This is a genomic window from Flavobacterium melibiosi (genome assembly GCF_048158545.1).
Classification (GTDB): Bacteria; Bacteroidota; Bacteroidia; order Flavobacteriales; family Flavobacteriaceae; genus Flavobacterium; species Flavobacterium melibiosi.
Genome location: NZ_JBLNKU010000014.1, coordinates 57,672 through 115,342, shown reverse-complemented (window position 1 = coordinate 115,342; position 57,671 = coordinate 57,672). Strand labels below are relative to the sequence as shown.

General features: G+C 32.7%; 57 protein-coding genes and 1 pseudogene (2 of these 58 cut by a window edge). 20 read left to right on the top strand and 38 right to left on the bottom strand.

The window, feature by feature from the left end:
• From ACM55F_RS15795 to ACM55F_RS15685, 23 genes are all read right to left on the bottom strand, one after another.
• A protein-coding gene (locus ACM55F_RS15795; RefSeq protein WP_416854810.1) for a DUF3667 domain-containing protein crosses the window boundary here: on the bottom strand, window positions 1-85 show its start. 731 nt of this gene lie to the left of the window's left edge; the window shows 85 of its 816 coding nt (coding positions 1-85); it begins with the start codon at window positions 83-85; its stop codon lies off the left edge, out of view.
• Window positions 86-230: 145 nt separating this feature from the next.
• On the bottom strand, window positions 231-1,793 hold the full coding sequence (locus tag ACM55F_RS15790; RefSeq protein WP_416854796.1) for an ABC transporter permease: 1,563 nt from the start codon (window positions 1,791-1,793) through the stop codon (window positions 231-233).
• Window positions 1,794-1,798: 5 nt separating this feature from the next.
• Window positions 1,799-2,659, bottom strand: coding sequence for an ABC transporter ATP-binding protein (locus ACM55F_RS15785; RefSeq protein ID WP_416854795.1), 861 nt, complete (start codon window positions 2,657-2,659; stop codon window positions 1,799-1,801).
• A 120-nt stretch (window positions 2,660-2,779) separates the two neighbouring features.
• Window positions 2,780-3,217 (bottom strand): SRPBCC family protein, encoded by a 438-nt coding sequence (locus ACM55F_RS15780; RefSeq protein ID WP_416854794.1) that lies wholly within the window; start codon window positions 3,215-3,217, stop codon window positions 2,780-2,782.
• A 20-nt stretch (window positions 3,218-3,237) separates the two neighbouring features.
• Complete coding sequence (locus ACM55F_RS15775) at window positions 3,238-4,125, bottom strand: CPBP family intramembrane glutamic endopeptidase (protein WP_416854793.1); 888 nt, start codon at window positions 4,123-4,125, stop codon at window positions 3,238-3,240.
• Window positions 4,126-4,594: 469 nt separating this feature from the next.
• Window positions 4,595-5,410, bottom strand: coding sequence for a carboxypeptidase-like regulatory domain-containing protein (locus ACM55F_RS15770; protein ID WP_416854792.1), 816 nt, complete (start codon window positions 5,408-5,410; stop codon window positions 4,595-4,597).
• Between the two features lie 180 nt (window positions 5,411-5,590).
• On the bottom strand, window positions 5,591-6,712 hold the full coding sequence (locus ACM55F_RS15765; protein ID WP_416854791.1) for a GDSL-type esterase/lipase family protein: 1,122 nt from the start codon (window positions 6,710-6,712) through the stop codon (window positions 5,591-5,593).
• A gap of 16 nt (window positions 6,713-6,728) precedes the next feature.
• Entirely contained in the window at window positions 6,729-7,553 is an 825-nt protein-coding gene (locus ACM55F_RS15760; RefSeq protein ID WP_416854790.1) for a DUF4249 domain-containing protein, read from the bottom strand.
• A 21-nt stretch (window positions 7,554-7,574) separates the two neighbouring features.
• A complete protein-coding gene (locus tag ACM55F_RS15755; protein WP_416854789.1) occupies window positions 7,575-9,956 on the bottom strand; it encodes a TonB-dependent receptor in 2,382 nt (793 codons plus the stop codon).
• Between the two features lie 74 nt (window positions 9,957-10,030).
• Window positions 10,031-11,458, bottom strand: coding sequence for a C1 family peptidase (locus ACM55F_RS15750; protein WP_416854788.1), 1,428 nt, complete (start codon window positions 11,456-11,458; stop codon window positions 10,031-10,033).
• A 342-nt stretch (window positions 11,459-11,800) separates the two neighbouring features.
• Complete coding sequence (locus ACM55F_RS15745) at window positions 11,801-12,193, bottom strand: DoxX family protein (protein WP_416854787.1); 393 nt, start codon at window positions 12,191-12,193, stop codon at window positions 11,801-11,803.
• 446 nt (window positions 12,194-12,639) lie between these two features.
• Window positions 12,640-13,818, bottom strand: a complete 1,179-nt coding sequence (locus tag ACM55F_RS15740; protein WP_416854786.1) for a DJ-1/PfpI family protein — start codon at window positions 13,816-13,818, stop codon at window positions 12,640-12,642.
• Between the two features lie 733 nt (window positions 13,819-14,551).
• Window positions 14,552-15,046 (bottom strand): GNAT family N-acetyltransferase, encoded by a 495-nt coding sequence (locus ACM55F_RS15735; RefSeq protein ID WP_416854785.1) that lies wholly within the window; start codon window positions 15,044-15,046, stop codon window positions 14,552-14,554.
• Between the two features lie 106 nt (window positions 15,047-15,152).
• On the bottom strand, window positions 15,153-15,722 hold the full coding sequence (locus tag ACM55F_RS15730; RefSeq protein WP_416854784.1) for a cysteine hydrolase family protein: 570 nt from the start codon (window positions 15,720-15,722) through the stop codon (window positions 15,153-15,155).
• Window positions 15,723-15,818: 96 nt separating this feature from the next.
• On the bottom strand, window positions 15,819-16,616 hold the full coding sequence (locus ACM55F_RS15725; protein WP_416854782.1) for an MBL fold metallo-hydrolase: 798 nt from the start codon (window positions 16,614-16,616) through the stop codon (window positions 15,819-15,821).
• 70 nt (window positions 16,617-16,686) lie between these two features.
• Window positions 16,687-17,250, bottom strand: coding sequence for a Crp/Fnr family transcriptional regulator (locus ACM55F_RS15720; RefSeq protein ID WP_416854781.1), 564 nt, complete (start codon window positions 17,248-17,250; stop codon window positions 16,687-16,689).
• Window positions 17,251-17,686: 436 nt separating this feature from the next.
• Window positions 17,687-18,814, bottom strand: coding sequence for an acyltransferase family protein (locus ACM55F_RS15715; protein WP_416854780.1), 1,128 nt, complete (start codon window positions 18,812-18,814; stop codon window positions 17,687-17,689).
• Between the two features lie 98 nt (window positions 18,815-18,912).
• A complete protein-coding gene (locus ACM55F_RS15710; RefSeq protein ID WP_416854779.1) occupies window positions 18,913-19,842 on the bottom strand; it encodes a GlxA family transcriptional regulator in 930 nt (309 codons plus the stop codon).
• Between the two features lie 399 nt (window positions 19,843-20,241).
• The gene (locus ACM55F_RS15705) at window positions 20,242-20,643 is read right to left on the bottom strand and encodes a DUF6010 family protein (protein ID WP_416854778.1); all 402 of its coding nucleotides are present in this window, start codon (window positions 20,641-20,643) and stop codon (window positions 20,242-20,244) included.
• A 51-nt stretch (window positions 20,644-20,694) separates the two neighbouring features.
• Entirely contained in the window at window positions 20,695-21,132 is a 438-nt protein-coding gene (locus tag ACM55F_RS15700; RefSeq protein ID WP_416854777.1) for a DUF2147 domain-containing protein, read from the bottom strand.
• A 407-nt stretch (window positions 21,133-21,539) separates the two neighbouring features.
• The gene (locus ACM55F_RS15695) at window positions 21,540-22,235 is read right to left on the bottom strand and encodes a LytR/AlgR family response regulator transcription factor (RefSeq protein WP_416854775.1); all 696 of its coding nucleotides are present in this window, start codon (window positions 22,233-22,235) and stop codon (window positions 21,540-21,542) included.
• Window positions 22,228-23,295 (bottom strand): sensor histidine kinase, encoded by a 1,068-nt coding sequence (locus ACM55F_RS15690; protein WP_416854774.1) that lies wholly within the window; start codon window positions 23,293-23,295, stop codon window positions 22,228-22,230. The genes ACM55F_RS15695 and ACM55F_RS15690 overlap by 8 nt, the downstream gene beginning before the upstream one ends.
• Before the next feature lie 260 nt (window positions 23,296-23,555).
• A complete protein-coding gene (locus tag ACM55F_RS15685; RefSeq protein ID WP_416854773.1) occupies window positions 23,556-24,983 on the bottom strand; it encodes a C1 family peptidase in 1,428 nt (475 codons plus the stop codon).
• A gap of 226 nt (window positions 24,984-25,209) precedes the next feature.
• On the opposite strand from ACM55F_RS15685, the gene ACM55F_RS15680 reads away from it, so the two are divergent.
• Together ACM55F_RS15680 and ACM55F_RS15675 are read left to right on the top strand one after the other, a co-directional pair.
• Entirely contained in the window at window positions 25,210-26,259 is a 1,050-nt protein-coding gene (locus ACM55F_RS15680; RefSeq protein WP_416854772.1) for a sensor histidine kinase, read from the top strand.
• Window positions 26,256-26,963, top strand: coding sequence for a LytR/AlgR family response regulator transcription factor (locus ACM55F_RS15675; RefSeq protein WP_416854771.1), 708 nt, complete (start codon window positions 26,256-26,258; stop codon window positions 26,961-26,963). Before ACM55F_RS15680 ends, ACM55F_RS15675 begins: the two co-directional genes overlap by 4 nt.
• A 245-nt stretch (window positions 26,964-27,208) precedes the next feature.
• Here the strand turns inward: ACM55F_RS15675 and ACM55F_RS15670 are convergent, their stop codons facing one another.
• Entirely contained in the window at window positions 27,209-28,582 is a 1,374-nt protein-coding gene (locus ACM55F_RS15670; protein ID WP_416854770.1) for an alginate export family protein, read from the bottom strand.
• 162 nt (window positions 28,583-28,744) lie between these two features.
• Window positions 28,745-29,338, bottom strand: a complete 594-nt coding sequence (locus ACM55F_RS15665; protein ID WP_416854769.1) for a short chain dehydrogenase — start codon at window positions 29,336-29,338, stop codon at window positions 28,745-28,747.
• A gap of 307 nt (window positions 29,339-29,645) precedes the next feature.
• Between ACM55F_RS15665 and ACM55F_RS15660 the strand changes: the two genes are divergently transcribed.
• A complete protein-coding gene (locus ACM55F_RS15660) occupies window positions 29,646-30,608 on the top strand; it encodes an NAD(P)-dependent alcohol dehydrogenase (protein WP_416854768.1) in 963 nt (320 codons plus the stop codon).
• An 18-nt stretch (window positions 30,609-30,626) separates the two neighbouring features.
• A complete protein-coding gene (locus ACM55F_RS15655) occupies window positions 30,627-31,022 on the top strand; it encodes a hypothetical protein (protein WP_416854767.1) in 396 nt (131 codons plus the stop codon).
• 114 nt (window positions 31,023-31,136) lie between these two features.
• Here the strand turns inward: ACM55F_RS15655 and ACM55F_RS15650 are convergent, their stop codons facing one another.
• The 5 genes from ACM55F_RS15650 to ACM55F_RS15630 form a co-directional block, all read right to left on the bottom strand.
• Complete coding sequence (locus ACM55F_RS15650) at window positions 31,137-31,730, bottom strand: Crp/Fnr family transcriptional regulator (RefSeq protein WP_416854766.1); 594 nt, start codon at window positions 31,728-31,730, stop codon at window positions 31,137-31,139.
• A gap of 197 nt (window positions 31,731-31,927) precedes the next feature.
• Window positions 31,928-32,563, bottom strand: coding sequence for a class I SAM-dependent methyltransferase (locus ACM55F_RS15645; protein ID WP_416854765.1), 636 nt, complete (start codon window positions 32,561-32,563; stop codon window positions 31,928-31,930).
• A gap of 11 nt (window positions 32,564-32,574) precedes the next feature.
• Window positions 32,575-33,483: an NAD(P)/FAD-dependent oxidoreductase gene (locus tag ACM55F_RS15640; RefSeq protein WP_416854764.1), complete on the bottom strand. Its 909-nt coding sequence runs from the start codon at window positions 33,481-33,483 to the stop codon at window positions 32,575-32,577.
• A 443-nt stretch (window positions 33,484-33,926) separates the two neighbouring features.
• Window positions 33,927-34,790: an AraC family transcriptional regulator gene (locus tag ACM55F_RS15635; protein WP_416854763.1), complete on the bottom strand. Its 864-nt coding sequence runs from the start codon at window positions 34,788-34,790 to the stop codon at window positions 33,927-33,929.
• A 604-nt stretch (window positions 34,791-35,394) separates the two neighbouring features.
• Window positions 35,395-35,718 carry a helix-turn-helix domain-containing protein gene (locus ACM55F_RS15630; RefSeq protein ID WP_416854762.1) on the bottom strand — a complete coding sequence of 108 codons (324 nt, stop codon included), beginning with the start codon at window positions 35,716-35,718 and terminating at the stop codon, window positions 35,395-35,397.
• A gap of 282 nt (window positions 35,719-36,000) precedes the next feature.
• Here ACM55F_RS15630 and ACM55F_RS15625 point away from each other — a divergent pair, with 282 nt between their 5' ends.
• The 11 genes from ACM55F_RS15625 (at window position 36,001) to ACM55F_RS15575 (ending at window position 43,180) form a co-directional block, all read left to right on the top strand.
• Window positions 36,001-36,333, top strand: coding sequence for an ArsR/SmtB family transcription factor (locus ACM55F_RS15625; protein ID WP_416854761.1), 333 nt, complete (start codon window positions 36,001-36,003; stop codon window positions 36,331-36,333).
• A gap of 19 nt (window positions 36,334-36,352) precedes the next feature.
• On the top strand, window positions 36,353-36,823 hold the full coding sequence (locus ACM55F_RS15620; RefSeq protein WP_416854760.1) for a DUF6428 family protein: 471 nt from the start codon (window positions 36,353-36,355) through the stop codon (window positions 36,821-36,823).
• A 27-nt stretch (window positions 36,824-36,850) separates the two neighbouring features.
• Window positions 36,851-37,480, top strand: coding sequence for an arsenate-mycothiol transferase ArsC (locus ACM55F_RS15615; RefSeq protein ID WP_416854759.1), 630 nt, complete (start codon window positions 36,851-36,853; stop codon window positions 37,478-37,480).
• 5 nt (window positions 37,481-37,485) lie between these two features.
• Window positions 37,486-38,556: an ACR3 family arsenite efflux transporter gene (gene arsB, locus ACM55F_RS15610; protein ID WP_416854757.1), complete on the top strand. Its 1,071-nt coding sequence runs from the start codon at window positions 37,486-37,488 to the stop codon at window positions 38,554-38,556.
• Window positions 38,557-38,596: 40 nt separating this feature from the next.
• On the top strand, window positions 38,597-39,370 hold the full coding sequence (locus ACM55F_RS15605) for a metallophosphoesterase family protein (RefSeq protein WP_416854756.1): 774 nt from the start codon (window positions 38,597-38,599) through the stop codon (window positions 39,368-39,370).
• A 3-nt stretch (window positions 39,371-39,373) separates the two neighbouring features.
• Window positions 39,374-40,108, top strand: a complete 735-nt coding sequence (locus ACM55F_RS15600; RefSeq protein ID WP_416854755.1) for a metallophosphoesterase family protein — start codon at window positions 39,374-39,376, stop codon at window positions 40,106-40,108.
• A 22-nt stretch (window positions 40,109-40,130) separates the two neighbouring features.
• The gene (locus ACM55F_RS15595; protein WP_416854754.1) at window positions 40,131-40,700 is read left to right on the top strand and encodes a Crp/Fnr family transcriptional regulator; all 570 of its coding nucleotides are present in this window, start codon (window positions 40,131-40,133) and stop codon (window positions 40,698-40,700) included.
• A gap of 899 nt (window positions 40,701-41,599) precedes the next feature.
• On the top strand, window positions 41,600-42,355 hold the full coding sequence (locus ACM55F_RS15590) for a hypothetical protein (protein ID WP_416854753.1): 756 nt from the start codon (window positions 41,600-41,602) through the stop codon (window positions 42,353-42,355).
• A 1-nt stretch (window position 42,356) separates the two neighbouring features.
• Window positions 42,357-42,758 carry a DUF5675 family protein gene (locus tag ACM55F_RS15585; protein WP_416854752.1) on the top strand — a complete coding sequence of 134 codons (402 nt, stop codon included), beginning with the start codon at window positions 42,357-42,359 and terminating at the stop codon, window positions 42,756-42,758.
• Between the two features lie 4 nt (window positions 42,759-42,762).
• Window positions 42,763-43,014, top strand: coding sequence for a hypothetical protein (locus ACM55F_RS15580; RefSeq protein WP_416854751.1), 252 nt, complete (start codon window positions 42,763-42,765; stop codon window positions 43,012-43,014).
• The gene (locus ACM55F_RS15575) at window positions 43,004-43,180 is read left to right on the top strand and encodes a hypothetical protein (RefSeq protein WP_416854750.1); all 177 of its coding nucleotides are present in this window, start codon (window positions 43,004-43,006) and stop codon (window positions 43,178-43,180) included. Before ACM55F_RS15580 ends, ACM55F_RS15575 begins: the two co-directional genes overlap by 11 nt.
• A 210-nt stretch (window positions 43,181-43,390) precedes the next feature.
• Here ACM55F_RS15575 and ACM55F_RS15570 read toward each other — a convergent pair whose 3' ends face one another.
• From ACM55F_RS15570 to ACM55F_RS15550, 5 genes and pseudogenes are all read right to left on the bottom strand, one after another.
• Complete coding sequence (locus ACM55F_RS15570; protein WP_416854749.1) at window positions 43,391-44,863, bottom strand: formylglycine-generating enzyme family protein; 1,473 nt, start codon at window positions 44,861-44,863, stop codon at window positions 43,391-43,393.
• Between the two features lie 2 nt (window positions 44,864-44,865).
• Entirely contained in the window at window positions 44,866-48,759 is a 3,894-nt protein-coding gene (locus ACM55F_RS15565) for a pyruvate formate lyase family protein (protein WP_416854747.1), read from the bottom strand.
• 35 nt (window positions 48,760-48,794) lie between these two features.
• A pseudogene (locus ACM55F_RS15560) lies at window positions 48,795-48,870 on the bottom strand.
• 6 nt (window positions 48,871-48,876) lie between these two features.
• Complete coding sequence (locus ACM55F_RS15555) at window positions 48,877-49,992, bottom strand: hypothetical protein (protein ID WP_416854746.1); 1,116 nt, start codon at window positions 49,990-49,992, stop codon at window positions 48,877-48,879.
• A 686-nt stretch (window positions 49,993-50,678) separates the two neighbouring features.
• The gene (locus ACM55F_RS15550) at window positions 50,679-51,035 is read right to left on the bottom strand and encodes a DUF6943 family protein (protein ID WP_416854744.1); all 357 of its coding nucleotides are present in this window, start codon (window positions 51,033-51,035) and stop codon (window positions 50,679-50,681) included.
• Between the two features lie 982 nt (window positions 51,036-52,017).
• On the opposite strand from ACM55F_RS15550, the gene ACM55F_RS15545 reads away from it, so the two are divergent.
• The 5 genes from ACM55F_RS15545 to ACM55F_RS15525 all read left to right on the top strand — a co-directional run bounded on the left by ACM55F_RS15545 (window position 52,018) and on the right by ACM55F_RS15525 (window position 54,940).
• Entirely contained in the window at window positions 52,018-52,227 is a 210-nt protein-coding gene (locus ACM55F_RS15545) for a hypothetical protein (protein ID WP_416854743.1), read from the top strand.
• The gene (locus tag ACM55F_RS15540) at window positions 52,206-52,514 is read left to right on the top strand and encodes a T9SS type A sorting domain-containing protein (RefSeq protein WP_416854809.1); all 309 of its coding nucleotides are present in this window, start codon (window positions 52,206-52,208) and stop codon (window positions 52,512-52,514) included. Before ACM55F_RS15545 ends, ACM55F_RS15540 begins: the two co-directional genes overlap by 22 nt.
• Before the next feature lie 120 nt (window positions 52,515-52,634).
• Window positions 52,635-53,936 carry an acetyl-CoA C-acetyltransferase gene (locus tag ACM55F_RS15535; RefSeq protein WP_416854742.1) on the top strand — a complete coding sequence of 434 codons (1,302 nt, stop codon included), beginning with the start codon at window positions 52,635-52,637 and terminating at the stop codon, window positions 53,934-53,936.
• Window positions 53,937-54,040: 104 nt separating this feature from the next.
• The gene (locus tag ACM55F_RS15530; protein WP_416854741.1) at window positions 54,041-54,172 is read left to right on the top strand and encodes a hypothetical protein; all 132 of its coding nucleotides are present in this window, start codon (window positions 54,041-54,043) and stop codon (window positions 54,170-54,172) included.
• A 189-nt stretch (window positions 54,173-54,361) separates the two neighbouring features.
• A complete protein-coding gene (locus ACM55F_RS15525) occupies window positions 54,362-54,940 on the top strand; it encodes a Crp/Fnr family transcriptional regulator (protein ID WP_416854740.1) in 579 nt (192 codons plus the stop codon).
• A gap of 124 nt (window positions 54,941-55,064) precedes the next feature.
• Here ACM55F_RS15525 and ACM55F_RS15520 read toward each other — a convergent pair whose 3' ends face one another.
• The 3 genes in view from ACM55F_RS15520 to ACM55F_RS15510 are tightly spaced (at most 27 nt apart) and all read right to left on the bottom strand, a layout consistent with a single transcriptional unit that may run on beyond the window.
• Window positions 55,065-56,429 carry an alginate export family protein gene (locus ACM55F_RS15520; RefSeq protein ID WP_416854738.1) on the bottom strand — a complete coding sequence of 455 codons (1,365 nt, stop codon included), beginning with the start codon at window positions 56,427-56,429 and terminating at the stop codon, window positions 55,065-55,067.
• Window positions 56,430-56,456: 27 nt separating this feature from the next.
• Window positions 56,457-56,888, bottom strand: coding sequence for a DoxX family protein (locus tag ACM55F_RS15515; protein ID WP_416854737.1), 432 nt, complete (start codon window positions 56,886-56,888; stop codon window positions 56,457-56,459).
• Between the two features lie 5 nt (window positions 56,889-56,893).
• Window positions 56,894-57,671, bottom strand: the 3' portion of a protein-coding gene (locus tag ACM55F_RS15510; RefSeq protein WP_416854736.1) for an amidohydrolase. It continues 1,010 nt past the right edge of the window; only the last 778 of its 1,788 coding nucleotides appear in the window; its start codon lies off the right edge, out of view; its stop codon occupies window positions 56,894-56,896.

Here is a 57,671-nt window from a genome sequence, read left to right as displayed (position 1 = left end):
TTACTATTCCAGGTTTCAAAACCAAATCTCTTAGGGTATTCAAAAATTTGGTATCAAAATGGGTTAGTGATTCCAATGTTTCCATCACAAAATGCTTTATAGGCAATTTATGTGTATGGTTTTCTTGTCCGCAATATGGGCAAAAATTATGGTTTATATCGGCAAATACCTCATTACAATTTGGGCAACAAGTAGATTTAACTCTTTTTTTATTTCTTGACATAAAAAAATTATTGATTTTTTATTTCGTGATTTCGAAATAAAAATGATGTTGTTAAAAGTAAAAATAAAACGATGAGCATACTAATTAAATATTGAAAATCTTGATGGAATCCACCAAAATAATCTACATAAGTAACTCCATTAATGATAGCATAAGTTAAAGCAAAAAATAAAATTTCAAACAATCGCCTTCCACCAGAAATCATTCCGCTAAAAACGGCAAATGATACTAAAAATAGACTTCCAAGTAGTATTGCAATTGTTGCAATGAAATTTGCATCAATTAGTTGTCTAATCAGTATTGGCAGAGCTAAGAACGTTGCAAGTAAAAACCCTGCAACAATTTGAGATGTTAATAATCGTTGCAAAGGTTTGAACGACGAGTAAATATAATTACTGGTTCCGAAAAATTTTTCTTTAGTTGACAAATCTGCCCAACGATTGATTTGTAAAAACCATAAAAAAGGTAAAGTAGTTTGATAGGCTTCATTCATTGGTAGTAAAAACAAAGCAATCATTCCTCCAAAATTAACGAGCCAAAACCATTTTGGCCCCTTACGAATAAGCATTAGAAATTCAGTTTTTATGATTGGAAAAATTCCAAATTGTGGATTTATTTTCGGTAATTTTGATAATCTAATCTCTCTTGGTTCTGTTTTAATTTCATCAAAGATTAAATCAGAACTTTTCTTTCTAGATAAAACAATAGTTTTAGAATCGAATCTATTGAAGATTTTTGATGTTATAAAAAGTAATCCTAAACCAATTCCAATCCAGATTATTCGACTTAAAATATAGAAAAAGGACCAAGTTGAACCTAGGAAATCGAAATATTGCTTTTTATAATTATCGCTAAATAAATATCCAGCTGAAACTTCATAAGAATTGCTTGGATTAATTGAATTCACTACCGCAACCATTTGATTGGTTAAATATTTGATTCCTAAAGGATCGATATATATCAAAACAGGATTATTTCCTGAATTTGTATTTGCAACTACGAATCCGAACAATATGAAAAACACAACATTAAGTAAATTGGTTTTATTTTCAAAAATCACTTCAAATACAATTGCTATAACCGAAACCAAAAATATACTCGGAATAGTGGCTAATAAATAGGGAATGAAAAACTGAATGAAATCGAAACTTCCGCTTTCACCTCTGAAAAAAAATAATCCTAAAGCCATTAAAATAATGATTAATATAATGGTCAATAAAACACAAAAATTACTCATTGCTTTGGCTAATAAATACTGAAAATTACTAATTGAAGTTGTAGCAATTATTTGACCAACGCCCGTTTCTTTATCCCGTCTAATGCTGTCATTGACCAAATAAAAGCCGATAAGCCACAAGAAAGTACTTGCCATAATTGCGGTAACGTGACCAATCCATGCTGAATTATTTTTACCAATAAAATTATTAACCCGCACGGTTGTATAGTTAGCATCGTAACTTGGAATAAAAGTGTAAGCTACATAAACGCTGACCAATAAAGTGACTAGAAAAACGTAGCTTCGGGAGCGTTGTTGATAATCGGCTTTGGTTATATTTTTATAGAAACTCATTTTATTTATTTTTTAGTTTGATACAAATAAGCATCTTCTAAAGTTGCATTGCAAAGCATTGTATCTGGCAGTTTTTCGTTTGCAATAAATCGAATTAAAATTTTGTCTTTTTTTCGAATTGTATTTAAAATCAAATGGTTTACTTTGAATGTATTCAAATCATTGTTATCAATTTCGATTTCAAAAACTTTATTTTTTAATGTATCTATAATTTCTTGTTGATAGCCAAGTGAAATAAGTTTTCCATGTTGCATTATTGCCACTTTATCGGCAATAGTTTCAATATCAGAAACAATATGAGATGACAGAATAATGATAGCGTCATTTGCCAGATCAGAAATTAGATTTCTAAAACGTACCCTTTCTTCGGGATCGAGACCAACTGTTGGCTCATCAAAGATTAGAATTTTGGGATCATTGAGTAAAACTTGTGCAATACCAACTCGCTGTTTCATTCCTCCAGAATAAGTTCCTATTGGTTTTTTTGCAGCCTCCATTAAGTTGACACCTTCAAGTAATTGTGAGATTCTGGTTTTTAAATTGGGGCCCCCAATTCCTTTCATCGCTCCAATATATTCCAGAAATTCGAAAGCATTTAAGTTCGGATAGACGCCAAAATCTTGCGGTAAATAACCTAGGATTTCCCTAATTCGGTTTGGGTTTTTGGTAATGTCTACACCGTTGAGCAAAATTTGCCCACTTGTTGGATTAGAAATGGTTGCAATAATCTTCATTAAAGTAGATTTTCCTGCACCATTTGGTCCGAGTAAACCCAAAATTCCATTTTCAATATTGATAGAAAAATTTTGTAATCCAAATTTACTTTTACTGTATTGTTTGGAAATGTTTTTTATTTCAAGTTTCATTTTATTTTCTATTTTGATATTAAAATATGGATTGTTTTCATTTTCCAGGAGGTCGTTGGCATCACTCAAAATACAAAATAACCTTTAACCCACATTGTAAACTGCCACAATCAGTAGTGTTTATTTCCTTTCAGCCAATTCTTTTAATTTGTAGTTCATTTCTTCAAACCCTTTTTTTGTATTATTGTCTAATTGTTTTTTGAAAAGAGGTACAAGTATTCCTTTAAATTTTTCACTTTGTATAAATTTTGTTGTTCCGTTTCCGTTGTCAATAAGTTCAAATTTATGTTCTCCGTCGAAAAGACCTGAAAACAAAAAATGGCCTAACCAACTCATTTCTTTGTTGGTCTCAAATGTTAGGATTCTTGGTTTAAAAGTCATTCCTTTTGATTTTGGCGGTTCAATTCTTACAGTAATATTATTTCCGATTTTTACTTCTCCTTTTATTGATTTTATAAAGGGGTTCCAATTTGGATAATTGTCAAAGTTTATAAGAACTGCCCAAACTTTATCTAATGTTGTATTAATTGAGATTTCTGTTTTGATTTCTTTTTCCATGTTGTGTTTAAAAAAATGATTTAAATATTTTTTGTGTAGTTTATTACAGCTCTTTCTTTCCAATAGGGATATATCAATTTATTTCTACTTAGAATCATTAAGAGGATAGATGCCAGCAAACAAAAAACAATTGCTTGTATTGTTCCTTCTGGACCAAATTCTCCGCCTGTAATTAATTGACTACCTGTGATTCTTGTAGTTAATAAACTAGATGTTTTTTCATTACCAGAGGTAATTGCGCCAAAAATCCCTGATTGCATAAAATTCCATGCAAAATGTATGGCAATTGGAAACCAAAGATTTCTAGCATAAATATAAGCAGCACCCATTAAAAAGCCGGCCTCAATACCAACACATACTCCAGACATTAGGGTGCTATTTGGATTAGCTAAGTGCAATCCTCCAAAAATAATTGCAGTAATTAATAAAGAAATGTAGCTTCCTAATTTTTCTTCCACAATTCGAAAAATAATACCTCGGATTAAAATTTCTTCAAAAATGGCAACCGAAAAAGCCACCGTAAATGGAATAATGATATTGGAAATAGGATTAATAGCAACTATTTCAAAACCGCCATTAATCATAATCACCAATATCGTAAGACTTTGCAATAGTACTCCTATTCCTATTCCAATTACAACATATTTAGCGATTCCTTTACCTGAAAATTCCGTTATTGCTCTCTTTTCATATTTTCTAAAAAAGTAGATGTAAGCTCCAATTACTGCCGCTGAGGAAAGGATGCCTTTAATCAGGTTTCTGAGATTTTTATCAGCAACAGTTAAATCAAGTAATTTTCCTGTTAGTTGTTGAGCTAGAATAAAAGCAATAAAACAGACTATCAGACCGAGTAGAATTCTAGTTAAAGGAGCGTTTAAAATTCTTTGTTTGGTGGTAATTGTTTCCATAAGTTTTAAATTAAGATGGTTATTATAAATTATATGAATTTTAGAGTTAATTTTATCATTGTCATTTAATTATGATTTCTACTTAAGTTATTGAATGGTATAATTCGTAACATCTGCTTCGCTTACTCTGAAATAGCCAAGAGGAAAATTGTCAATATTCGTTTCGTTTTTTATATTTATTCAGCAAAGATATTTCAAGATGTAAATGCAGGATAGGACAAAAATGAAGTTGAGTAGCACTTCTTTGAAGTTCTTTAATTTATAATTTGAAAGTTCTGGGACGGTTCCTTCTTTGTATTTTCCAAAAAAAATAGATAAAGGTAAAAAAAGTGACTGCTGTTGATGAAATTATTCTCTTAATCAGGCTTCTATGATTTTTATCTAATGAAATTAATTTAAGCACAAAACCGACTTTTAGAAAGTACTAAAACCCACATTTTGGAAAATCGTTCTTGATAGATGCCTTTTTTTAGTATCTCACATCTACATTAAATCCAAGGCTTACGGTTGCTGTTTTTTTCCATTCGCTAAAGCTGGTTTGTCTATGATAAATTTTATTTCCAAATAAACCTCCTGAAAAGTTCAAGCCTCCTTTACCAAGTTCTTTAACATATTCAATTGTAATTATTACATCTTGATTAACAACTATATTATATTTAGTTAAATCAATTGAGACTTTGCCTTTTTTTATATCTGTTGAAAAATAAATATTTTCAGAAAGTAAATTTTCGTAAGGCATATCATTCTTTATAGAATATATATTTAATCTAAAAAAAAGAGAATCATATTTACACGATGTAATAAAAAAGTTAAATGAGTCAATATATGTTGGCTTATCTTTTATTTTTATTTTGATGCCTACTTCACTACCTAAAGAATTGTTCTTAAAACCAGCTGCTATTAGCGAAGAAGTGGTTTTATTACCTACATTATCTTTTTTTAGTTTTTTAGAAGTTACAACTACTTCTTCAAGTTGTTGATAATTTTCTTCTAATATTATTTGTTTTTTTGTGTTTATTAAACTAATAAAATCCTTAATAGTGTATTCTTTAACTTTGTAGCTAATATTTGATATAATAATTTTTGAGTCTTGATTTAAAGTTGGTAAAATCAAACTGAAATTGCCGTTTTCGTCTGATACTGTCCCAATATCTTGACCTTTAACGCCAATATTTGTATATTGAATAGGAACATTTAAACTATCCACGATTTTCCCATTAATACTTTGAGAATATACAGAAGAAATAAAAAATATGAAAATTGGAATAAAAAATAATTTACTCATAGCTATTTTTTTTGGATTATAGAGGTTTTAATTGTTGTTAGTCAGATAGTTTCGATTTGGTGGTTTTCCAAAGTGAGAAAGTTTAATTTTGAAATTTATTTTATAATATTCAATTTTTTTGTGGAATTCACAACATTTATTTTTAGTTTTTACACTCAGGTCAAAATTTTTAATAAATAGTTACAAGTTTATCTGCAAATAGTGTTTTGATTTAAGTATTTTAATCCAAGTTTGATACCCTAAACCGTTGAGATGCAGTCCGTCCGAATCTGCATACACAAGATTTAGATTGTTCTTTTTGTCTTTGAATATTGTACTTAGATCGATATATGTAAATTTGATTCTTTTGGCTTCTCGTTGCAATTGTAGATTTACTAAACTTACAACATTGTTTTTATTGAAAGCATCAGGATAATTATTTTTTACATTATCATTTGTTGGTAAAATACTATAAACATAAACTTTTGTTTTGGGGGATTTTTCTTTTAATATTTTAACAATTGAAGTTATATTGCTGACAATAATTTCAACAGGAATGTTTTGTGATATGTCATTTATTCCGATTTCAATGAATATTTTTTTTGGTTGGAGATTAATTATGTCTTCTAAACGATTTATAACTCCAAAAGTATTGTCTCCTGCGATGCCCCGATTAATTATTGAAGTATCATTTAGAAGTTTTTGCCAATCACCAAATTCAGTTAGGCTGTTTCCTAAAAAAATAATTTTTCCTTTAACTATGGGCTCAATTTTAAATAGTGTCAATCTTTTTTGGTGGTGTTCTCTTGCATATTGAATAGTGTCATAAACGGTATTTTGTCCGACTACAATAGTCGTTGTCAAAGTAAAAAATAGAATAAATACAAGTCTTTTCATTTTTATATTTTTAAAACACTTAATAATCATTCCTTTTTTTTCTTCTTCTTTAGTATCTGAAATCATTAACGATACTAAAACACAAATAAGCAAAAAACTAAACTCCATTCCGTTTCTACCGCGACCTACTACAAACCATCCTTCTTTAAAATGTTCAAATACAATCCCTATTGTAAGTATGAATATAAATAGTACTGAAAATGGTTTAATACATTTATTAAATAAAAATGCAATAGAACCTACAACTTGAGATAAAACAATTATCCAAGCAAGAGCAACCCCAAAGGGTGCAAAACCAATTTTGTTTAAAAGGAAATTACCAAAGTCGTTAACATCATTTTTGGTAAAAATACCGTGCAGACTATGCGATAGAAAAATTGTAGCTAAAGCGATACGAAGAATAAGTGTCTTGTTTAAATTTTTCATAGTTTTATTTTTAAAATTAGTTTATTGTATAATCTGATTTTGATACTTCGCTTATTCTGAAATAGCCAAGAGGATAGTTGTCAAAATTCGTTTCGTTTTTTATATTTCCTTTCACGGTTGCCGGTGGAGATTGAAACGGGCCACCACCAGAACTACCAGCCACGCTTAATAAAATATTCATATAATTAAAATAGGATTTTGAAATACCATAGTGGGTAATTTCAACCTGATCGCCGGGTTTGGTATCCTCTTCTAGCACTAAACTAAAGAAGGTGTTTCCCTGAAAAAAGAGATCGTCATCTATGGAGTATTCCGGTTTTAGGTTATTTGAGAATTTGTATTTATAGAGATAATAATTATCAACATCTGCTGGATCATTGAAAAAAGTTTTTATTTTTAGGAAGTCGTTTCCTAAACCCGATTGATTTTCTTGCGTTACCGAAGTTATTGAAGCTACAGATTTCAGGGTTTCAGTAGCTGTATAGGTTTGTCCGTGATTGATTACCGTTAAAGTGTAGCTTTGGTCAATTACCGGAACAAAATTTCCGCATACATAAACTCCAGTATTGGGAGTTTCAATAAAATTGAAAACACTATTCGAGCTATTTTTAATAAAAACTGTGGCACCTGAAACCACAGGGATTACATTGGTATAAAAATCAGTGGTTGTGGTCAGTTTTACGACTTGGTTATTTCCTGTTGTTCCTTTTTGCCAATTTATCGAGGCATCAATTATTAATCTGGGGTTGTCGGTGTTTAAAGGAATGTCAACCACATCAGTACAACTGTTAAAAAATGCAGCTGTAAATAATACGAGTATTAGATTTATTTTATTTTTCATTTGTTCTTTATTTAATAGTGATTAAAATTTAAAGTTATAACTGACCGCGGGAACTATACCAAATATGGAGGTTCGCAAAGCTTCATTGTTTCCAGTATCTGCATTTTGCTTAAAATTTATTGAAGCAGCATTTTGTCGGTTGTACACGTTGTAGATACTGAATACCCATTCTGATTTCCAACTCCGTTTATCATTATTATGAGGTGTTAAGGTTGCAGAAATATCTAAATGGTGGTAAACTGGTAACCTGTTTTCGTTTCTCAATCCATAACTTGGAACTACAATGTCCTGATAGGTATATTGACCGTTTGGATAGGTTACGGGTTGACCAGATTGGAGAATGAAATTTGCACCAAAACTCCATTTTTTATTTAAACTATAAGAACTGGTAACAGCGAGGTTGTGTAATTTGTCGTAAGCAGAACTGTACCATTTTCCATTGTTGATTCCAATCTCGGAACTGTTTCTTCCCGGAGTTTGTTGCTCAGATTTTGATAAAGTATAGGAAATCCAGCCGGTAAATTTACCTTCGTTTTTGCGCAACATCAGTTCTAAACCATAGGAACGCATACGACCGTTTAGGATTACTTGTTCAATAGCATCGTTTGCAATCAAATCGGCGCCATCTATGTAGTCAATCCTGTTTTGGATTTTTTTATAGAAGGTTTCCACTTCAAGAGAATAGTTATCATCGCTGAAATTCCTGAAATACCCTAAAGCAACTTGATCAGCAATTTGTGGTTTGATAAAATTGTCACTTGGCATCCAAACATCCAATGGAGTTGGCGATGACGTATTTGAAATTAATTGTAAATACTGAACCATTCTATTGTAACTAGCTTTTAGAGATTGATTTTTATCCAATTCATAAGCTGCAGCAAAACGAGGCTCTAAATAATTATAGCTTTGAATTACTTTGTTAGTGTCGTAAAATTTGCTTCCTGTTGGAGTTGCTTTTTCGTAAATCTGTGCTTCTTGATTAAAAGTTACTGGTTCATTATTGGCATAACTGTTTATATTCGATTTTCCTAGTCTGTAAAACAGGCTGTATCGTAAACCGTAGGATAGCGAGATTTTCTCCGAAATTTCTTGAATTGCATCGACATATAGGGCAGGTTCAAAAGCATATTTTTTATCCAATTGGGTATAATTGATTCCTGAATTTGGATTTGTTGGAATCACCGTACCAGGATTGAAATCATAATATATGCTGTTTACTCCAAAATTTAATTTGAATTTGTCTGAAATATAATTCTTGAAATCATATTTTATATTGTAATTTTTAATTCCGGAATCCCATTTGAAATCCGCTAAATCCAAGCCCAGTCCAAAGTAATAATCGCTATATATTAGGGATAGATTAGAAAATAATTTATCACTGTACAAATGATTCCAACGCAAGTTAATAATGGCATTACCATAAGTATTAGTGAAACTTTTGTCCAGACTGACAACATCTCGTCCAAAATATCCGGATAAGTATACATTATTGTTTGGGTTCAGTTTATAAGACAATTTCGTATTCAAATCATAAAAATAGGCTGCATTGTCTTTCTGTTTATCAGACAATTTTAAAAATAAATGGGCATAAGAAGCACGACCGCCAATAAGGAAAGAACCTTTATCTTTCACGATGGGACCTTCGGCCAATAATCTACTTGAAATTAAGCCAATACCACCATTCATATGAAAACCTGTGCTGCTCCCGTCTTTCTGGTAAATATCCAAAACCGAAGAAACTCTTCCGCCATATCTCGCTGGAATACCGCCTTTGTACAACTTTAAATCCTTGATAGCATCAGGATTAAAAACAGAGAAAAAGCCAAAAACATGCGAGGAGCTAAAAATAGTGGCTTCGTCAAGTAAAATTAAATTCTGGTCTGCACCACCGCCTCGGACATTAAAACCTGACGCACCTTCTCCTGCATTTGTAACGCCTGGAAGCAGTAATATAGATTTCAAAACATCAACTTCTCCCAAAACTACTGGCATTTTTTTGATTGTTGCTATAGAAAGTTTGTTGACGCTCATTTCAGGTCTTCTGATATTGGTTTTTCGGCTTTCCGTAATCACGACTTCCTGTAACTGTTCATCAATGGAGGTAAGTTGGAAGCTTTTTTTGATGTTTTTAGACAGAATAATGGTTTCGGTAGCCGTTTGGAAACTAACATAACTCACTTGGACTTCATAATTGCCTTTAGGAATCGTTATGGAATAAAAACCATATTCGTTAGTGGTTGTCCCCGTTTTCAATTCAGGGAAATAAACATTGACACCAATTAAACTTTCGTTGCTTTTGGAATCAGTTACTGTTCCACTAAGGGTGTACTTCTCCTGGGAATACATACTGCTAATAAAAAGCAGCAGTAATAATGTTAGATAAGTAATAATTTTTGTATTCATAATTTTGATTTTTTTATTAGATTATTTTGATCCTAATTTTGAGGTTATTTTTAAGATTGTACTTGCTGTACCCATTAAAGATTTTTGCCAACTTTCTTCATTATTGCTTTTGGAATGGCATTTTTGTGTACCATTACAGAAATTGTTTTTATCTGTAAATATTCTTTCGACATATAGAGATACCCACCACAATCATTATTATCAGCGGAGTTTTTAAGGATATAAAAGGAATTGCCATATTCATTTTCTGCAAGACCAATAATATGCATATTGTGTATGTCTTCGGTGGTGCGATTATCAAAAGCGGCCTGTCTTATGGGTTGTGTAATGATTTTAGGATTATCCAATAATGCAAAGCCATTTTTAAATCCTTCATAAATATCACCATCCCAGCAAACGGAATAATTATTCAATAAGGCTTGGTCAATTACAGATAGGAAATCATCGATTGGCAGATTCAAATACTGATTATTATTCCAATTGGCTTCAATTTCTAAATTAAACTTGGAGTAAAAAGGGTGATGGGTGTAGGATGTAATTTCCACATAATCATCAGTATTAATTCCAATCATTTCAGTTGCAAACGACTTTGGAGTAAATTGTTTTCCATCGTAAACAAAGGTTTCAGGAACCTTGCCCAAGGTTTGAGTCAAAATAGCATCCATATCTTTACGGTAAAGCTCGGGAGTTAAATCACCGTGGGAGTTTTTATAAAATTTAACCTTTTCCAACAGAGTAGCATTCATTTCAGAATGATCGTGTTTTACATCGGAATCCAATTTTCCAGAATAGATACTTTCAGGAATGGCTCCAAATTCTTTATAGCCTTTCAAAACGCTAAAAGTCAAGTCTCCTTCGCTAAAAAAACTGCTGCCATTTCGTCGAATATAATTTTCGCCTTTATCAATGTAAGTAGGTCTGACAAAAAACATTGGAGAAAGTACAACTGGTTTTTTACCAAGTCTAATGGCTTCTGTTTCAATAAAAGAAGTGGTGGCAAAACTCCAACAATCACCAGTCGCTTGCTGGTCTTTAATGGGTGTGCTTTCAATTAATTTTATGATTTTATATCCAGCAATTTTTGGGTTTAAATTCGTTTTGAGCTTAAATACATAATTGGTTCGGCTCAATTTTAGAGGCGTTTGACCGCCCCACATTCCTTCAATAATAGAATCTCCAGCCTTCAGAACTCCTTTAAAAATTAATGGTGCGGTCTCTGGCCATCCTAATGATTTTCTAGCATCAGCAAACACAGTATCCTTAATCCTCCATACCTTATCAAGTGGAATATTTTTTAATCTTTTATCAGGAAAGTCCATAAAACCCTTTATTGAATTGTTTTTCCATTCCAATCTAAAAAGAACCAATTCCGATAAGGACACGTCTTTTGTAATGGTTTTTCCCATCCAAGAACCTATCAATGGTGTTGAATTTTTATCCTGTGCTTGAATTAGGAACCCAATAAGTAATAGGATAACTAAAATTGATGTTTTTAAATTCATAATAACTTTGATTATAAAATATTTTTGATTTATGATTTTTTTTGCGACTAATGTCAATAGTTATAGAGTGCAAATTCATAGTTGATGAATTACTGTTTTTGGAAAATAAGATGTCAGGTTATGACAAGCGATAAATTTTATTTTGTACTCCTGTCGTTTTATTATTTTAGGATGTTATTTAATTGATTTTTAAATTGATGGCTTTTTAACTATTTCTTCTGCAAAAATAATTTCAGATGCAATCAGCAGGATAGGACAAAAGAGAAGTTAAATAGGACTTATACAAAATTATCTTTTGTTATAAGTAAATAGTATTGAAGTACCCGGGCTAACAGACCCTCTTTATATTGTTACTTTACTCTGATACGATTCCCTTTTAAGTAATAAGAAATAGGTTAGCATTAATATACAAAATACAATTACTGCTTTTATGCAGTCAGCATTGCTATCTATTGCACGTCCAGATATAAAAGCAAATATTACATCAAAAGTAAAACCTGCAATAGCCCATTCTTTTAATCTTTTTAGATTAGGTATTAATAAAGTTATTACTCCCGCAATTTTAGCAATGCCAAGAGTTAAAATAAAGTAGGGTGGATAACCCATTCTTAATGTCTTTGGATAAGTTGACGGGTTTTTGGTTATTTCCATAAAGCCGCTTATGGCAAAAAAGACGGCCAATAGTATTAAAAGTGACCAATATAAATACGTAATTTTTTTGTTTTCTGTTTTCATAATTGTTTTTTTGTTTAAACTGTTACTATTTTTTTACAAAAGTCCAAGAATATAGCTAGCGCTACAATTTTGTTATGCGAACTAGAGGAAGATGCCTGCAAACTAGTGTTTTAAGTCTGCAAGACATCTGTTGAAAAGGGGTGTCAAATTGAATTGTATATGCCCTTTTTTTTGGCTAATAATATTCAACTAGTTACAGCTGGCACACTTACAATCTGAGCCACAGTTACAATCTTCACATTTGCAATTTGGATTGCTGCATTTTTCATTTTCTACATTTAGAGTTTCATTGCTTGTAGTTTCTACTACTTTCATAATTACTTTTTTAAAATTTGTTTAACGATTATTTATTTTTGATTTTTTCCGCTAAGCTCCAAACAGTTCGGCTGCGCCTCGAGTGATGATTAAAACGTATAGTTATTTTTCTAATAAGAAGAAATTATTCTTTAATTGTAATCCAATAACAATTTTGTGATATTTTCGAACTTTTGACCGTATTGCTTCTGGATTCTTTGTAGGCATTGATTGATTATGTATTGATTTTCGGTAGTATTGTATTTTATCAGTGGTATTTCTTTAAATCTTTCCAACTCTGATTTTGAAATAGTATTTGGTAGTAGAATGTGAAGTTCGTCTAACTTCGTATCGTTCAAATCATTTGTAGGGATTATAGTCAAACCATATTTTGATGTAACTGAAACGCCATTTGTCATAACTGTTTCTAAGGCCGATGGAAATGTTCTATGATAAGTGTCCAGGACTGCAGCTAAGTTGAGTTCATTAATACCCTCTTGAAGCAGTATCCCAATTTTTCTATTTTTTCTGAAGATTAATTTGTTAGCAATAGTAAATTTATTGCCAGTTTCAATGGCTAAACTTTTATGTTCTATTTTAATTTCAGCATACGGATAATGAATGTCTTCCATTACTTTTTGAAGTGTTTCTTTCCCAAACATTTCCTTTATAATGGTTAAACTTCCTTCGACTGCATTTGAAACACCAGCTGTACTGTATAAATTATCACTTTTAGTAACCGTTACATTCTGAATCCACAGGGGATTTTTAAAAAGTGTTTTGCTATTTTCAAAGTCTGAAGCGTGAGTGGTAATTAGTTTGCCATCATACAACCCAGTAGCTGAACCCACCAATGAGCCTACGCAGACAGAAAGAATTTTAGTGGTGGTATTGTGTTTTTCTTGAATCCATTTGATTATGGGTGATTTTAGGTCATTAAAAACACTAATTATTGCAGGGATTACGATAACATCGGGCACAATTTTTAAAGAATCCATTTCCGAAAATGTTAAATTCGGATAGATATACAATCCTTTTAGAAGTACGATTGGGCTTTTCGTTTCGGCTACCACATATACATTTGCTTTTTCAGTAGCGTTGAAGAGATAGTAGGGTGCCATCAAGTCAAAAATTTCGGTGCCATTATTATTTGCAACAATAACAATAGTCTTTTTGGATTTATTATAGGGGACAGCTTTTAAATTTTGATTAACTGTACCCTTATAAACCGGTATATTTTCAAATTCGCGAAGGGGTTGGCAACTTGTATAAACTATTGCCGAAAGAATCATTACTGGGGCTATTGCCCAAAATTTCTTTTTAATTTTCATAATTTTATTTTTTATTATTTTGTTAGTGTAACCTATTGAAAATGTTGATTTTATATTGCAAATTTATGGCTGTCACTTTGTTTAGAAATGACAACAAAGCGTCAAAAACGGACATTTTAATTTTGCGTTTTGGTAGGACAAACAATAAAACTTTCCAACTAGTTCAAATAGTTGAATTATCCTTAAGTAGTTAGGAGATTTAATTTCTTTAAATTGTAATTGTTTTTGATGTTTTTAAATGCACTGCAGTGTGTGTGCAATCTAAATCACATTGTGAATTTATTTGTTCATTGTTATATTGACTTGAATAATTTAGCGATTCAATTAGCCTATAGATGATAGATACAAATTCAGTCAACACCAATTGTTGAAAAAATATAACTTATCGTTGAAACCATCCCGAATAAGCTCTTTGGAGATTTAGTTAGACCAGGTATGAAGGCCAAGAGAATAAACATTGTTAGATTTACTAGTGTATCTATACAGTTCAGATTTGTCTTTACTAGAATGAATCTTTATTGGTCTCAAATATAGTTTAAAACTATGCACTTTAGTGCATTTCGCTTTTAACTTCTAAAAAGATCAAACACGAATTCCACTAATTTTACAAATTACCACGAATTAATTTGTGAAAATTAGTGGAATTCGTGTTAAATATTACGTTTTCAGCCGTGCAGACTTTAAGTCTGCCAACAAAATCTATGGACTTTCAGTCCATAGTGGTTTAGTTTTATCAATCAATACCTACACTTTCACTTCTTCGCTCAAAAAGTAGAGAATCCCGCCATATACCATTCATTTTTCCGATTTTATCTCTGTAGCCTACTTTCCGAAATCCTAGTTGTTCGTGTAGTTTTATACTAGGAATATTTTCCGGAAAAATTCCTGCTTGTAAGGTCCAAATGTTTTCTTCTTCACTTTTCAAAATAAGTTTAGCTAATAGTATTGCTCCTATTTTCTGGCCACGATGTTTGTCTGAAACGTAAATACTAACTTCTGCAACACCAGCATAAACACAACGGTCAGAAACAGGTGTTAATGCCGCCCATCCTACAATTTGGTTATTTGAAATGGCAACTATTCTGCAATTTTTTAGATGTCCAACATTCCATTCTTCGTAGGTTGGTTTATCTAGTTGAAAAGTTGCGTTTCCAGTTTGAATACCTTCAAAATATATTCTTGCAACATTTTCCCAATCTTGTGGATTCATTTGTCTTAATTCTACCATTATTTCATTTTTTTATCGTCACACAATTTCTTCGTTAATTACTTTTTTTGGAATTCTGCCAGCCCACTTGCATTTGATGTATGTGGCCTCTTCGCTTTTGTATTTTTTAAATATTTTGTTTTAAAAAGTCTGTCGTAACAATGGTTGCAAATTCTTCATTTAAACTTGCCAATGCTGTTTCGTGTATTAGTTTTGCTGAATAATTCTGTCCATCAACTCCTTTTTTGTTAAAAGTTGCAGTTGCGTCTGAAACAAGAAAAGTGTCATAGCCAAAATTTCCTGCCATTCTAGTAGTTGTCGAAACACAATGGTCGGTAGTCAAGCCTACAATTACAAGTTTAGAAATTTTTTCATTGTCCAGACGTTTCTTTAAGTCAGTCCCGATAAAAGCACTGTTTACGCTCTTTTTAATTATCGGTTCCCCTTCAATTGGTTTTACAATGTCTTTAAATTCATTTCCTGCGTTTGTCACGTTAAGCAAGGAAGTTTCAATTGAAGAACAATGCTTGATATGAAAAACAGGAAGTTTATTTTTTCTCCAAAGCTTTAATAATTCGCCTGCATTATTCTCTGCTTCGGGGTTGTTTCTTTGTCCACCCCAATATTCTAGATTGTCAAAGGCTTTTTGGATGTCAATTAATATTAGTGCTGGTTTGTTTGATTTTGAAATACTCATTTTATATTTTTATTTATGTTGTTTTGACTGTACGTTGGTCGTTATATTGGCGTACCGAGGTTTTGGGTTTTGGGACGTCGAGTATTAATCATTTCATCATACCAATTCAGTTTTAATTCCACTTTTGAGCCATAAAAATTTATCATTTTGCCCCGACTTTTCGATTTCATTTTTTAACGATCTGGCGGTTTGTCTAAAGTGCCACCAACCTTCATAATGAATTGGAATAACAATATTTGGATTTAAAAGTTTTGTAGTTTCAATTGCTTCCTCACCATTCATTGTAACCCTTAAATTTCTTTTTAGGTACGGGAATGCCCCAGCTCCTAAATGTAAGATAGCAATATCCACTTTTTTCTTTTCCGCTAATTGATACACGCCTTCAAATAAAACCGTATCTCCAGAAATATAAATACACCCGTTTTCTTGACCGTCCCATTCAATGGCGAAGCCTAATACTTTACCCATCACTCTGCCTAGTCTTTTAATGTTGGTATGTTGTGCTGGAATAGCTGTAATTTTTAATCCTTTTACTCTTTTATCATTAATTTTGTACTCTTCCCAATTATCTAGTCCGATAGTGTTTTCATTTTTCAAGCGTCTTACAGCATCTTTAGTTGACAAAACAATTGGAACCGTTTTGATAAATTTTTTTCCGTTTCTGTCTAAGTTATCGCTATGATGGTCGTGACTGAGTAATACTAGATCTACTTTACCAATTTCATCGATTGAAAGCGCAGGATCAATATATTTTTTAGAAAAAGCAAGTGGACTACTCACATATTGAGGGAAAAAGCCATCTTTATTATCTAAAGTTGGATCAGTCAAAATTTTGTAGCCATTAATTTCTAATAGAATACACGCCGTATCTATATGTGTGATTGTTACTTTCATAGTATATAATTTACATTAATAATTATTAAGCAAAATTCACTTTAATTGGTCACTTTACAATTGACTTTGGTCAAGTAATTCTTTTGCGAATTCTGCTTAAGGTTTCAGGAACCACACCAAGATATGAGGCAATAAATTTTAAAGGAATTTGAATAATGTATTTTGGTTGCTCCCTTAATAATTCTTCATATCGTTCTTGTGGTGATTTTGTTAGAAGATTTATTTCTCTTTTAACTTTTTTTGACAATAAATATTCGGTGGCTAAACGACCAATTTTTTTTGTGATTTCACAATTTGAATATAAGTTTTGCAAATCTTTATACGATATGGAATATAGTTGAGTATCAGTTAATGCTTCTATATAAATTTGAGTTGCCGACCTATCATAAAATGAATCATAGGCACAGTAGAATGATCTCTGAAAGGCAAAATCTAAGGTAATTTCTTTATCTTTAGCTACGACATAATATCGTACAAGACCTTCATCAACAAAGGACAAGTAGTTTTCAACCTGTCCTTTGTAAAGAATTAATTCATTAGCTTTAAATTGCCGTGTTTTAATACAATTTAAAAATGGAGTTAATTCACATTCAGAAAAACCCATTCTCTTAAAATAAGTGATTAATGATTGCATTTTCTTGTCATTTTTACCAGATTAAGACTATAAATATTTTTCATTAAAAGTAAAAATAAGTCATTGCATTTTTTAAATAAGTTTATCGGCACGATTTTACTTATATTTTGTATTAATGTCGAATTATAGGACCCGATATCAAAAGTGAAAAGCCTATTAGTAAATAGTCAATATGCCCTTTACAAACTTGAAATGCGCTATGGAAGTAAACAATAGCATACTGTCATTGTAATCCTGCCGGATAGTTGAAAACTATATATTCCATTTGACAATTGTATTACCAAAAGCGAAATAAAAAAAGTGGAGATGTGTACGATGAATGGTTTCATAAATTTTAAATTTTAAATCAATGCAAGCCATTCTTTTAAAAAATTCCCGTCAGGATTTCTTTTGCATAGCCTTGTTCAAGGTGTGATATCTTGATTAGCACCCATTTTTATTTGATTTTCATGCCAAATAGGAATCTTGTTATTTTGTAAGGCTTGATTAGAAACACATAAAAACCAATAGAAAGTATTAATGTGACAAAAGTTAAGAAGAGATATTTACTTATTATGTCATCCTGAGTTTGTATGACATAATAAGCAATAATCACAATAAATGTTTGATGCAGAATGTAAAATGGGTAAATTGCCTCATTGGAAAACTGTAGAAATTTATTAGTAAAATTTAAATATTTTTTCCCGTAACCTAGGAATGCAGTAACCCAAAACCAAGCACTAAGGGCTAACAAGAAGATAAATAAAATATTTACAGTACTTATATCCCAGTCTGGTTCCTTATCATTCCATCGCAGGTAGTTAATAAAAAGTGTACTAAAAAATGCAATTTTCAAATTTAGTTTCCTGTTGTTTTCAAGGTTTTTCCAAAAAATGGGGTTAGTTCCAAAAAATGCTCCAAATATGAAGTATAGGAAGTATCTTGTAAATGCTGCCCAATCATCAACAAACGCGTGGGTTTCACCAGGGAATGGGAAATAAAGGAGTGCGGCGATGCTAAGTATCAGACCAAATCCAATCATTCCTATTTTGTTAGAAAATTTAGCTACTATATTAGTTATGACTATTCCTTTAGAGGATTTAAAGAAAAGAATTAGAGGGATTGCAAGCAGGGAATAGACAAATAGATAGGCAATGAACCAAAGGTGATGCCAACTTAGATTGCCCGCTGGGTAAACTGTTGTTGTAAAAATGGAGGGATAAAAATCTAAGTAAGAAGTATACTTTGCCCCTTTATAAATCCTTTCAAAATAGACTTGAGCCGGGACAATCATCAACATGCCGAAAAGCAAAGGAATTAAAAGCCTTTTCGTTCGTTGCCAAATGAAATGTAGTACTGATTTCTGATTAAGAACAAAGACAGTTCCGATACCCGAAATGAAGAAGAGAATAGGCATGCGCCAACGAGAGAGAAAATAATTGCATTCTAAAACCAAATAGCTAGTTTCCTTGTTTTTCAAATGCCAATCCCATTCGGCAATAAAAGGCATTGCACAATGGAACAGATGTAATAGTATAATGGCCATCACTCTGAGCCAATCCAGGTCATAACGTCTTTCATTCATAATTTATTAATTTAATTTATTGCATTATTTGTCTGCGTCCGCTCAGTTTTGCGGAACAATTTTTTTAAGTTTATAAGAGGTTACTTCATGTTTAGATTTTACTTAGTAATATTTTGATTTTTCAAAATCCGTTGCAGTTGCCTTGCCGATTTAAAACCGCATTGTGAGGCAATATATTCAATGGTGTATTCTGGATTGTTGACCAATGTTTTTGCAAATTCTATCCTCAACAGAGTTAGGTATTCGATGATGGTTGTTTCCGTTTTTTCTTTAAAAACTCGGCTAAGATTTCTAGGGCTCATGGCAACAAGATCGGCTAAATCCTCCACACTATTATCTGCAGATAAATGATTAATCATGTAATCTTGGACTTCATGTATTTTTGGATTGATATGATTTCTGTAATCCAGATAAATACTTTTTTGGGTATGATTGTCGTTTCGTCTGTAATAAACTACCAAGCCTCTTGCTACTTTGTGGGTAAAGAAAGCTCCTTTTAGTTCTTCAAGAATAAAAAGTGCTAAATCTATGCCCGAACTGATTCCTGCACTGGTATAAATGTTGTTACTCTTTTTAAAAAGGACATCTGTTAATACTTTTGCTTTGGGAAACTTCAATTGCAATTCTTCAATTCTTCTCCAGTGTGTAGTGCATTCTGTATCATTTAATAAGCCAGCGTATCCTAATGCAAATGCTCCATTACAGACTGAGCATACCAATGCTTTTTTGCCGGACTGTTCTTTTAGCCAATTGAAGAAATCTCTTTCTGCTCTAAAAGCTATAGAATCTACATATTCAAAACTCATTCCCGGCATAAAGATATAATCTCCTTCCTTTATATTGCATTCCGTATAATGTGCCACATTTCCAAAGGTTAAACCAGAATTACAAATGGTTTCAGGAGTGTAGGCATAAAATTCAAGCTCAATTTCAAAATCATAAAACTTAGCTTCGGTAAATACTTGAAGAGGTCCTGCCAGATCTAAAATTTCAACTGCTGGAGGAATTATAAATACTATTTTTTTCATAAAATATACGTTTCAAATTATAGGGTAAAAATAGTTGGTCAATTGTTTTCTCTGCAGGACAATTTTGCGTCAGAAACTGACAAAATGATATGACTATTTTTTGCGGAAATCAATTTATTTCTCCCGATTATAGCTTCATTTACAGTCTGTTAAATTTATAAAAGAAATCCGGACTTTAATCAAGAATTTCACAATAGTACCCTAGTTGCTTTAAATAGATTATGATATACTTGTTGTTAAATTTCTTAGTCGCTTCTATTCTTAGTATTTTGTCACAGTCCTCTAAGTCAAAATTTATTTTAGCCGTTACTAATTTCGATTGAAGTTGATCGACTATTAACCGAGCCTCCTTTTGAAGTTGAACATTTGTTTTAAATATTTCTATCATCTTTTTTTAACTTAACTATGACTTAATCTGATTCTATTATTTCTAATCATTATGATAAGATAAATTCCAACGGTAAAATCAAGCGATGAGCAGAACCAATCATAATGTGGCGGAATTAAGGCTACGTCTTGCCAAAATCCATAAACAATATCCCATAAACCATGTAGAAAATAACCTGCCGCTAAAATGTATAAGTTTTTGGTAATTCCGTAGTAGGCAATAAGAACAAAAGTAATTGCCTGAATCGATGTTATAATAAATGTTGATGTATCAGTCCAAGTAAAGCCAACATACAAAAAACCAATGGCGGATAGTGTCAGTGCATAGATTTTAACTTTTTCAAATTTTTTTAAAAGTTCAAATGTGGCTATTAGCAATAGCCCTACTGAAATTCCTATAAGTGTTGCAGTCATTTTTTTATGATTTTACCGTTTGTTATTCTTGAGTTAAAGATTTTGTTTCTGTTATTTAGTGGCAACACGTTCAAAAATCTCCGTTCGTCCGAAAAGGGATATACCTACAAAGCCTCTTACCTGCAGTTTATTTTCTATTAAACTCATTTTGCAATCGTAGGTCTTGCCACTTTCAGGGTCATAGATTCGACCGCCAGAATATTCCCCATTATTAAATTTGAAATTTGTAAGTAATTCAATCCCTAGAATGTCTCTTTTTTGTAAAGCTCCAATAGGATTTTCACTATCCTTTCCTGGCGATGCTACCCAAATGGATTTACCATAATAAAAAGCTCCTTTTTTATAAATTTCAATTTTTGCATCTTTCTTTGGAGACCAAAAAACACCCAAGATTTTGTCTGATCCATTTAGTTTGATTTGTGCCTTAGCATTTGTTATTTGTAAAATAAAGATTGCTAAGAGCATCATTAATAGTTGTTTCCCGTTCATGATAATTAAATTTAATTTTAATACAGATTTGTTTTTTGTTGAGGCAAAGATAGGCCGACTTATAAACCACTTAAGCGACAACAAAGCGTCATATTAGGACATACACAACAACCTGAAAATTAAAAGCTTATTATAATCTTTATAAGGTGTAGTAATCTAAATCGCTTTCTTAGTGATTACTCGAAGGTTGCTGTATACTGTATAGGAAAACTTCTTTTTTTGGAACATTAACGTGAATTTTTACTGTCAGTTATTGCCATAAAAAAAACTGTTAGTCAGGAATAGTTATTATTGTTGTAGTGGTGACAATCTCTTGATGTGAGCTTAATCTAATTTTATTTTGGCAATATCTTTTCTTGATTTAAAATATTCCATTGCACCATTACTTCAGAGGATTTAATTGATATTTAGATCCTATTGTTTATTATCTTGAAAAAAAGCTCTTTGTACGTTTCAGAAATTGGAATTATCTGATTGGAAACTCTGATTCTCATTCGTTCAATAGAATCTATTTTGTTGATCCCAACCATATAGGATTTATGAACTCTGCAAACCAAATTGGAGGGAATAATTTGTTCTAGTTCACTAAAATTTTGTAGTGTCATAATCTTTTTACTTATCGTATGAATTCTACGGTAGTCTCGCATTCCTTCAATAAATAAAATATCGCTTAAATTTATTTTCTCCAATCGATTTTCTGTTTTCACAAATATAAAATCTTGTTGAGGATTTAAAATGGGTTGAACTATGTTTTCTTGAGCTTTATTTACGGCTTTTAGAAACCGATCAAACGTAAAAGGTTTTAATAAATAATCCGTTACATTGAGTTCATAGCCTTTTATGGCATATTCCTGATAGGCGGTGGTTATAATAACCTGGCTTTCTATTTTTGAACTTTCAAGCAATTCAATTCCAGTTAATTCATCCATATTAATATCTAAAAAAAGCAAATCGACTTTATTCGATTTTAAATACGACAAACCATCTAATGCATTTTCAAAAGTACCACATAAATTCAAAAAAGGTATTTTGCTAACAAAACTCTTGGTTCTCTCCAGTGCCAAGGGCTCATCTTCTATTATAATACAAGAATATCTATCCATTTTTGATTGTTAATTTTACGCTGTAAAGATTAATTTGTTTGTCCAATTCCAATAGATGCTGCTCTGGATATATCAAATGTAGCCGTTTTTGAATAAGATCATTGCCTAAACCATTGCTTTCTTGTATTATTTTTCGATTGGGATCGAACTTGTTTTCACATACAAATTGAATGTTTTCCTCATTAATAAATAGCCGAACAGTAATAGCATTGTCTATTTTTTTATTAGTACTGTGCTTAAATGCATTTTCAATAAATGGAATAAAGACCATTGGTGCTATAGTTATACTGGCTGGATTCCCTATCACCTGGAAACTTACATAATTTGCATTTGCCGTTCTGATTTTTTGCAATTCTATGTATTTCTCTATGTATTCAATCTCTTTTTTAAGCAAGATTTCATCTGTTTTAGTTTCGTAGAGCATAAAACGCAAGATATCAGATAGCTTATTTAAATAATTGGAAGCAACTGTAGCGTCTTTTAAAATCAGCACATCGATGTTATTCAGTGTATTAAACAGAAAATGTGGATCCAACTGGGATTTTATCAACGCCATTTCTGTTTCATGATTTTTTTGTTTCAACTCTTCTTTCAATTTTATTTCTTTAACCCAAGTAATAAAACCTTTAAGGATTAATGCTGCTAAACCAGCTATTGAAGCAATAAAACTCATAAATAGTATTGTTCGGATAGCGGTAGACCGTCCATTTATGCCTCCTTTATCCATATCGGTAAGTTGCCCTGATTCTATTAAATAGCGCATCAGGATATAGGCTATTGTCGATGCAGCAATTGAAATTAATATGCCGAAAAAAAAGGAAAGGAGAAACTTTTTTTGTTGTAGATATTTTGTAAATAGTATTAGATAGCACCCATAAAATGTTAGAAACGATGGGAGGAATGCAAATAAGAAAAGGGATTTGAATGCATTTAAAACTCGTGCTGTCTGATCTATTGCAGGATTACTACTTCTGTAAAAGACGGCTAATAGGATTCCTATTAACAGTAAATAGCAACACCAAAAACCAATATGTAACAAAATAACGATTGATTTTTTCATAACTTCAAATTTAGGGATTTAGAAGAACAATATTCGATGATTTTAAAGGCTTTAGAAAATATATTATTCAAACTGGGGATATTCGTCTGCAAGATTAGGAAAGATTGCTGTAGGTGTTTCCATGAAATAGAATTGCAATAGCATCTATCATTAAAAAAGCCGAAACTAGTTTCGGCTTTTTTATAAAATATTATCCTGTCCTAAAATCAGTGGAACATTTTCTTTTGATGTTATTGTATCAAATGATAATTTAAAAAAAATTAAATATTTCTTTTCACTTTATTCAAGATTGCCTTTGGAATGGAATTTTTGTTGACCATCACCGAAATCGTTTTTAAAAGTAAATATTCTTTGGACATATAAAGATATCCTCCGCAATCCTTCGCATCGCCTGAATTTTTGATAATATAAAATCTATTGCCTTTTTCGTTCTCTGCAATACCAATAATGTGCATATTATGGATATCTTCAGTTGTGCGATTATCAAATGCTGCCTGTCTAATCTGTTGCGTAATCATTTTAGGATCAGCTAAAACTGCGAGACCATCATTAAATCCTTCATATATATCTCCATCCCAGCAAACCGAATAATTATGCATCAGGGCATCATCAATGACGGTACTGAAATCGTCTAATGGAAGATTTAAGTAGTAATTATTATTCCAGTTGGCCTCAATCTCCAAATTAAACTTTGAATAAAAAGGGTGATGATTGAATGAGGTAATTTCCACATAATCATCTGGATTTATTCCAATCATTTCTTTTGCAAAAGATTGAGTGGTAAATTGTTTGCCATCGTAAACAAAAGTATCGGGAACTTTCCCCAAAGTTTGTGTCAGTATTTCATTCATATCTCTTCTGTAAATCTCAGGTGTCAGATCTCCATGTGAGTTTTTATAGTGTTTGGCTTTTTCCAATAGTGCATTATTCATGTCTGCATGATCGTGTTTAGCATCAGAATCCAATTTTCCGGAATAGACGCTTTCCGGAATGGCTCCGAATTCCTTGTATGCTTTCATTACACTAAAAGTTAAATCTCCTTCTCCAAAAAAGGCACTTCCATTCCGTCTTATGTAATTCTCTGCTTTATTGATATATGTGGGTCTAACAAAAAACATAGGTGAAAGCACAACAGGTTTTTTGCCAATTCTCATTGCTTCTGTTTCAATAAAGGAAGTGGTGGCAAAACTCCAGCAATCACCAGTAGCTTGCTGGTCTTTAAGAGGGGTGCTTTCAATTAATTTAATTATTTTATAACCTGCCACTTGGGGGTTTGTATTTGTTTTAAGTTTAAATACGTAGTTAGTTCGGCTTAATTGCAAGGGTGTATTACCACCCCACACACCGACTATCACGGAATCTCCGGGCGTAATTACTCCTTTGAATATTAATGGAGCCGTTTCAGGCCATCCCAATGAATTTCTTGCATCTGCAAATACACTATCCTTCACCCTCCATACTTTATCTAGTGAGATGTCTTTTAATCTTTTTTCCGGAAAATCCATATAGCCTTTGATTGAATTTTTTTTCAACTCAAATCTAAATAGAACTAATTCTGACATTGATAAGTCTTTGGTATTTGTTTTTCCCATCCAGGAACCTTCTAATGAAGTTTGTTTTTTATTCTGCCCATTTATTACCATTCCGGTACAAAATAGGATAACTGAAAGTGAAATTTGAATTTTCATAATAAGGTTGTTTTAAAATATTTTGACAAACTACCCAATTTTATTTCCCTGAAAAAAATATTTTATTTGAATGCCCTAAAAAAACAATAGGATTGGCATCATTTAATGGATGAATTGAATACAAATTGAAATAGATGTAATTCAGATAATTATGGATTCCCTGTTGCTGTTTTCTAGTCATTAGTAATTACATTTACAGCTTAAACGACAAGTGATGTTCAAAAAAATGAAGCTAAAAGGAAATATTGAGCCAGTTATACATTTTTTTATTTGGGGGTCTTTCTTTTTTATTGTTTGGTTAGAAGTTAGAACTCTGGGGTCTTTTCGCAAGCAGGATGGAAGTATTTATCTTCCTATGGTTTGGAGTACTTTATTAAGCATAATGTTATTTTATATTAATGCACTATATCTTATCCCACGATTTTTCTCAAAGCATCAGTACTGGTTATATTTTGTTTTAATGATTTTTTTATACATGGGGGTTGTATTGATAAATAGTACTTTTGATCATTGGTATTCGATATCCCTTTTTTCGAGCGAGAAGGAGTCTTTTTTTTCGGATATTGCCCTTAATTTTCAAACTAAAACATTTATCTTGTCGTTGTCACTGGGTTATGGACTAACCAAAAATTGGATAAATAGTAATAAATTACAGCAACAACTGCTTAGCGATAAGCTGACTACTGAATTAAAGTATTTGAAAGCTCAAATCAATCCTCATTTTCTTTTTAACACATTAAATATGGCTTATGCCAGCGCCATTAAAAGTAATGATGAAGGGACTGCTGATATCATAGAAAAGTTATCTGGTCTTATGCGTTATGTTTTGTACGAAAGTAATGAAGAGAAAGTTTTACTTGAAAAAGAAATTACTTATATTGATAATTACATTAACCTTCAGCTGCAACGAATGTCTACAGAATTAGCAAATAAGGTAAAATATGAAGTTAAAGGAAATTATCAAAATTTAAGAATTGCCCCGATGATTCTCATTCCATTTATTGAAAATGTATTTAAACACGGAATCATGCTGAGTAAAAAAGCCGAAATAGCAATATCAATTTTTTTTGATTCTGATACATTAGTACTTGAAACGAAAAATTTAAAGAACTATAATTCAGCTGGAACCGATGAAGAATATTCTGGTATTGGGATGAAAAATGTTAAAGAACGATTGCAACTGTTGTATCCCAGTCAACATCAATTAGAAATTAATAATGAAGAACATTATTTTATGGTAAGATTAGAAATAAAGCTAAAACAAATCCAACTATGAAATGTATTGCTATTGATGACGAACCATTGGCTCTTGAATTAATTTCAGGGTATATTAAAAAAACACCCTTTTTGGAGTTTATTGCTGAGTTTACCAATCCGTTTACGGCGATGGATTTTTTGTTAAAAAACCCTATAGATTTAGTTTTTATAGATATTAATATGCCTGAATTATCTGGAATTGAATTGTTGAAGGCGTTGCCTGTATTGCCAAAAATAATATTTACCACAGCCTATTCGGAATATGGAGCGGAAAGTTATGAGTTTAATGCAGTAGATTATCTGTTGAAACCTGTAAAATATGACCGATTTCTTAAGGGAGTGAATAAGGTCATTGACATATCTTCCCTAAAAAAAGGAGAGACCAATATGTCTAGCAGCAGTGAACCACATAGTCAATCAGTGCTTATAAAAAGTGGTTCAAAAACATTTAAAATCGCAACTGATGATATTCTATACATAGAAGCTGCGGGAAATTATATGCTGTTTTACACGCTAAAAGGTAAAATTATGACCTTGCTCCCGATGAATGATATATTAAAGTTACTTCCTTCGAATACGTTTATACGTATTCATAAATCCTATATCATTTCATTAAAACATATTGAAATTATTGAAAAAGCGGTTGTTATCATTAATAAAACCCGTATACCAATTGGAATTACTTACCGTGCACATTTTTCGAGCATTATTAAAAATGATTGATTATTAAATTCTTAGATTCAGTGAACCGAAAAGATTAAATATTTTCCCTTTTTTCGCCCCAACACTAAAGATTCTCTTGTACATTTTGATAATCATCTAAAATTGTAATTTTCATTTTATCTATTTTCGAATCCTGTATTTTTGATTGTCAATTATAGCTTATTACTATCTAAGAGTTTTTCTGTGTTTTTGGAAATAATTTTGTTTTATATATAATTGACACTATAAACTTCAATACTACAAGTTTAAAATCTAAACGTTGATTTAAATGACAGGTAAGTAACATCTTTGCCCTTTCCCGTTGCTGCGGGATAACTTCCTGCGGCAAAATAGGATGCGTCAAAAGATAATAATACATTTTTTGTATGTTGAAAGTTGGTTTCCAATACATAAAATTGGCCAAGATTTTTTTTGTCTGAACTGAAAAGCATACTTGTTTTTGGTCTGTTTTGAATCATTCCTGGCGAATAAGTTCCGTCCTGATCGCTATTCCTGGCCATAAAAAACACTTGTGCCAGAATATTTAGCTTTTGGACTGGATTTATTTTAATGTAGGGGCAAAAACTAATGATGTTTGTCGCTCCAATAGGAGCAGCGAGACCATAGGCAGGTTTGGCATACAGTAAATTATATGTATTCAATTTTGTATCACTACTGTTTTTATCTCCTGAAGCCCCATTAGCTACAAAACCAATAATTCCTTTTTTAGATGGTAGGATTAAAAAATTAAGATCAGCTAAAATACTATAGGCATCGATAGTTAAATTATTGAATTTGCCGGATTGATATTCACCTTCAAATTCAAAGTTTATTCTTTTAAAATTTGAAAATAAACGGGTACCATAGGTATAACGGTTTTCGAATCCCGACTGATAGTTATACATTCTAGCTTTGGATTGAAAATCAACAACAAAATAATCCAATCCCATTTTGTGATTAGAAAAATACTGTGTTCCATAAATTCCATATAATCCGTCATGCATGCTTTCGTCATCAAAAACATATTGTTTGGAAACTACTTTAGAAACTGCAAATAAATCGATTACACCATTTTTGAATTTATGTTTTACTACAAGTCCGTCAAAAGCCTGTCTTGTGTTTGGTCCTTCTCGAACAGTAATCAGTCGATGATTGCCATAGTACATCTCTTGATGGCCTAACCTGAAATTCCAATTGGTTAATTTTAATTCTGCAAAAGCTTGATGAAGACTTAACTGGTTTTCATCAATTTCGGGAACAATTGGATTGTCATTCAAAAAGCGAAGTGTAGTATTAAGTTGGACAAAAAAGCGAAAATGATTACCCAATTCAATATTAGAATGCAACATTATTCGCTGCCAAAGTTGATGGGTTGAAATATCTTGAAAAGTTGGAGGGACATTTCCAAAGTTAATATTATTATAAACCTGAAATTGTTCGCGCAATTCACCTCCAAAAGAAATGAAATTGTTTTTTCCTAGAGGAATATATTTTAGTTGGTCAAGCCCTTTTTTAACACTGTCTTTTTTTACTAGCGAAAAGTCATCATCATAGCGGATAATGCTGATTTTGTTTTGTGCTTGGGTTACTGAAGCCAACATTATGACTAAAAGTGATATTTTAAAAATTAAATTTTTCATACGAATTGTAATACGTTGGTACTAATGCCAATAACTATTTGATTAAATTTTTGATTGTTTCTCGAGTTAGCTGAAGCAAGATTGAAACTTATTTATAAACCGAGGGCCATTACCATTACAAAATAATGACCCAAGGATACTATCGCTTTCGCGAAAAAAAGATTACGGTTTAATTATATGCCCTGTACTAGCACCGAAAACACTTTTGCGGAACATGAACTCAAGTTGTTTCATAGTAGTTGGAATTTCTCCTGGGAAATATGGAAAATAGTGTGGGGAATTTTCAATTACTGTTGGACTTACCGCATTAATACGAATACCATTTTCAAGTTCGATTGCTGCAGCTCGAACAAATCCCTCAACTGCTCCGTTGGCTGCCGATGCATTGGCGAAGTTTACTTGAGGTTCGTCCGTCAAAGCACCAGTGATTAATGTAAATGAACCTTTAGGGTTGATATAGTGCTGTCCGATAAGCACTAAATTAATTTGCCCCATCATTTTTCCTTCAACACCTTTTCGGAATGCTGCGTCGTTTAATTTTTTCCATGGTCCAACGTAAGTTGGCCCAGCTGTCGAAATAAGTGCGTCAAAAGGACCTACTTCTTCAAAGAAATTTTCTATTGCTTCCGGTGAAGTAATATCCACTTGAAAGTCTCCTCCTTGAGAAGCTACTCTTATGATTTCATGTTCATTTTCAAATGCACTTGATAAGTACGTTCCCATGGTACCTGTTGCACCTACGATGATAATTTTCATTTGATTAAATTTTAATTGATTATTTATTTAACAAAGATATTTCAAGGGATAAGCTGTAGAGTAGGACAAAAATCAAGTTGAATAGGACTTATTTTAAATAGTGTTTAAAGACTTTAGAAGCTGTCTTACTAACGTTTTTAAAGAATCGCATTGGATGTGAATATTTTTCTAATAGTCTGTCTCTATATTGTTTCCTTATGTGACTTGTGAAATTTTAAAAATGTTTTTTTTTCATTTCTTAACTGAAGTCAATGGAAGAGGAAAATGATCTATTTACATTTGTATCGTTAAATAGTTAATTCACAACATGAAAGCAATAGTCTATACACAATATGGTTCTCCGGAAGTACTTAAATTGAAAGATGTCGAAAAGCCAATCCCAAAACACAATGAAATTCTGATACGAATTAGAGCAACAGCAGTCAATTCGGGTGACGTGAGACTACGAAAAGCAGATCCTTTTGCCGTTCGCTTATTTTTTGGACTTTTTAAACCAAAAACAAATATACTTGGTAGTGTTTTTTCGGGTGAAATTGAAAGTATAGGTTCAGGCGTGCAACGTTTTAAAGTTGGCGATGAAGTTTTTGGTCATACCGATATGAGTTTTGGCACTTATGCAGCATATAAGTGTTTTCCTGAAAATGGATCTATAGCATTAAAACCTACAACTATTTCACATCAGGAAGCAGCAGTAATCCCATTTGGAGGAACAACGGCTTTGCATTTTTTGAAAAAAGCTTCTATTCAAAAAGGTCAAAAAGTGCTTGTTTTTGGAGCTTCAGGAGCAGTTGGAACAGCTGCTGTTCAACTGGCAAAACATTTTGGAGCAATTGTCACAGGTGTTTGTAGTACTACTAATGTTGATTTAGTAAAATCATTAGGAGCTGACAAGGTAATTGATTACACCAAGGAGGACTTTACTAAAAACGGAGAAACGTATGATGTGATTTTTGATACGGTAAATAAAATGTCTATTTCAGATAGTTTACAGACTTTAAAAATTTATGGAATATTGATTTTAAGTGCCGCAGGATTTTCGGAAATGGTACAAGGTACTTGGGCATCAATAACCAATAGCAATAAGATAAAAGTGTTAACGGGTATGATTAGACATTCAGCAGAGGACATCAATTTTCTTAAAACGCTTATTGATGCTGGTCAATTAAAATCGGTTATTGACCGAACTTATTCATTAGAACAAATGGCAGAAGCTCACGCCTATGTTGAAAAAGGACATAAAAAAGGCAATATAGCAATCGAGATTCATTAAATTGCAAAAAAGTGTAAAATGAAAAAAGCAGTAAATTCTATACAAATAATGCTGGGAATGCTATTAATGGTGACTGTTTTTCACTTTTTCATAATTGTAAAATTAATTCCTTATGACATTGCTTGGGGCGGTCGCCTTAAAAATGATGCTGAAATGTATACATTCGAAGCAATTTCGATCATTATCAATCTATTTTTAATTTTGATTTTATCCATTAAAGGAAACTATTTAAAATTCCGAGTCAAAGAAAAAGTAATAAATAGCATATTCTGGATTTTCTTTATCCTTTTTATTCTTAATACTATTGGGAACCTATTATCCAAGTCATACTCCGAAAAATTATTTTCTGTTTTTACACTAATTTTAGCATTACTAATTTGGAATATCTTGAAAAAAACAAATAGGTATCGATAAAAAAACTACACTTTATAAAAGAAGTAATCATTATTCAAAGAAACTAGTATCGGCTAATTTTATCAACTTGAATTTATACTCCCTTTTAAAACTGATATACAATTAATGCAATTTTTACGAATTTGAATTTTGATTGTTTTGAGCTATTCGCTTTCTTATTCTACTCAATGATTCCGGTTTGACACCAATATAACTTGCAATTTGGTATTGGGGTATTATTTGAAACAATTCAGGTCTTGAACTTAAAAGTTTAAGATAGCGTTGTTCCGGAGAATCAGTTGTGTTGGACGCCATTATTTCCTGTTGTTCGGTAAACACTTTTTCCATTACTTTTCTGGAAACGGTTTCTAGTTTTGGAAATCGATGATATAAATCTTCTTCTTTTTCTCGATTACCAACGACTAAAATACAATCTGTGCAACAAACGATATAATGATTTGATGGAATGCCATTACTAAAACTATTTAAGGAGATTACCCATTGTTCTTCTGTAAAAAAATTAGCAGTTTTTTCTTCTCCGTCAACTAAAAAATACTGCCGAACACATCCTTCTAAAACAAAATACGCTTCAGTAGAAATTTGGCCTTCTTTTAGTAAAATAGTACCTTTTTTAAAGTGTGTAAGACTCATAGTTGCTGCAATGGCATCCGCTTCTTCCTTTGAAATAGGCATTATTCTAGAAAAATAGTTTAAGAGTTTGTTTTCCATAGTCTTGTTGGCATTAGCTTTATTGCAATGTTTAACTGCTTTTTATAATTCCGACAGCTAATTTAGAATAAAGATTTTATAGTAAAGGATATGGTCGATAAATACTAGTTCCCCTTTTAAGTAAAACTTAATTGATAGCATTGCAACTTTTAAATGTTAATTATAAAATTAAAATCTCCAACTCTTTACTAAAAAGCCTATTTTTTTCTACCAACAAACCGAATCACAGAACCTTTTCCAATATGATATTTACCCTCTTCTAATGTGATTTCTTTTTCCTCTAATAGAAGTATCTCATAATTCTCAAAATCGGCTGCGATTTCATTTGTTGAAAATAGCATATTAAAATCTTTTGGGCCTCCCACTTTGGGGTCACGTCCATTGTAAAGCAAATGCAATTTACTGAAAGCTTCAAAAATAATAATGCCCCCTGGTCTGAGATTAGCACTTAACTTCTTGTGTAAAAATGATTTTTTTTCGGCTGAAAAGTGAGCATAGATTAATCCAATAGCATCAAATGATGATGTTTCAAAGTGGAGTTGCTCCAAATCGCCAACAATATATTCTAGCGAAACGTTCTTTTCTTGTGCTAACGCTAATGCTTTTAATTTTCCCTCTTCACTTAAATCAGATGAAATTACCTTCCAACCTAATTGTGATGCAAAAACGCCATTACGTCCTTCGCCATCGGCAGGCATCAATATAGTTCCAGGTTCGAATTTTGGAAGCCATTCTTTGAAAAAGCGATTAGGTTCTTTGCCGTAAACAAATTCGTTTTCTTTATATCGTTTATCCCACATTTTTTTGTACTCAATATCCAAATTTTTATCCATAATTGCTCCAATTAAAATTGTTCTAAAATCATATTTTTACTAGCCATCATTCCTGCTGCTGTTCCCATTGCTACAGAATTGGCTACGGAGCGCATTCGAGTAGTATTATCACCACAGGCAAAAACACTATCAACAGTTGTTTCTTGAAAGGGATTCACCTTGATATAGCCTTCATCATTTAATTCACAACCCAAAGATTCTGGAATTGTGCAATGTTGTTCAAACGAGTTGCGGGAATACATTGCTTTCACTTCGGCTTTTGTGCCGTCTTTGAAAATGATATTTTGAAGATAACCGTTTTTGTGTTCCAGTTTTTGTATTTCCTTTTTTATTATTTTTATGTCATGGTTTTTTAGTTTTTCTGTTTGTTCGGGAGTCAAATTTGATTTTCCGTTGGTATATAAGGTTAAATCATTCGTCCAATTAGAAATCAACTTAGCTAATTCATTACCATATTCCCCATTGCCCAATATGCCTGTTTTTTCATTTCGTACTTCGTATCCATGGCAATAAGGGCAATGCAACATCGATATGCCCCAACAATCTGAAAACCCTTCAATGGTTGGCATTTCATCTTTTATCCCTGTTGCAAAAATTAATTTGTTTGCTTGGAATATTTCCCCAGATGCCACTTGAATCTCAAAACCATTATCCGTTTTGCTTCCGTTAGTTGCCAAACCATTGAAAAAGGTTATGGTATTATACATTTCTACTTGTTGTTTGGCAAGAGTTGCTATCTCTTTGGGTGTCTTTCCATCTTGTGTAAGGAAGTTGTGGGAATGGGGTGTTTGTGCATTACAAGGTTTTCCGCTGTCAATAATCAAAACTTGTTTCAAAGCTCTGCCTAAAGCCATACCTGCTGCAAGACCTGAATAACTGCCGCCGACTATTATCACATCAAATTTTTTATTATTTTCCATTTTATAGTTTTTTGATATTTTTGTTAAAGGAAATGCAAGTGCTACTATTGCGAGCCCACTTTGCTTAATGAATTTTCGTCTAGAAGAGGACTGTATAGTTTTCTTGCTAGCTTTCATCCTAGATTATTTTTTGTCAATTTTAATTGAAAGCAGACGAATGATATAATCTAAAAATGGGACACCAATAAAAACGACCCATGGAACAAGTATTATAGTCAGGAGAAATGTCCTTTCATATAAAGGTAATACTAATGATGATTTTCCTAATAGATACAGAAAAAGTGTGATGGAAGGGTAAATTACGACCCATATTTTTAAGGCAGCTATTAATTTCATTTTTGTTTTCATATCGATTACTTTTTTGAATATTTATATTATTTATTCAGCAAAGGTATTAGCAGTTGTAAGCTGCTGGATAGGACAAAAATGAAGTTGAATAGGACTTATTTGAAATTGTGCCGGAACGCTTCTGGGGAATATTTAGTATGCTTTTTAAAAAAACGTATGAAATAGGAAATATCATCATAACCAAGCTGATCGGCTATTTGGTTAACCTGATTGGAGGTTGCAAGAAGTTGTCTCTTTGATTCTAAGACAATGTGTTCATTAATAAGCTCAGAAGGCGTTTTATTGAGTGACGTCTTTGTAATTGCATTCAGTTGATAGGTTGAGATATTCAACATATCGGCATATTGTGATACTTGTTTATTTTTGGTAATGTTTGCGTCTAAAAGTTCTAGAAATTTCTCTAGTTGTTCCTGTAAATAGGGGTTGTTTTCTTTGGAAGCAATTTCCTTATTTTGACGATGTCTAACTAATTCGATAAAGAAAATACTTAAGTTAGATTTAATGGCCTCTTGATAACCTTCTTGTTTTTCGTTATACTCTGTCAAAATATAGGATAAAATATTCTCCAATTTATTAAATCCATCACTATGAAGCTTACAAAAGTTGATGTGACTAACCTTGCGTAAAAGCTCTTGCGCAAATTTATTTTGAGAGTTAAAAAAGTCTGTTTTAAATTGAAGTAAATAACCTGAGCTTCCAGTTTTCAAAGTAAGTTGATGCACTTGTCCCGGACGCATCAAGAATATAGTATGATTGTGAACTTCATATGGTTTGAAGTCAATCTCATGATAACCACTTCCTTTTTTTAAAATAAGTATGTAATAAAAATCATGTCTATGTAATTCTTGAACCATATCTTTTTCTAACAGTAAGTCTTGAATAGCTCTTACACTAAAGCTTCCAGACAAGTTTGGTTCTTTTGGGCTCTCATGAATATTTCTTATTGGAATGTTTTCCATTTGTTGCTTTCTTTAATCGTTGCTTTTCTTGGGGCTTAGTTAAATGATTACTTTTTGTTGGATTGAGGTCCCACAGATTATTATATAAGAATCTTTTCCGATTTAATTTCGGATGACCTTTTTCAAAATGGAAGTATTAATATTGTAAAAGCATATTTTATTTATACATAATCCTTATGCAAATTTATTAATAAAACTTTAAGGACTCATTATTTGTGGTCACGTAAATTTTCAGTCTTGTAGTATCTTCAGGTTATATTTTAAAATGGAAATATTAAGATTGCTTTTTTCTTATTTCATCAATAAAATAGTAAGTCGGAAAGCTAGTTTTTACCAAAAAAGCATTTGCAATGGCTGGATTCTCTTTAAAGACCTCTTTTTCCAGCAAATGCTTTTATTGATATAATTTCTATTTTTTTTTTAATTATTCAATTATGTAGTCTACTTTGGGCTCATTAATAGCTTAGCTAAGTTAAATCTTTCTCTAATAACTTTTTTTCTCCTTCTAATTTTCTCCAATTGTTTTAAACTGTTGCAATAGCTTCAAGATATTAGAATACTTAGACGTGAAGGTTAAAAAATAAAAAGGTCAAAAATCTAATATTTAGATTTTTGACCTTTTTTCAATATCATTTTGGATTTCTAAATAAGTTTTTACCCGACCTGACTTAATCCATTTCATCAACTCATGTCTATAAAAATAAATGCGTTTACCTTGTTTATTAACAGGGATTTCCCTTTTGCATACTTTACTATAAATTGTTGATACCGATAGGTCTAAAAGTTTTGATGCTTCTTGAATGTTTAGAACTTCTTCTTTATTTTCTTCTACATTAGACATTCTTACAATAAGTTTTTCCAAATGCTCTAATTTATCATGAATTTTATTCATCATGACGGGTATTTGGTCAAAAGTAAATGGCTTCATACGATCTGTATTTAAATCTTATGTAAAAGTATTTATTGCCAACATTGGAGCTAAAAGATGTCCTTTAAAGAGGGAGTTTGGCTTTTAATTTCTAATGGTTACTGTTATTTTCATTGTTGAGGAAATTAAAAACTTCATATGGAAACCCCAGTTACAAAACAGCTGTATTAAAACGGATATCAGAAACAAGAACAAGGAATCTGTCATTAATAAATGGTTAAGTTTCGAAATATTTTTTTTATAATCAAATATATCGTAATATTGCAATATAAATATAACACTATGGGAGCAACAAAAACTGACAGCTTTACAGATAAGCAAAATGAGTTGGCCATTTTAGCCAAAGCACTCGGGCATCCTGCGCGAATAGCCATTATTGAATATTTACTAAAAGTGGACTCTTGTATTTGTGGTGATATTGTAAATGAGTTACCACTGGCACAACCTACAGTTTCGCAACACTTAAAAGAGCTAAAAAATGCTGGAATAATCAAAGGAAACTTCGAAGGAAACTCAATCTGCTATTGTATCAACGAACCAGGTTTTGAACAAATAAAAGGTTTCTTTCTAGACATCACAAAACATTTGGAGAAAAAGAAAAACGACTGTTGTTAAATTTTTAAATAAAAATACTATGAAACTATCACAAGTAAAAAACATCTTGAAATCGGTTGAAGCTGTAAACTTCATCTTGACTGACGGAACTTCGGTGCCGGAACATTTTCATGTAACTGAAGTGGGTTTAATTACCAAAAACTTTATTGACTGCGGAGGAACAGTTCGAAAAGAAACTGTAGTTAACTTCCAGTTATGGGATGCCAACGATTTTGAACATCGATTAAAGCCTCAAAAATTACTCAATATCATCGAATTATCAGAGAAAGTGCTGGGAATAGAAGACTTTGAAATAGAAGTGGAGTATCAGGCACAAACCATTGGTAAATACGATTTGGATTTCAATGGAAATGATTTTGTTTTATTAGACAAAAAAACAGCCTGTTTGGCTCAAGACCAATGTGGCATTCCTTCAGAAAAGCCGAAAGTGAGATTGTCCGATATGAACACTGAAGCCAGCTGCTGTACTCCAGGTGGAAGCTGTTGCTAATTTTAAACTATAAAAATTGATATAATAATGACCTTAACCAAAACAAACGTTTTTTCTGAGATTGCAACTGTAATCAATACTTTTAATTTCGAAAGCATTACCGCAGAACGTAAAATTATTTTGCAGCCACTTGTAGATTATATACAAACTAAAGCGGCTGATCAACAAGAAATAAGACTAAACTTAATTTGTACCCATAATTCAAGAAGAAGCCATTTATCACAAGTCTGGGCACAAACCGCTGCTGCATATTATGATATAAAAAATGTATTTTGCTATTCTGGCGGTACAGAAGCGACAGCGATGTTTCCAATGGTATCAAAAACACTTGCAAAGCAAGGGTTTGAAATAAGAACTATTGCTGAAGGTAGTAATCCAGTATATAGTATAAAGTATGCTGAGAATGAGCATCCGGTTATTGGCTTTTCTAAAACCTATCATGACAGTTTTAATCCGCAGGATGAATTTGTTGCCATTATGACCTGTTCACAAGCCGATGGCGGATGTCCTTTTATTGCAGGAGCTGAAAAACGTATTCCAATTACTTTTGAAGACCCAAAAGCATTTGACAATACACCGCAGCAAGCAGAAAAATACGAAGAAAGAAGTTTGCAGATAGCAACCGAAATGTTTTATGTTTTTTCACAAATTAAATAATAAGTATGTCAGCAAATAATTGTGCACCAGTAGTGGAAAGAAAAAAATTAAGCTTTCTAGACAGTTATCTTACCCTTTGGATTTTCTTAGCAATGGCAATTGGAGTTTCAATAGGCTATTTCATTCCGTCCAGTAGCGGGTTTATCAATTCTTTTTCAAGTGGTACAACTAATATTCCTTTAGCCATCGGGTTGATCCTGATGATGTATCCACCATTAGCAAAAGTAAAATACGAACAAATGAGCGAAGTATTTAAAAACACAAAAGTGTTGGGTGCTTCATTATTTCTGAATTGGATTGTAGGCCCAATATTAATGTTCTCTTTGGCATTATTGTTCCTTAATGGATATCCTGAATATATGATTGGTGTAATCCTAATCGGGTTGGCACGTTGTATTGCAATGGTTGTTGTTTGGAATGATTTAGCGGATGGAAACAGAGAGTATGCAGCAGGTTTGATTGCTTTGAACAGTATTTTTCAAGTATTGCTATATAGTATTTATGCCTATGTTTTTATCACAATTTTACCGCCCTATTTTGGATATACAGGTTTTGAAGTTAACATTAGTATTGGACAAATTGCCGAAAGTGTGGGTATCTATTTGGGAATTCCTTTTGCACTTGGAATCATAAGCCGTTACGCTTTAATTGCTCTTAAAGGAGCTGAATGGTTTGAGACTAAATATGTGCCTTTTATTTCGCCAATAACATTAATATCATTGTTGTTTACCATCATTTTGATGTTCAGCCTAAAAGGAGAGTTGATTATACAAATACCAATGGATGTAGTGCGTATTGCCATTCCATTAGTTATCTATTTTGTAATAATGTTTGTCATTAGTTTCTTCATTGGTAAATATTTTGGTGCAGATTATTCGAAATCCACAGCCATTGCTTTTACCGCTACTGGAAACAATTTCGAATTGGCCATTGCAGTTGCGATCGGAGTTTTTGGAATCAACAGCGGTCAAGCCTTTGCAGGTGTAATTGGTCCATTAGTTGAAGTGCCTGCGCTTATTGCATTAGTAAATGTTGCTTTTTGGTTTAGAAGGAAATACTATACTATAAAAGCATAATTTTTTTTGAAGTGTATAAATAATTTAAAACAAATAAATTATGAGAATAGCATTATTTAGCGATATCCATGCAAACCTTCCTGCTTTGGAAGCTTTTTTTAAGGATATAGAAATAACAAAACCAGATGCTGTTTATTGCTTAGGAGATTTGGTTGGATACAATATCTGGCCAAACGAAGTTATCAATGAGATAAGAAAAAGAGGTATTCCTACCATTGCAGGAAACTACGATTTCGGTATTGGAAGAACAAGTAATGATTGCGGATGTGCTTATAAAACGGATGATGAAAAAGCTAACGGAGCCGTTTCAATATCCTACACTAACTCTTTAGTAAACGAGCAAGAAAGGCAATATCTTAGAACACTTCCTGCACATATCAAATTAGAGTTTCAGCTTAATAACGACAAGCTAAACTTATTGCTTGTTCATGGAAGTCCAAGAAAAATCAATGAGTATCTTTTTGAAGATCGCGATGAAAAAAGTATGTTGCGTATTATGGAAAACGCTGATGCTGACATTATGTGTTTTGGACATACTCATAAGCCTTATCATAGAGTATTGAATGATGGCAAGGATGGAGATGATCACTTCAGACATGCCATTAATATTGGCTCTGTAGGAAAGCCGAAAGATGGTGATCCAAGAGGTGGCTATGTAATGCTAACCATGAATGAAAATAGCTCTGTCAAAGATAAGAATAGCATCTCGACAGAATTTATTCGCTTTGAATATGATGTCGAAAAAGCTGCAAAAGCTGTTGAAGACAGCCCATTGCCAAATGCTTATGCTGAAAGTTTAAGAAAAGGAATATAACCGATGAGAATTGCTATAATATCAGATATTCATGCCAATTTGCCTGCATTGGAAGAAACATTAAAAAGCATAGAACAGCAGAATATTGATGCAGTTTATTGTTTAGGGGATTTGGTAGGTTATAATTTATGGCCAAATGCGGTAATCAATGAAATCCGTAAGAGGCATATTCCAACTTTAGCGGGAAATCATGACGTAAAAGCTGTGGATATACATAATAAGGGATCGAAAGATTCTGAAAGTTATGCATATCAAATAGTTGGCAAAGAACAAATAGAGTATCTTTCAGCTCTTCCTGCACATATAAAATTGGAATATCAGGTACTTAATAAACTTTTTATAGTATTAATGGTGCATGGCAGTCCATACAGCAATAAAGAATACTTACTTGAAGATAAGAACGAAAATGACTTCACTGACATCTTCCTTGACTGTGGAGCTGATATTATTATTTGCGGGCATTCTCACAAACCTTACCATCGGATATTGGAAAATCCCAATAAATTAGGCAGTTATTTTCATGCTGTTAATGTAGGATCTGTGGGTAAGCCCAAAGATGGAAATCCTAAATGCTGTTTTGCAGTAATAACCATCAATAAAAACAGTGATTTCTCAAAAAAAGAGGGTGTACAGGTAGAATTTATCCGAGTGAGGTATGATATTGAAAAAGCTGCTAAAGCAATTGAAGAAAGTGATTTGCCAAACAGTTATGCAGAAATGTTAAAAAAAGCATATTAACTTTGTCCATATAAAATCAGTTATGGAAAGTTTAAAAACGTTTTTGCGTACTATTACCTATATCAGCGATGCTGACTTTGAAAATACGATTGGGTATTTTCAGAGTCAGCATTTTGCTAAAAACAGCTATTTTGTATTACCCGGAAAAATATGCCAGCAAGTTGCTTTTATAAAGAAAGGAACGCTTAGAACTTATTATTTAAACGAAAATGCCGAGGAAGTGACCTCATGTTTTTGCATTGAGAATAACTTGACGACATCATATAAAAGTTTCATTTTGCAACAGCCTTCAGAACTTGCTATCCAAGCTATTGAAGATACTGAGCTTTTAGTTATTGATTATGCCGATTTACAGAAACTATATCAGCAAAGTGTGGTTTGGCAGAACATTGGAAGAACAATAGCTGAAAGACAACATATTGTAATGGAACAGTATGCGAGTGTTTTATGCAATGAAACAGCAAAAGAGAAGTATTTGCGGTTGCTCAAAGAACAGCCATCTATTTTAAACAAAGCATCGATTAATGACATTGCTACTTATCTTGGTGTAACCCGCAGAACACTCAGCCGGATTAGAAAAGAAATTTCATAATAACATTTGACGACATTTGTCCTCGAAGATATAATCGCTGTCCATTACTTTTGTTTCATAATAAACTCAATAACATATGGAAACTGCAATTATCATTACATCTATTTTACTAATACTATTTTCGGTTCTGGCTCTCTACGACGGATTTTATCTGCATATTTTCAAGTATAAGCTTCACAATCAACCGGAAAGTAAAACAGAGCATTATACACATACCATAAGAGCAGTTTTCTTTCCTGCAATTTTGTATTTCTTATTCTTAAAGAGGGAGTTGTTTATTTTTTTAAAGTGCCGTAAAATAAGGCTTCGCAAAGCTTTTATTTTAAGTGACACCTCAACTGACACCTCTCAATATGTTAGCAAATTGTTCTAAATTTCAATTACTCAAATATAAGGATTTTTTTGCGTGAATTAATGATTAATTATAATAATTTGAACTGGTTAGACAATGTTTTTTGAGCTGGTAAAGTTCAAAATTTAGTTGCCTAAAATACAATTTCTATCCAATTATCAAAGGTTCAACTTGTTCAATTTTTAGGCTGGTGTATTGACAAAATTCTTCGATGGATACAAACTCATTTTTTTCTCATACTCTATCTATAGCTTTGATTAGGCTTTGAATTACTTGAAACTCCTATGATCCAAGTTTTTGCGCTCAATAAAAATAGTAAATAATTCCTTTCGTTCAGAAGCGGTAATTTACTACTATTTATGATGGAGTAAATGGGTATTTATGTCTATTTCTGCCATTTATGTCACAAAGTGACATATGGAATGGTGGTGTCTTTTTTATGTGGTTTAATTGGCTAAAATTTGTTTCATAATCAATCGAAAGGTGTTGCAACAGGATGATGATTGAAAGAGTTTTAAGTGAAAATTTAATCTAAATTTTAGAAATTATGGCAAGACAGAAAGGCATAATTAAATTGAAAGGTACTATCGGAGATATTACTTTTTATAAAACCCAGGACGGTCATTTGGCGCGTGAAAAAGGTGGAATTGACGCTAGCAGAATTAAGAATGATCCTGCTTTTCAAAGAACACGTGAAAATGGGTCTGAATTTGGAAGAGCTGGAAAAGCTGGAAAGATTTTAAGAACGGCTCTGAGAGCAGTTTTGATAAATTCTGCTGACGGTAGAATGGTAAGCCGACTTACTCAGCAATTGGTCAAAGTTATTCAAGCTGATGTTACCAGTGTGAGAGGATTGCGAAATGTTATCGATGGAGAAGCAGAATTGCTATCGGGTTTTGAGTTCAACATTAGAGGGAAATTGGGAACCAGTTTATTTGCTCCTTTTGTGGGAACAATTGACCGTGCTGCGGGAAATATAACCGTTGATTTAGCTCCTTTTATTCCAACGAATATGATCGCGGCTCCAAGTGGATCTACTCACTTTAAAATTATTTCTGCAGGAACCGAAATTGATTTTGAAGCAGAAACTTTTGTTGTTACCAATTCAGAAACTGCTATTCTTCCATGGGATGCTGTTCCAACAGTTGCTATCAGTCAAACTAATCCAGTAACTCCAGCGAGTACAAAACCTTTATTTTTGGCTTTAGGAGTTGAGTTTTATCAAGAAGTAAATGGGCAAATGTATTCCTTGAAAAATGGAGCTTATAATCCATTGGCATTGGTGCAGGTAAGCGGACTGTAAGATGGTTTTGATGTTGAATAGAACTTATTTTCCAGAGGGAACGCAGGGAGTTTTAGAATGGAACGGCACATTAGTTTGTTACACCATCGAGTTGCCCTGGTTGTATAACCAAAAGCGAATTTCCTGTGTTCCTGAAGGGGAATATGTTTTACAGAAGCGGTTTAGCCCAAAATTCAAATGGCACTTGCATTTGAGAAATGTTCCGGGAAGAGATTTAATCTTAATCCATCCCGCCAATGAGGCTAAAATGGATTTATTGGGCTGTATTGCTCCTGTAATGAAACACACGGGAATTGGTAAGGGAAATTCTTCCCGAAAAGCGTTGGAAAAGCTGAAAGTTTTGGTTTATGAAGCTTTAGAACGCAACGAAGAAGTAAAAATAAGTATCCAATCTAAAAAATAGAATTATGAATTTAGTTAAAAGAGCAAAATCGCCAACCCCAAAGTTTTTTAGGATTTTGCGAAGTATTGGATTGGCTTTATTGGCCATTAGCGGAAGTGTCATTGCAGCTCCAGTAGTTTTACCTGTGACAGTTGTTACAGTAGCGGGATATTTGGCAGTAGCGGGTGGGGTTATTTCGGCAGTAAGTCAAATGACTTTGGATAATACGGTCAAAAAAGAACAAATAATTGAAAATCGAGCGCGGGATGGAGAATAATATTTCCCTCCGAATTGGAACAGTATCCGGAACTTTGTTGAGTGTCGTGCCTAACATCCTTTCTGAAGATACTGTAAAAACGATTATCTTAGCGGTAGTGGGAGCGATTGTAAGTTTTGCAGTTTCGCTCCTTTTAAAATGGTTGACAAAATCAAAAAATAAATAATTCGGATTTGGCTTGGTAACCTTTTTTCAAATTTTTATGAAAGCCTAGTTGAGAGACTAGGCTGTTTTTGTTGTAACGGTTTGCAGATTTATAGTAGAGGGGTTTAGGCAGCACAAATCACTATAGTATTAATAAAAAACAGCATATTTTTTAATCCTTTCACAACCTCAGGGTTATTTCTAAACATGCTAATCTTATTAACCTTTTGTACTAGTAATATAATAATTTAAATAAGATATACTCATCTAATACTAATTTCATTTCTCGTTCGGTTATATTATACGGTGTTTCATACACCTTACCTTTTAAAATATATTCTCCATTTTGTTTAACTAAATTCATATTCATAGCCATGTTGCCACTAAAAACGTCTATAGGGGAAATTCCAATTGGGCCATATTTATAATCGGGCATCGCCACATATAATAAGTATGAATATTGATAACTTTCCCCCCCCAGACCACTAATTATACAATAATAGTTATTTGATTTATCTATACGTTGAATTTGATTTATCCAAACGCTTCCATTTTTATTTTGAGTAAATTCTGTATTGTTTTCAAAATGAACTGAAGTCAAAACTTTTTTTAATTCAGAATATAAATAATCTTGACATGTCTCATTTGTTCCTTTCCTAAATCTCTTTATTCTAAAGCCAATATTTATTGCTGACAAATAATTTAAGCTGGCGAAGTCAATTCTGTTTTTGTCAACAGGTATTTTTCTTCGCTTTGTTGTTCTAACATAAGCTAATTCCCAGTCAAACCCTCCTCCTCTAATTACCTTTTCTTTTAGCCTTTTATTAAGCTGTACATTTCGATCTAAATCTCTTTCGCTTTTATAAATTTCACCAAATAATTTCCCTTCCAAATTGCACGGATTAACTTGTGGTTCTAATGAATAGCTTGAATAATAATCATTGACCCATTCCCAAACATTTCCTGAAATATCAAACAAACCAAATTCATTTGGCTGATAAGATTTAACCTTTGATATTAAAATGGAATTATCATTATAATCTGAAAGCACAGGATATTTCCAAGATGGGAATTTAGTGATGAATGAATTATCTGCAATGTTTTCAAGGTTATTTTTAGTAGGTTTTTCATTACCCCAAGAGTATGTGTACTTACCTCCTGAACTTGCTGCATACTCCCATTCAGCCTCAGATGGTAAATCATAATCGTAGATTGAATCTATTTGTGAAAGCCAATAACAAAATGCCTTTGCATCTTTCCAGCTTACATGAGTAATAGGATCATTTATTAAAAATTTGTAACCTGGATTTTTCCAGTTCAGTGAGGAATCTACTTTCCAAATTCCGTCTTGCTCATTATAGAGACCTAAGGAACCAAAGTTGTTTAGTTCAGCTGAAGTTTTATAATTTGTCTCTTTTACAAATAATTCAAATTGAGCGAATGTAACCTCAGATGACAGTAGCTCAAAGTTGCTAGTTATTTTTACTCTATGCATTGGTGATTCATCACGATACCATTTTTCATTATTTTCATCTGACTCGTAAAGATGGTATTGGCTGCCCATATTAAAGGTTCCACTTGGTATAGTTACAAACTCCAAATTAATCATAGATAAAATTTTTTTTTGGGTGTTGTTTTGGCTGTGACAAAAGGAAAATAAGAATAAGGAAAATAAGAATGTTATGACATTTTTATTTGTTTTCATATTTAAAATGTAGCTCTTAATAAATGGTCTCTTTGCTGTGGTCGAGGTAAACATATAAAACCTGAATTCCAGCCGCCAACCCTACAGAATCTGTCTGCGTATTTTTTTAACTCCTCTACACTATTGGGATTGTTTCGAACTCTATCAGTAAGTCTTAGCATTGCTAAAACATCGTTTGTGGAAAGCACACTAACGGTTAGCATACTACCTCCATTGCTTGTCCAATTTTCAATTAACTCTCTAAAATACCCACTAGGCTGATATATTCCATCAATACGAATGTCCGTAACAACTGCACAACCAAATCTCTCCAACTGTAATTTACTTAAGGTTTTAAATAAGCCAATTAGTCCGTTTGTTGCTGTACCTGCCATTGGGGAGCAGTTTGGAACAACCGATTCATTAGCCGCCCTACCATCACTAGAGGCATTCACACCTTTACCCATTGAAGAATATTGTCCAAAAGTTCCTGAGCCTGAAGTAAAGAATAACTCAAAATCAGGTCTTAGAGTTTCCTTTAATGAAGTTGCTGGATAGTTGGTCATCATTCTTAACTTGCTTCCTTCTTTATTTTTACTTTCAGATAGGAAGGCTTTTTTCGCAAGAGATTCAGCTTGTTTGCAAGCCCAATACCAATTATCCATCAAGTCCTTTGCAATATCATCAACGTAATTATTGTCATTTCCGAATTTAACATTGCTTTCAAGGAATGTCCGTCTCATCTGAAAATATTTATCTTTTAGTTGCTCGTCTCCCAAATCTTGTTGTTCATATTCATTTCTTACAATAGACAATCCCCAATTGGAACGAAGTGCATCAGCGACTTCTTTTAAAGTCCATCTTTTTTCTTCAAAAACGTATTTCTTAATATTTGCTAAAGCATTGGCTGTATTTGGTACTGCAAAAGCAAGATTTGCAATAATGTTATAATCAGCACCTCCCATGCTTTGATCTGTACCTCTCTCTAAACAACCATCCAGAAGTATAGACATAAATGGTGTTGGAGTAACAGAGGATGGAAATTGAAAAAAGGAACATGTACCTAATGCTATTTTATCAGCAAAAAACCTCATATGTATTTTGACTTCATCCATAAGGTCTTGAAAGGATTTGTAAGCATTTGGAGTAGGACTTTTCCAACTTTGCTTTTGTCCTACAAGGAATTGAGGGTCGCTTGAAAATAAAGTGCCCTCATTCAATGCACATTCTAAAACACGAAGCATGTTTACCATTCCAAAAATAAAGGAATTCTTACCATGTAGCATTGGCTCCCAACACCCTGCCAAGGCAAAGTCTCTAGCTTCTTTAATTGGAATTCCTGCATCTAAGAGACCCTTAATTATATTGGTTTCGTTATAAAGAATAGGATGACCGTTACCTGCTTGACGAATAGTAATATCAACTGCATCTAATAAATCTTTTGGTGAATCTTTACTGACTCGTATATTTATTGTTGGGGTTGCCAATCCAATACCTCCCAATGCTTTTAGAAATAGGAACGTGGTTTTATTTGTTCCATCTGAACCATCAGGTTTAACACCACCTAAAACAATATTTTGTATAAAATTATTACAGCTTGCAATTTGGTCTAAATAAATCGCTTGCGTACCTATTCCAGTCCCAAATGTTAAATTGTCTTGTTCTTTTAATGTTGTGGGATTTAGGTTTAATCTCTGAGCACATTTAATTAGAAAACATTCTAACAATTCAGTTGCGTATTCTTCTGAAATGTTTTTTTTATTTAAGTCATTTTGTAAGTAATCATTTAGAACTTGGTCTAATCGGCCTAACGAATTGAATACACAAAAAGCAGTCTCTGCTAAATGAATAAACCAAATCGATTGCAAGGCCTCTTGAAAGGTATCAGAGGGGTTGGCAGGTACTTTTCTGCATATATTTGCAATATTTAATAACTCTTTTTTTCTTAACTCATCTGATTCTTTTTCGGAATCCTGAATTGCTAAATCAGCAAATGCATTTGCATAATCAATTACAGCTTTGCATGCAATAATAACTGCTTTATAAAAATCAGCTTGCTCATCATTTATTTTTTTTGATTGTAGCTTTTCTTCTGAAAATTTAATAACAGAATTTAATCCACCCTTTAGAATTCTACTAAAATTAGGAACAGTATGGGCAAAAACAGAACCTTCATCCCTGTTACTCAAAGAAGATGCTCTTGCTTCTTCATTAGTTAGATAGCCAGGAAATGTTTTACCTAAGCCAACAGAACCCATTGACATTGTACCAACAATTAGTTCTCCCTTAATTATTTCATAAGTATGTGTGCGATAGGAGTTCTGCTTATTTGTCATTGCCTCAAGCATTGTCTTTGAAGCAACTGCCTGTCGAACTATTACTGATTGGTCCTTTAATTCTGGATTCGCCAATAAAATATTCGGTAGCATTTCTTTGGTAAACCATTCATCTTTTCTATTTGAAAAAGCACGTTCAATTAATTGCTCCCTCAAAAAAGCGGTCCTATTTGTTGAAGGCTTACCATCCCTAAACTGCGCTAAGCTGTTTGCAGTAGACAAAGATTTTAGAAAAGTGATTGAAGGAGCAAATAAATACTCTCCTCCTTTAAGTGTAACAAATGACTCCAGATTAACAATAGTAGATTGATTGCCATTAGAGAACTTATAAGTAGAGTCTCCCTCATCTCTTACACCAAGCAAAGAATCTACACCAGCATGTGGCTTAAAGTAGTCCTTGTTATTTATGTTAGACGAAATTAGTCTTTCAAACTGGTCTGAAATGCTACTTTGAAAAGCCATAAACAATGTACCAATCCCTTTTTCTGGATATTCATCAATTGTTGACATTGCTTTAAGATTGGGTAAATTATCAGTTGAATTACCTACATATGTAAATCCTCTTCTTGAAATTCTCTTATATCTTTCATCTCCAAATCCAACTCCAGTTCGCATACTTTCTCCTCTATCGTTTGCTTTCCTTATGTGTGCATGAAAAGGGCATTTTGACCCTGTTGAATCGTTTGAAAAATCCCAGTCGTTGTTTAAAACAACATCATCAGTAATTGTAGGATTTTCAGATTCTACTAATGGACTACCATTTCTAAATCTACCAATAATTGAAGCTCCAACTTTTTCAATGTTGTCATTTAGTCCAATTTTATTTGCAATCTCTTGCTCTGCTTTGCGAAACATTTTTACGTTCTGTTCTAATTTGCGAAGAACTACATATGATCCATAAACAGTAGGTGCACCAGGGTCTTGGATTAATGCTATTTCTTTTGTAGCTCTTAAATCAAATTTACGATTGCTTGAATTAGAGTATTTATCAATGTCTTCTTCAAGGAAAAGTGGATTACTTATTCCATCTCTAAATCCAAATGGTTCACAAGAAAATTCATTTTCGTCTCTAACAGTTGCACCAAATTCAGTTCCTAATATCACTCCAATTGTTTTAAAACTACTTTCAATTTCCGTTTGAATTTTCTTAAGAATATCTTTGTTATCGTGAGCAAGTAATATTACAGCGTCAATAGTTTCTTGATATTGATTTTCCCAATTTGAAACAGGATTGTCTTTTAACTTTTGACCAGCGATTTTCATTCCTTGTAAAAAGGAAGGGTCATTAGGCATTTGGTCTTCAACAAATCCTAAATTCTTGTAACCAGATGCCGAAAGAAAAAAGGATGTGAATAATTCTGATTCACGTTTAGCACGAAACTTCAATGTATCTTCTAATTGCCTCTTAAATGATGTGACTTCTAATTTACTTATCCAATTGAGTAAATTATCCTTGTCAACGATATTTGCGAAGGATAAGTAGATTAGAACATGATAATCTCTTCCATGAGGTTTTAAAATGTTCCCTTGAATGCTATTGAACCAAGGTTCATTGTTTTTTAGTCCTGAAAATGTTGACATATCTTTTGATTTTTTAATTATTTAAATTGAATTTGTGACACCTATAGGGGTCGAACCTATATCCCCAATTAGTGTGGCTAATTGTTGCTCTCCCAGTTGAGCTAAGATGTCCCTTAGTTATTTCCAGTTTTCAAATTTTAATTTCCATCGATTGTTATCATAGTAAATACTTCGTTCAAGAATACTTTCTTTGCTTCTGTAAACAAAGTCTGCATATAAAGTATTATTGAGTCTTAACAAGTTGCTTTTATCATAGTCTAAGCCTTTGATATTCTGTAGTAATGAATCTGCAAATGCCATTGAACCAAGATATTCGGGATAAAATGACCTAATATGATCCCCTCTAGTAGCGTCCCGATTAATATTTCTGTACATTACAAGAGCGAGTTTGCTTTTTCCTAAATCCACTTGTTTTTTGTCATTGCTTGAAAACATTCCTTTTTTACTTTCGAAATAAGCTATCGTACCCATAGCTAAATCACATTCAGGACTATTACCTACAAAAAAACCCCCTTTGGGTTTAAATAATTGTGCGATTAAGTCTCCATTTAAATCACGATGTTCCCAAGTCATTTGCAGAGTAACTACATTTACATTATCAGGACCTTGATTATTATCAAGTCCATAATTGTAACCTGAAAAATTAACTCTCCCTGTTTTTTCATCCAGTAGGAACTTTATCCAGTTGTGGTAACCGTCTATTTCACCCAATGTGTTATTGCCACCGGTTGTCGGTGAATATTTTCCTTCACCAACAAATACATGTTCAAATCCACTGCAAAAATCTGTCTGTCTTCCATTGAACCAGTTTGTATAGAATTTAAACCAAATGTCAAACATCTGATCATTGAAGTTTTCCTGTATTCGTTCATTTAATGAATTTTCAATATAGTCTATAGCTAGTTGAAAAACTTTAGTACTTTTTATAGTTTCAATGAACTGATATATTTCGTCTAATTCTTGAGTTGTATAATCTTCTACATCTCTGTAATTTATTATATAGTTATTCAAAAGATTTATAAATTTGGAATTAATTTCAGTCTCTAATTTGGCTAAATTGACAAAACTAAAGAGTGGGTTTTTCGCCAAGTCTGTGTCACGCCTGCCATCCGCCTTTATTTGTTCATCAATTAAAAGGTCAGCATTTGGATTTTCGTACTCACCACTGTTTAGCTTCTTGGAAACTGAGAATTTGTTTTCATCATTGTCCCATAGTGTTTGATATATATTCATTTTTATAAATTTGTTTAGTTATTGAATTTGTTTATTGAATTTTAAGAGCAAATGTAAGTTCGTTTAGTTTTTTGGTTTTGTAGTGATTTTTTTATTTAAGATTAGGAATGAGTTGGTGATGATTAAAAGTGTTTTGGTGATTACATTTTTTGACATTGTTTTCGGGTGTGTTTGTGTGATGGTAAGCAAAGACAAATGTTACAATGTGCTATGAAAATATAATTTGTAAACAAAAATTTGTGTTGGACAAAAATAAAACTTCATTGCTTTGACTATTTGAATCGTTTCTCTGTGCGTTTGTTATGTTATTTAAAAAAGTTTATTTCATCTCAGTCAGTATCATGTTAATTTTGATTTTAGAATATGGAATTATAATTATTGAATGTTAAAAACTAATTCCGACTGTAATTACTCTACTTTTTTATTTTTAGAGTGGTATAAAATTGTTATTAATAGTTATTTTCTTAACAAGTTTACGAAATTATTTTGAATAAATATTTTTTACGATATTTTATTTACTTGTAGTACAGGTTTTTAAGTTAATTTTAAAAGAAATAGTTGATTTTATATATTTTTTATAAATAAATTAAAAATTCGATACCGCAAGGATCTTTCTTATTTTAGTTCTTGTAATATCGTCTCAAAATCACACTTGTCATTTCGTTGATAAGGACAATATTTTGATGTTATTGATCTTCTTTTTGTTCCAACAACCTCAATACCTGAACTTGTTTTTTATGTAACTCGTGTTCCTGCATCGTTTCATCTACTTTAGCCGAAAAGTCTTTTTTGAAATCATGGATACGCAAAAATGGAATTACAGAACCGCAAAGAGATTGGTGCCAAAAGTTTGACTTCCATAGGCTATACGCTAACCAGTATACTGTTTCGGCATGTTCTTCATTTGGAAATTGAATTACAAAGCTGTTCGTAAATGGCTCTTTTTGGGGTTTACCGTTATTCATTCCTTTATTGAGAATAAAGATTCTGTTTCCTTTGTAAACTGTGTCTTTTTGATGGGTTTTGATAATAAAATTTAGCATAGCTTCGGAATTTAAAAGTTAAGTTTTCTTCTGTTTTTCTGTTTTTTATGAATGCTGAATTTGTCGAAACCGCGTTACCTAAAATTTTTCAAAAAGAAAAAAAGAAAGTCATCTCACCAGTGGAGGTTTTTAAAAAATCGAGTTTTTTAGAAAAAATACTACCCGAACCGATTAATGTTGTTGATTGCACATTTTAGATTGAGGGTGGAGATTTTTTCTAAAACCCGGAGGGCTTGAACTTGTATTTTTATAAAACCGGAACTTACCTTTACTTTCTTTTTTTATTTTTTTTCGAAGACTGATGTTGTTGTTTAGCTTTTTTCGGGAGGGTTCTTATGAAAACGGCAATCAAACACCCCCAAGCACCGCAGAAAATAATAATTGTAGCGATAGCGGAAATTATTATTTTTCGAGGAGCGCAGTGGCGGGGTTGCGGCAATCGAACAGCCACCGCAGGACGGGAACGGAGCGTAGTTTACGGAGTGGAGAGAAGTACTGCGAGCGTGAAACGGCGGGGAAAATATAAAAAATAGCCTTGGCGTTCCTTGATTTAGGGCAAAGTGCTAACGGAGCCAACCCCGATGGCTGTGCGAAGGAGCAACCGCTGAAAAAATAAAGGGCGACAGACATAATACGGCTGGAATGCAGTGGAGTGTAGCCTGCGGAGCGAAACGAAATGAAGCGGTATTGTGGATGTAGTAGCCCTGCCGAACGTAGGGTAGAGAACGTGTGAAGATGAGGAACGAAGCGGCGCAATAAAAATAGCTGCTTATTTTCGAGCTGCTATTTTTATTGTGCTGCGTAGTGTCTGCGGAATGGAGGAAGGAGGCTTTTTCTGCCGACGACCGACTGGAGCTGCCGAACGAAACAAAGAGAACGACCGAAGAGTGACCGCTTGATTGCCAGTGATTTTGAACGGGAATGTGTTTTGAAAACTTTATTTCGAGACTTTTTTGTACATTTCCAATTCAAATAAAAATTTATGAATAAAACCAAGAGCTTTAACTTGCCGAATGATTTTTATAAAAATATAAGACCTGAATACTTCTCAGATTCTGAAATAACATATAAAATTGAATTGCCTAGAGAATTATTAGCCTACGAAATTGAAACAATTTCAACGAATTGGAAACAAGACCAATTTGAAGTTTTAGCTAGAAAATTAGCTGAATTTTACATGCTCCCAATTTAATACCTCAAGTTGGACCAACAGGGGGAGGTGATGGAAAAACAGATAGCGAGACTCATCCTGTTTCTGAAAGTATTTCTGAAAGATGGTTTACAGACATTGTAAAGGTGACATTACCGAGTGAAAATTTTAGTATCAAAAGTATTGAGGTTTATTCTATTACAGGACATAAAGTTTTAGAAATAAAATCTACAAGATTCGATGCTTCAAATTTAAGCAGTGGCATTTATATAGTGAAAGTAGCAACAACAGATGGTAAATCGAAAAGTCAAAAACTAATAAAAAAATAGCAGCTATTGGGTTTATATAATTAATGCACTAAAGCGCATATCAATTATTGGTATGCTCTTTTTAGTAATGTCTTTTGAATTAAATAAAAAATCAAAACCTAAATCTTATTTAGTAACTTTATGGGTGTAATACATCAAGATATGTTAGTAGAGAACCAAGTGAATAGAGTTGCCATAATTGGGTATAATAGAATCCCTTTTGCGCGTCAGAATACGAATTACGCAGAAGCCGGTAATACACAAATGATGACAGCAGCTTTATCCGGATTGATAAAAAGATATCATCTGGAAGGAAAACTTTTAGGAGAAGTTGCAGGAGGGGCAGTTATAAAGCATAGTTGGGAGGTTAATTTAATGCGGGAGTGTGTACTCAAAACATCTTTAGACCCCAAAACTCCGGCATGTGATATACAGCAAGCATGTGATACTAGCATTGAAGCAGCGGTCTATATAGCAAATAAAATAGCCTTGGGGCAGATTGAAGTAGGAATCGCAGGTGGGGTTGATAGTACAAGCAATGTTCCACTGGTTTTAGGAGAAAAACTAAGAACTATTTTATTATCGATCAGAAGAAGTAAAACTTTTGGTGAAAGAGTAAAGCATATACTTAAGATTAGGCCTAAAGATTTAGTTCCTGTCGGTCCGATGAACAAAGAATTGCAAACGGGCTTGTCAATGGGGGAACATACAGAGCATACGGCGAAATATTACAACATACCACGTGATGAGCAGGATAAGTTTGCGTTAGAAAGTCATCTGAAAATGGTTAAAGCGTACGATGAAGGATTTTATGATGACCTGCTTTCACCTTATTTAGGACTAGAAAAAGACAATAACCTCAGAGCAGATTCCAGTCTGGAAAAACTATCCAAATTAAAACCGGCTTTTAATAAGGAAAATGGGTCGTTAACTGCAGGAAATTCTTCAGCGCTTACAGATGGTGCTTCATGTATATTACTTGCCAGTGAAAAATGGGCAAAAATGAGCAATTACCCTATTTTAGCTTATATCACTTTTGCCGAATTAGCCGCAATTGAGTACACTCAAAACAAACATAACCTGTTACTTGCTCCAATTTACGCTTCTTCCCGTATGGTAGCGAAAGCGGGTTTAAAGCTACAGGATTTTGATTTTTACGAAATCCATGAAGCTTTTTCGGCTCAGGTATTGGCAACCTTAAAAATTTGGGAAAGCGACGAACTTTCTTTGCAGTTTGGTTTAGCCAAAGGCCTGGGAGCAATAGACAGAACCAAACTTAACGTTAAAGGGAGCAGTCTTGCAGCCGGACATCCTTTTGCAGCTACAGGAACTAGAGTAGTTGCGACCATGGCAAAACTCTTAAATGAGAGAGGATCCGGTAAAGGATTTATATCAGTATGTGCCGCAGGTGGACATGGAATTACCGTAATATTAGAGAAATAGTTTTCTTTACAATTATCTGGATTTTTTACGAATTGGGATTTCTTGTCTTAGGTTAATTTTTTTTGATATTCCACAACTTAATTTTGTTAAGTAAAATGAAGATTATGAAAGAATTACATTTCTTAGTTATAGGCAAAAATGAACCGATTCTGGAAACACTGCTTAATGTTATCCATAAGAAACCGCAATGGAAAGCAGTTAGGGTAGCGGATGAGAATTTGATTTATCCGTTTTAAAGTCGGGTAATTTTGATATTGTCCTTTTAAGTTGCGGTTTGGAAAACCAACTTGAGGATGAGATAAAAAAATTTTGTTTATTACATATGCCTTCCGTTAAAGTAATAGATCATTATGGAGGAGGCAGTGGTTTGTTAAACAGCGAAGTACTTACAGAGTTTCCGGAATTAAACTGTTAATCAATTTTTTATGTTTGAAAATATCGCGAATAACGTTTCTAAATGTATTAGCCTTTCCGACAAGGAGAAGAATTTTTTTTATAGCGTTCTTGAACCCAGAAATGTAGCCAAAAAGACAATTCTATTAAGTGAAGGTGAAATCTGTCAGTTTGAAGCTTATATCAATAAAGGCTGTATCCGGATCTATTATATCGACGAAAACGGATTTGAAGTGAATTTACAATTTTCCGTTGAAGATTGGTGGGTTAGTGATATTGCATCGTTTAGTGAGCATAAGCCTTCAAAATTATATATTGAAACATTAGAGGATTGCGAATTACTTATTTTAACTCCTGAGAAAAAAGAAATCCTTTTAAATGAGTTGCCGAAGTTTGAAAAAGTATTTCGATTGTTGGTACAGCGAAAACTATCGGTAATGCAGGATCGATTAATTAATACCATCGCCAAAACCGCTGAAGAAAAGTATCTTAATTTCACTCATTTATACCCGACAATTTCCCAGCGCGTACCGCAACATTATATTGCTCATTATTTAGGTATTTCACCTGAATTTTTAAGTAAAATTAGAACCCGGTTAGCAAAAAAATAGAAAATAATGTTGTTGATTTGTATGGATTGACTTCCTGTAATTTTCGAAATGCATGTGTCATAAACATTCTATTTAAAGCAATAAAACTTGACGGAAAGACAATTTATATTGAAATGAACTCATTTCAGAATTTTAAACTCAATGTAGATGCTAAAAACAGGATTTCTTTTCCTGAGCTGACTTCTTTTAAATAATCTTTAGGATCAAACCAAGTTGCTTCCGCTTTAAAAAAAAGAAAAGGATTGATTTCGTAAGAAAGTAAGAAACCAAGCTGGTTTCCGATATATTTTTCCGTTGTGCTTTTTCCTGAATACAGCAGTGAAGCATTTGAGTGATATATGCCATCATTTTTACTTGCTCTCCAAAACCGATCATAGTCTATCACAAAATTCAATTGTTCGGTTAGTTCCAATTCAATGGAAGGATGTATGTCGATCAGGTTAGAAGGGCCAATCAAAGCGGCCTGTCCGAAATAAGCCCCTTTTGGAAACAGAGGGTTAAAAGTTTGTATTTTGTCATCATTATACTGCCTGTCTCCGGAAATATATTCCGTTTTAATACCAAAAGTTGGGCGGAATTTCAAATTAATGTTTTTATAGGCTGAATTTATGGAAAATGTCCAGGCATTTATTGTTTTATCACCCACTTTCCCAAATTGATAAACGCTTTCCAAATCATATCGGAATTTATTAATTTTTCCCCAAATTCGTGAACCAACAGAATGCCTGACCTCTTTTCCAGAACCATCATCAAAAACAGCCATTTCTTTTTCTAAACCGAGATAATAAACATCTGCATTTTGAATAAATTGAATATGATTAATTGTAGAATAGGCTCCCCATAATTTTATAGCATCATCAATTTTATCATTAAAATTCCCAGTTTGGTTTTTTACATAATAGCCATACAAAAGGTCCGTTTGGGTATTCTCCGTTTTGAAAATAATTTTTAAAGCATCAAAGGATTGTCTGCTGTTAGGGTTTTCCCTTACTGAAATCAGCCTTTGGGAACCATAAGAAAGTTCTTGTCTTCCGATTCTCAGGGTAAGGTTTTTAAAATTAATGTCAAGAAATAACTGGAGTAGGTCAATAGGGTTTTCCTCAACAGGGTTGGGATCAATTCTGCTTATACTGGTGCTGCTTTGCAATTGGGAAAAGAGCCTGATTTTTTTTGAAAAGTGTAAATCGGTGTGAAATAATATTCGGTTTAAAATAAAGCCATCGTTGTCCTGAACACCGTCACCCCAATTTTCATTTTTATAGTATTGGTATTGCGAACGGAATTCACCACCGAATGATCCGTATAAAGTAGGCTTATCTGCAATTTTAAAATATTTCGTTTTCTGATAAAAATTCCGCGTTGAATCATTTAATATTTCGGAGTAATCTTCATTATATCGTAAAGACTCAAACACTATTTTCTTCTGCGCATGGATAGTAACTTGATGCGCAAAGCAAAAGAGAATAAAATATTGAACTATATTTTTCATCAGGTTTTGAGTACTAAATAAAATGATTTAGCTATCGGAATTTTTATTAAGCCAATAATCTAATGAATATTTTCCGGAGCCCAAAAAGAGAATGAGTAAAAAAGCAATACTGTACATAAATGGGGCATCGGATTCTAAAAGTGAATCGTTCCAATGTACAATGAAATATCCGGATAAGGTAACTGCCAAAACCGGTAGTGTGGCCAATTTTGTTTTCCAACCAATAATGATAAGAATAGGGAAAAAGATATTGGAAGCAACAGCCAGATAATAATTCATATCCTCAGGTAAGTGATAGGGATTGGGAACAGATTCCGTAAAATCTGTTCCAATTCCTATTTTTTTCAATCCATAAACAATTATCAATTGTAGTGAAACAGCTATTCTGAAGAATAAAATCACCCAATCAAAAGGAAGTTCGGCTTCATTGAATGGCTTGATATTTTTAACTGTTTTCATAAGATTTAATTTTTTTGATACCCGCCGTAAAAATTAACAGGACTCCAGGAAGGAATCGCTTTTTGCTGAGGTTTTATCAAAGATTTGAATATAGAATCAGCATATACAATTTCCCCGTTTACAACAGTTAAATTTGATGTGATATTCGGAATGTTTTCATCAGAAACCTTGAAATAATCATCAGAAAGAATGATAAAATCACCTAAATAGTTTTCTTTTATCATTCCTCTGTCATGATGTAGATTCACTAATTTAGCACTACCTTGCGTAAAGAGTTTTAAAGCCGTTTGTCGGTCTAAAAGGTTCTCATCACTCATGTGTTTAATTCCTCCTACCGATTTTCCTGTTGTCAGCCAATGTAGACCTACCCAAGGATTATAAGAGCTAACTCGTGTTCCGTCAGAACCCATTCCAACCGTTAAACCTAACGCAAGCATTTTTTTAATTGAAGGTGTTTTTTCCGCAGCTTTTTTTCCGTAGCGTTTAATAAAACCTTCAGCCTGATAAGCCATACGATGCTGAACGGCAATATTTCCACCTAAAGCTTTAACTCTTTTTAAATTGGTTTCGGATATGGTTTCGGCATGATCAAAAAACCACAGTAAACCGTCTAAAGGTGTTTCTTTGTTTATCTCTTCAATCACATTTAAAAAACGTGTGATACTTTCGTCGTAGGTAGCATGTAAACGGAAAGGCCATCTGTTTTTCACTAAAGTTCCGACGACAGCCTTGAGTTGCCCTTCCATGATTGGATTTAATTCCGGCCTTGGTTGATCAAAATTT

Coding starts and splice junctions, on each gene's coding strand:
- ACM55F_RS15790 (WP_416854796.1), bottom strand. CDS start 1,793: ATGAGTTTCTATAAAAATATAACCAAAGCCGATTATCAACAACGCTCC.
- ACM55F_RS15785 (WP_416854795.1), bottom strand. CDS start 2,659: ATGAAACTTGAAATAAAAAACATTTCCAAACAATACAGTAAAAGTAAA.
- ACM55F_RS15780 (WP_416854794.1), bottom strand. CDS start 3,217: ATGGAAAAAGAAATCAAAACAGAAATCTCAATTAATACAACATTAGAT.
- ACM55F_RS15775 (WP_416854793.1), bottom strand. CDS start 4,125: ATGGAAACAATTACCACCAAACAAAGAATTTTAAACGCTCCTTTAACT.
- ACM55F_RS15770 (WP_416854792.1), bottom strand. CDS start 5,410: ATGAGTAAATTATTTTTTATTCCAATTTTCATATTTTTTATTTCTTCT.
- ACM55F_RS15765 (WP_416854791.1), bottom strand. CDS start 6,712: ATGAAAAATTTAAACAAGACACTTATTCTTCGTATCGCTTTAGCTACA.
- ACM55F_RS15760 (WP_416854790.1), bottom strand. CDS start 7,553: ATGAAAAATAAAATAAATCTAATACTCGTATTATTTACAGCTGCATTT.
- ACM55F_RS15755 (WP_416854789.1), bottom strand. CDS start 9,956: ATGAATACAAAAATTATTACTTATCTAACATTATTACTGCTGCTTTTT.
- ACM55F_RS15750 (WP_416854788.1), bottom strand. CDS start 11,458: ATGAATTTAAAAACATCAATTTTAGTTATCCTATTACTTATTGGGTTC.
- ACM55F_RS15745 (WP_416854787.1), bottom strand. CDS start 12,193: ATGAAAACAGAAAACAAAAAAATTACGTATTTATATTGGTCACTTTTA.
- ACM55F_RS15740 (WP_416854786.1), bottom strand. CDS start 13,818: ATGAAAATTAAAAAGAAATTTTGGGCAATAGCCCCAGTAATGATTCTT.
- ACM55F_RS15735 (WP_416854785.1), bottom strand. CDS start 15,046: ATGGTAGAATTAAGACAAATGAATCCACAAGATTGGGAAAATGTTGCA.
- ACM55F_RS15730 (WP_416854784.1), bottom strand. CDS start 15,722: ATGAGTATTTCAAAATCAAACAAACCAGCACTAATATTAATTGACATC.
- ACM55F_RS15725 (WP_416854782.1), bottom strand. CDS start 16,616: ATGAAAGTAACAATCACACATATAGATACGGCGTGTATTCTATTAGAA.
- ACM55F_RS15720 (WP_416854781.1), bottom strand. CDS start 17,250: ATGCAATCATTAATCACTTATTTTAAGAGAATGGGTTTTTCTGAATGT.
- ACM55F_RS15715 (WP_416854780.1), bottom strand. CDS start 18,814: ATGAATGAAAGACGTTATGACCTGGATTGGCTCAGAGTGATGGCCATT.
- ACM55F_RS15710 (WP_416854779.1), bottom strand. CDS start 19,842: ATGAAAAAAATAGTATTTATAATTCCTCCAGCAGTTGAAATTTTAGAT.
- ACM55F_RS15705 (WP_416854778.1), bottom strand. CDS start 20,643: ATGACTGCAACACTTATAGGAATTTCAGTAGGGCTATTGCTAATAGCC.
- ACM55F_RS15700 (WP_416854777.1), bottom strand. CDS start 21,132: ATGAACGGGAAACAACTATTAATGATGCTCTTAGCAATCTTTATTTTA.
- ACM55F_RS15695 (WP_416854775.1), bottom strand. CDS start 22,235: ATGGATAGATATTCTTGTATTATAATAGAAGATGAGCCCTTGGCACTG.
- ACM55F_RS15690 (WP_416854774.1), bottom strand. CDS start 23,295: ATGAAAAAATCAATCGTTATTTTGTTACATATTGGTTTTTGGTGTTGC.
- ACM55F_RS15685 (WP_416854773.1), bottom strand. CDS start 24,983: ATGAAAATTCAAATTTCACTTTCAGTTATCCTATTTTGTACCGGAATG.
- ACM55F_RS15680 (WP_416854772.1), top strand. CDS start 25,210: ATGAAGCTAAAAGGAAATATTGAGCCAGTTATACATTTTTTTATTTGG.
- ACM55F_RS15675 (WP_416854771.1), top strand. CDS start 26,256: ATGAAATGTATTGCTATTGATGACGAACCATTGGCTCTTGAATTAATT.
- ACM55F_RS15670 (WP_416854770.1), bottom strand. CDS start 28,582: ATGAAAAATTTAATTTTTAAAATATCACTTTTAGTCATAATGTTGGCT.
- ACM55F_RS15665 (WP_416854769.1), bottom strand. CDS start 29,338: ATGAAAATTATCATCGTAGGTGCAACAGGTACCATGGGAACGTACTTA.
- ACM55F_RS15660 (WP_416854768.1), top strand. CDS start 29,646: ATGAAAGCAATAGTCTATACACAATATGGTTCTCCGGAAGTACTTAAA.
- ACM55F_RS15655 (WP_416854767.1), top strand. CDS start 30,627: ATGAAAAAAGCAGTAAATTCTATACAAATAATGCTGGGAATGCTATTA.
- ACM55F_RS15650 (WP_416854766.1), bottom strand. CDS start 31,730: ATGGAAAACAAACTCTTAAACTATTTTTCTAGAATAATGCCTATTTCA.
- ACM55F_RS15645 (WP_416854765.1), bottom strand. CDS start 32,563: ATGGATAAAAATTTGGATATTGAGTACAAAAAAATGTGGGATAAACGA.
- ACM55F_RS15640 (WP_416854764.1), bottom strand. CDS start 33,483: ATGGAAAATAATAAAAAATTTGATGTGATAATAGTCGGCGGCAGTTAT.
- ACM55F_RS15635 (WP_416854763.1), bottom strand. CDS start 34,790: ATGGAAAACATTCCAATAAGAAATATTCATGAGAGCCCAAAAGAACCA.
- ACM55F_RS15630 (WP_416854762.1), bottom strand. CDS start 35,718: ATGAAGCCATTTACTTTTGACCAAATACCCGTCATGATGAATAAAATT.
- ACM55F_RS15625 (WP_416854761.1), top strand. CDS start 36,001: ATGGGAGCAACAAAAACTGACAGCTTTACAGATAAGCAAAATGAGTTG.
- ACM55F_RS15620 (WP_416854760.1), top strand. CDS start 36,353: ATGAAACTATCACAAGTAAAAAACATCTTGAAATCGGTTGAAGCTGTA.
- ACM55F_RS15615 (WP_416854759.1), top strand. CDS start 36,851: ATGACCTTAACCAAAACAAACGTTTTTTCTGAGATTGCAACTGTAATC.
- arsB (WP_416854757.1), top strand. CDS start 37,486: ATGTCAGCAAATAATTGTGCACCAGTAGTGGAAAGAAAAAAATTAAGC.
- ACM55F_RS15605 (WP_416854756.1), top strand. CDS start 38,597: ATGAGAATAGCATTATTTAGCGATATCCATGCAAACCTTCCTGCTTTG.
- ACM55F_RS15600 (WP_416854755.1), top strand. CDS start 39,374: ATGAGAATTGCTATAATATCAGATATTCATGCCAATTTGCCTGCATTG.
- ACM55F_RS15595 (WP_416854754.1), top strand. CDS start 40,131: ATGGAAAGTTTAAAAACGTTTTTGCGTACTATTACCTATATCAGCGAT.
- ACM55F_RS15590 (WP_416854753.1), top strand. CDS start 41,600: ATGGCAAGACAGAAAGGCATAATTAAATTGAAAGGTACTATCGGAGAT.
- ACM55F_RS15585 (WP_416854752.1), top strand. CDS start 42,357: ATGGTTTTGATGTTGAATAGAACTTATTTTCCAGAGGGAACGCAGGGA.
- ACM55F_RS15580 (WP_416854751.1), top strand. CDS start 42,763: ATGAATTTAGTTAAAAGAGCAAAATCGCCAACCCCAAAGTTTTTTAGG.
- ACM55F_RS15575 (WP_416854750.1), top strand. CDS start 43,004: ATGGAGAATAATATTTCCCTCCGAATTGGAACAGTATCCGGAACTTTG.
- ACM55F_RS15570 (WP_416854749.1), bottom strand. CDS start 44,863: ATGAAAACAAATAAAAATGTCATAACATTCTTATTTTCCTTATTCTTA.
- ACM55F_RS15565 (WP_416854747.1), bottom strand. CDS start 48,759: ATGTCAACATTTTCAGGACTAAAAAACAATGAACCTTGGTTCAATAGC.
- ACM55F_RS15555 (WP_416854746.1), bottom strand. CDS start 49,992: ATGAATATATATCAAACACTATGGGACAATGATGAAAACAAATTCTCA.
- ACM55F_RS15550 (WP_416854744.1), bottom strand. CDS start 51,035: ATGCTAAATTTTATTATCAAAACCCATCAAAAAGACACAGTTTACAAA.
- ACM55F_RS15545 (WP_416854743.1), top strand. CDS start 52,018: ATGAATAAAACCAAGAGCTTTAACTTGCCGAATGATTTTTATAAAAAT.
- ACM55F_RS15535 (WP_416854742.1), top strand. CDS start 52,635: ATGGGTGTAATACATCAAGATATGTTAGTAGAGAACCAAGTGAATAGA.
- ACM55F_RS15530 (WP_416854741.1), top strand. CDS start 54,041: ATGAAAGAATTACATTTCTTAGTTATAGGCAAAAATGAACCGATTCTG.
- ACM55F_RS15525 (WP_416854740.1), top strand. CDS start 54,362: ATGTTTGAAAATATCGCGAATAACGTTTCTAAATGTATTAGCCTTTCC.
- ACM55F_RS15520 (WP_416854738.1), bottom strand. CDS start 56,429: ATGAAAAATATAGTTCAATATTTTATTCTCTTTTGCTTTGCGCATCAA.
- ACM55F_RS15515 (WP_416854737.1), bottom strand. CDS start 56,888: ATGAAAACAGTTAAAAATATCAAGCCATTCAATGAAGCCGAACTTCCT.